The following is a 57,671-nucleotide window of genomic DNA, read 5'->3' on the forward strand; positions in this document are numbered from 1 at the left end:
GTATCGAGGAAGCAAGAACATGGCCGTGACCACAATGGCAAGTGCTGCCAGTGTTTCCCAAGCCATGACGGAGAGCCCGTCCTTGTAGGCGCTACCATTGAGTCCCACGATTTGCTCCGTGGATAGATTGGTCAAGAGCAAGGAGCCTGCTATGACCCCAGCGGTAAGGCTTCGGCCTCCCAAAAAGTAACCGTCGGATGATGTTTCATCTGTTTTTCTGACGGACCACCAGGATATGATTCCTACCAATAGGGTGAATCCCAAAAACGAAATAAGTGCCATATTGTAATATTTGATGTTTTGCCCGTGGACAAAACGATTTGTTCAGCTGGTTGTGCACGCTAATATAACCTGAATTTTCCGAAATCCGGGATGAAGCCGTAAACACAACATTTTAATTTACATAGGAGATTTTTGAAAAATTTGATGTAACTAGAACACTTGTGAAAACATAATGGATCGCTAACAATAATTTAAACTGAAAAGTGTGGTTGTTTTTCTATAAATTTGAGTAATTTGAAACATAATTTTATTATTTGTAAACTTTGATTGATAAAGGTACGGTCGCCAAGCGGCCAGGATTCTTATTTGTTCTGCATGCTTCATTGGCTGCTTTTGGCACATACTTTTGCATGTATGCCTTTAGAAAACCATTTTCAGTGGCCACTTTTGATGGGCTGGCCTTTATGGGGGTGGATTACAAGATCCTTTTGGTCATCACTCAGGTTTTGGGGTATGCACTTTCCAAATTTGTTGGGATAAAGGTCATCTCCGAACTTCAACCCAACCGAAGGTTGTTTTACCTGATCTCACTCATTGTACTGGCCGAAATTTCCCTTTTGCTCTTTGCATGGGTGCCCGCACCCTACAATATTCCCTTTATGTTCCTTAACGGGTTCCCTTTGGGAATGATCTGGGGAATCGTCTTTTCCTATATCGAGGGAAGGCGTTTTACCGACATTTTAGGGGTAGTGCTATCATCCAGTTTTATTGTATCCAGCGGGGTGGTGAAATCAGTGGGGCTCTTTGTGATGAACTCTTGGGGGGTCAGTGAATTTTGGATGCCATCGGTAACCGGAGCGCTTTTCTTTGTTCCACTTTTGATATGCTCCTATCTCTTACAGCGGGTGCCGCCACCCACCCCGGAAGATATCGCCAACAGAACAGAACGGATTCCAATGACCGCCACGGATAGAAAAAACTTGGTCAAGAAGTTTCTTTTTCCACTGCTTTTGATTGTGTTGTTCTACACATTTTTGACGGCTTTCCGGGATTTCAGGGACAATTTCGCCCGGGAACTTTGGGACAGTATAGGGTACAAAGGGGATGTTTCCGTTTTTTCCACTTCGGAAATCATAATAGCCATAGTGGTGCTGTTGATCATAGGGGCCATTTTTTATATCAAGGACAACTTCAAAGCCTTGCTTACCTATCATATATTACTGATTCTTGGGACCGTGGTTTTGGCCGTGAGCACCCTTATGTTTCAAACGAGGATGTTGGACCCCTTTGTCTGGATGGTTTGCACCGGGTTTGGGTTGTACATTTGTTATGTGCCGTTCAACTGTCTCTTTTTTGATCGTTTTATCGCAACCTTCAAGGTAAAGGGAAATTCTGGATTTCTTATCTATATAGCCGATGCCTTCGGATACGTGGGCAGTATTTTGGTATTGCTCTATAAAAACTTTGGACAGGCCAATCTGTCTTGGCTCAACTTTTTTGTTTACGGTACCTATGCTGTTGCCTTCATTGGTATTTGCAGCACAATAATTCTATTCATCCACTTTGCTTCTCGACGCAAAGCGGAACAACTCAACAACCAACTGGATTATGGGAAATAAATATGATGCCGTCATTGTAGGTGGTGGTATTTTAGGGACTTTTCATGCCTATCATGCACTGGAAATGGGCTTAAAGGTCTGTTTGGTGGAAAAAGACGCTTACCCCAAAGGAGCGACCACCCAAAATTTTGGACAAGTGGTTCCTTCGGGCATGAATACCAAATGGCAAAAATTTGGACGTGAAAGCCTTCGAATATATAAAGAGGTTCAATCCCAGTTCGATATCAGTATCCGCCAGAACGGAACGGTGTACTTGGCATCCAATGAAGAGGAGGAGCAATTGTTGGTAGAGCTCAGGGCCATAAACAGTGGCAACGATTATGCCTCCAAAATGCTGACCCAGCAAGAATGTTTGGACAAATACCCGGGACTCCGAAAGGATTATGTGGTATCCGGATTGTTTTTTCCTGAAGAGGTCACCGTAGAGCCCAGAACCATGATCCATAAGCTTCAGGAATATTTGGTGGCACAAAAAGGGCTGGACATCAAGTTTGATTTCCCTGTTGTTTCCTGTGAATCCAATGGGGACTGGGTTTCGGTCCAGAATACAAAAAGCGAAGTGGTTTATGGCAAAAAGGTGATTATATGCAACGGTGCGGACTTCAAAAACCTGTATCCAGAGACCTTTGCTGCCAGCGACCTCGAGGTTGCCAAATTACAGATGATGCAGACCAAACCTCAAGAAAACTATGAATTGAAAGGTTCGATTCTTACAGGTTGGTCCATTCGGCGTTACGAGGCATTTCACGAATGCCCTTCCTATGCGAGTATCAAGGCCAATGAGCCGAAAGAAAGCCTTCAAAAGAAATGGGGCGTACACATCCTTTTTAAACAAGCAGTAGATGGCTCAGTGATTTTGGGGGATTCCCATCAGTATGCCGATGCCCCTAAAATTGAGGATTTAGGGTATGAGCTGGATATGGATATTGACAATTTTATGATCGAGGAGGCCAAAAAAATAGTCGACCTGCCCACCTTTCAAATCCAAAAAAGATGGTACGGAATGTACTCACAATGCAAGAACAGCGATATTTTTCAAAAGACCATTGACGACAATGTTCATATTGTAACGGGAATTGGTGGCAAGGGAATGACGGGCAGTGCCGGATTCTCGAGAAAGCATATTGCTTCTATATTCAATAAGCAGAAAATCAATTTATGAAAAAAATAGAACTGGCCGTTTTTGATATGGCGGGCACCACAGTGAACGAAGACAATGTGGTGTACAAAACCGTTAGGGCCGCTTTGGCCAAATCTGGAGTAGAGGTCTCTTTGGATACCGTTCTGGAATTTGGGGCAGGTAAGGAAAAATTCAAGGCCATTGCCGATATTTTGGAAGAAACCAAAACAACCGGGGTGGACCCCAATGTGGTTTTTGAAGATTTTAAAGGCATGTTGGAAGAAGCCTATGCGAATTTGGATGTGACCACTTATGATGGTGTCGAGGAGCTCTTTACCCTGTTAAGGTCCAAGGACGTAAAGGTGGTGCTCAATACAGGTTATGACCATAAAACGGCAACATCACTTCTAAAAAAGCTGGGTTGGGTGCCGGGAGAACAGATCGATGCCTTGATCACTGCGGATGATGTGGTCAAAGGAAGGCCATCATCGGAAATGATTGACAAAGCCATGGCGATGTTTGGCATCACGGCATCCGAAAAGGTATTAAAGGCGGGTGATTCCGTGATTGATATTGAAGAAGGCAAAAATGCCAATTGTGGATTAACGGTTGGGGTGTTGACCGGAGCGCAGACCCGTGAGCAATTGGCAACCGCGGAACCCTCCATGATCTTGGATTCCTTGTCGGATTTGGCCGAGCAGTTGTTCCCTTGATCAGATAAAGAAGTACACGACCAACATTTTAGAGGGAATTTTTCCCCTATTGATTGGAACATGGGGGATTCTGCCGTCAAAAAATATGGAGTCCCCCTCTTTTAAAAGGACCTCTTGGTCCCCTATCTCGTAGTAGCACTCTCCTGTCAAAATATATTTGAACTCAAAGGCATCGGTGACCACTTTGTCCCTTTCCGAGTTGGGTTCCACTTCCAAAAGGACACTTTCAAAACCAACGGAGTTCAATTGTTTGCCAAAAATGTAATTATAGGTAAACCCAACAGCTTCATCCTCTTTTTCTATAATGGATTGCTCATCCTTGCGGGTCACTAAAAAATTGTGGCCATTGGCTTTGGGGATTCCGTCAAAAAAATCGGTCATCTCGGTTTCCAAGGCCCCTACTATTTTTAAAAACACGGGGAGTGAAGGTATGGTTCTGCCATTTTCAATACGTGAAATGAGTCCAGCGGTAACCCCGGCACTGTTGGCAACATCGTTTATGGTCTTTTTATTGTTCTTTCGTATTTGCTTGATTCTTTTACCAATGCCTATGAGGTAGTCTTCCATTTTTATACGTGCTTCTAATGTTTAGTATTTATAATATTATTTGGTCAATCAAGATTAGTGAAAAAATCGGTTAATCCACTACAACACTAGGATATATTGTAAAAACTGGTGTTCACAGCGATTTTCAAAAATTGCATATTTGTAAATAATGTTTACATAACATTGCAGTGTTTCTTTTAACCTTTCCGTATCATTTTTTTAATCTGTTTAAAGGGCTGCCTTAACTCTTGTGTTGGATATTTGTTGATAAATAATTAACCAAATTTTACAAATACTCAACAAATGAAAAAATCAATCTTAACGTTTTTACTTGCCTTTACTGTAAGTATCATTGGATATTCCCAAGTTACTTTTACAGGGCAGGTGGTTGACGAGAACAACGTGCCCTTGCCCGGGGCGTCGGTTGTTGTAAAAGGTAGTAGCGTGGGTGTTGCTACAGACTTTGATGGGAACTTTGAAATAGAGTTGCCCCAGGGAGGAGAAACCTTGGTAGTTTCTTACATAGGGTATATCCCATTGGATTTTGACACTACTGGAAAAAGTACCGCAACCATTGTGTTGCAAGAAGATTCCCAGCAGTTGGATGAGGTTGTCGTAACGGCCTTGAACATTACAAGGGATGAAGAGTCCTTGGGTTATTCCGTTCAAAAGGTTGCAGGAGAGGAAATCTCGCAATCCACCAGTACAAACACGGTAAGCACACTGTCCGGTAGAACGGCAGGTGTCCAGGTGGTTACCAACGGTACGGGACCTGGACAATCCTCATCGGTGGTCATCAGAGGGTATTCCTCCATGCAAGGTGACAACCAGCCCTTATTTATTGTGGATGGTATCCCAATCAACAATAACACGGACACCAGGACCAATACGTTGGGAGGTGCTTCCAATATGAACTTGGATTATGGTAACGGTGCGGCCGAGATCAATCCCGATGATGTAGCGTCCATATCCGTACTAAAAGGCGCGAACGCTACGGCACTTTATGGGTCCAGGGCAGCGAACGGTGCGGTAATCATTACCACTAAATCCGGTAGGGGTCGTAAAGGAGGGGTCAGCTTTAGTTCCAAGACCACTTTTGAGAGTGTATTGAAAGCTCCGGAATATCAAGGCGTATATGGTCAGGGTAAAAACTTTGACTTTCAGTTTGTAGATGGTTACGGAAGCGGTACATACGATGGTGTGGATGAATCCTGGGGCCCGCTTTTGGACGGTACCTTACGTGCGCAGCACGATTCCCCGACATCCAATGGCCTTCGTGGTGGTGATGTCCATGGCTTGGATTACGTACTTGGTTCTTCTGGGGTCGATTTGGATAGAAGAGGGACCATTACCCCAACACCTTTTGTGTATGGAGGGAATCCCGCGGAAGAATTCATGGAAACAGGTAGAACCTTGATCAATACCGTTTCGTTCTACGGATCCAATGACAACGGAAACTACCGTGTAAGCTATACCAACTTGGACAATAAGGGTATTGTTCCGAACACCGATATCAAGAGAAACACCATCTCCGCTTCAGGGGACTATCAAATTACCGATAGGTTAAAGGTGTCATCCAAGATCAATTATATCCGTTCAGATTCGGATAACCGTCACGTAAATGGATATGGTACCGAATCGGTAATGTATCTGTTCATCTGGTGGGGACAACAGGTCAATGTAAATAGTTTAAGAAACTACTGGCAAGATGGTCTGGAAGGCTTCCAACAGTACAACTACAACTATAACTATCACGATAACCCTTACTTTACCATGTACGAGAACACAAATGGTCTGGCAAAGGATAGAATCATAGGGAATCTTTCTGCTACTTATGATATCAGTGATGATTTTAAATTCATGGTAAGGGGGGGACGTGATTTCTTCTCTGAATACAGATTCATAAAAAGAGCTTACTCTACGCAGCGTTTTCCAAACGGTCAGTACAGGGAGGATAAAATCAACTTTCAAGAGACCAACTTGGATTTCTTGTTGACCTATGACAAGGATGTGACCGATAAGCTCCATGTGAATGCCAACTTTGGAGGGAACAGAATGGTGCAGAAAAACCATTTCAACTCATTGATGGCCAACAAACTTTTGATTCCCGGCATCTATTCTTTCTCCAACGTGGATGGAGCCTTGGTACAACGTACAAGCCGTCCTGAAAAACAAATCAATTCCCTGTATGCATTTGCACAATTGGGATGGGACAACAGTATTTACCTAGATCTTACAGCACGTAACGACTGGTCGTCTACCTTGCCAGAGCAGAACAACTCCTATTTCTACCCATCCGCATCTTTAAGTGTGGTACTATCGGATCTGTTCGATTTTGGAAATCAGGATGTGTTGAGCTTTGCCAAACTTAGAGGTGGTTGGGCACAGGTTGGTAGTGATACCGGTGCATATAGGCTTTCCGATTATTACGCATTGGGAACGCCGGTTGGAGATAATCCTACGGCAGGTCCTGCCAATACGCTGCCAAACTTTGATTTGAAACCAGAGATACAGACATCATACGAGTTCGGTACCGATTTAAGGTTCTTCAACAATAAACTGTCGTTGGATGCCACGTATTACAATACAGTTTCCAAGAACCAGATTTTGGACATCGATTTGCCCATTACCTCAGGTAAAACAGCAAGAACCATCAATGCCGGTAAAATACGTAACCAAGGATTGGAAATCATGTTGGGGATCAATCCAATACGCAACGAGGACTTCAACTGGAACTCTTCCTTCAACTTTGGTTTGAACCGAAACAAGGTCCTGGAGTTGGCCGATGGAGTCGAAAGGTATCAATATGGAAGCAATGGAATTTCACTTGTTGCAGAAAAAGGAGGGTCCCTTGGCGATATGTGGGGAACTGGATTGGTAAAAGTAGAGGATGAGAACAGCCCTTATTATGGAGAAGTCATCTTTAACGAAGGTTTGGTACAGCAGGACAACACCTTGAGAAAAGTTGGAAACTTTAATCCGGACTTTACCTTGGGCTGGAACAATACCATTACCTATAAAAACCTTTCACTCAATTTCTTGTTTGATTGGAGGCAAGGGGGAGAACTATTGTCCAGGACCCGTTTGATCGCTGCCACTTCCGGTAACGTAGTGGAAACCCTTTGGGGTCGTTCGCCAGAATACGGAGGGCCACATCCTGGTATTGCCGATTCAGGCCTTGACTATACTGATGATAACGGAGTTGCTTGGAACGATGGTGTGATCGGTGATGGTGTGAAATTGGAAAATGGCCAATATGTGCCCAATGACGTCATTGTGCCTGCCAATGCATACCACAACAACAGATACCGAAGGGATAATGACACCGAAGGTATATACGATGCCACTTTTGTGAAACTAAGAGAAGCCAGATTGACCTACGATTTCCCGACCAAATTGTTCAAGGGAGACGATATTAAAAAATTGAGCTTCTCAGTGATTGGGACCAACCTTTGGTTGTGGGCCAAGGATTTCAACCACGGAGACCCAGAACTATTGTCCTTCGGGGGCGGAAGCTATGTGCCAGGGGTGGAAAATGCCACCGTACCGACCACGCGTAGCTTAGGATTTGCAATCAACGTAGAATTTTAATCAGGTTAACAATAACAACATGAAAAAGATATTTTTAATAGCGACAGTACTTGCGATGACCCTGTGGTCTTGCGACAAGTTTGACGTGAGCAACGACAACCCGGATGTTGCCTTGAACATCAACCAAAACCCCGAACTTCTTTTGACCAATCTTCAAAGAAGGTCCAACAGGGAAGCAGTAAGTGGGTCGTGGAGTGAAGGTAACCTTATGGGGCAATACGGTGCCCGAATTGTATTTACCTCTTTCGATTTGTTTGATTGGGGTGATCAGAGTGGAGCATGGAACAATTATTACTATACCATTAGAGACGCCAAGGAATTGGAAAAATTGGCAGGTGAGACCGATTTGAACAGTTATGTTGCCGTTTCCAAGATCATGCAGACATGGGCTTTCAGTATCTTGACCGATATGTGGGGCGATGTGCCTTACTCCGAGGTAAATCAGGCGAGTGAGGAAAACTATACACCGATGTACGATGAACAAGAGGCCATTTACACATCAATGCTTTCCGAGCTTGCTGCTGCAAACACGCTTCTGTCAGGTTCTAATTTGACCCAAATCAAGGGAGATTTACTTTTTGACGGCGATTTGGAGATGTGGAGAAAGTTTGCCAATTCACTCAGGATGCGTTTGGCACTTCGCTTGAGTGAAGTTTCCCCTTCAGTTGCATCTAGTGTGATAAGCGAGATTTATGGAAACCCGGGCCAATTCCCGATTATGGAATCCAATGAGGATAACGCCACCCTTACATTTTTGGCGGCAAATCCAGATGCACACCCCGTGACCGAAGAGTCCGTTTATCGTGTAGGGTCTTATAACGAATACAGGATTTCCGAGCATTTCGTAACCATGTTGGAAGGCTTGGACGACCCCCGATTGGGGTTCTTTGCCGATCCAACGGCCAATTCAGTGGAAGAAGAATCCCCAGAGATTGTTGGTATGTTGAACGGAGTTGTGGACGGACCCGCATACACTTATCAAGGAGGGGATGCATTCCTTTCAAAATTCAATATCGATTATTTCTACTTTCAGCCCAACACCAACCAAGCTAGGTTGATGCTGTACTCAGAAGTTCAGTTTATCTTGGCCGAAGCGGCCCAAAGAGGTTGGATCAATGACGATGCCCAAACATTTTATGAAGAAGGGGTTACTGCCAACTTCGAATATTGGGGAGTTGAATTGCCAGCTGATTATTTGACAAGCGCAGGAGTTGCTTTTGACAATAGCTTGGAAACGATCATGACCCAGAAGTATATCAACTTGTTCTATACGGATTACCAAGGATTTATAGAATACAAAAGAACCGGCTTCCCTGCCACTATTGAACCAGGACCCGATGCTTTCTACGATGTCTACCCAAGTAGATTCGAATATCCCAGTAACGAGGAATCCTTGAACAACGCAAACTATTCGGAAGCCTCTACCAGAATTGGAGGAGACCAGATAACCACCAAGGTTTGGTGGGAAAACTAGGGTTTGCCAATGTTTAAAAGAAAACTTCATAAAGCAATGATCATGACCACGGGAATTTTGTTCCTGTGGTCTTGTTCTTCCAAAAAGGAGCAAACGCCAAAGGGAATTGATCACATCGTTGTCATAGGAATTGATGGGATGAGTCCCGACGGAATTCAAAAAGCAAATACCCCGACCTTGGATTCCATGACACAGCATGGAGCCGCTACCATGCACGCCAGGTCGGTACTTCCATCCAGTTCCAGTCCCAATTGGGCCAGTATGATCATGGGTGCCGATACCGAACAACATGGAGTGACCTCCAATGGTTGGGAAAAGTTCGATCATCAGTTGCCACCCGTTGTGGTTACCGAAAACGGTACTTTTCCAACGATATTCACTCTTTTTAAAGATCAGCAACCAGAAGCCCATGTAGGGGCCATCTACGATTGGGATGGGTTCGGACGCTTGTTCGAAAAAGCTGATGTGGATTTTGATGTCGACGGTGACCACGAGGATAAAACCACCGAAGCTGCTGTAAACTATATCAAAGAACATACGCCAGAATTCACATTTGTGCACTTGGATCATGTAGACCATGCAGGTCATGCTTTGGGACACGGAAGCCCTGCGTACTACAAATCCGTGGAAAAAGCGGATTCCTTGATTGCAGAAATCGTAAATGCCACCAAACAAGCTGGAATCTTTGAGAAAACCATGTTCATTCTTTCCGCAGATCACGGAGGATTGGGCTTTGGTCACGGAGGCGAAAGCTTGGCCGAAATGGAAATTCCGTTCATCCTATATGGAGCGGGCATCAAAAAAGGCTACAAGATTGAAGAAACCGTTTACCAATACGATAATGCGCCGACCGTTGCTTATGCCATGGGGTTACAAACACCTCAAGCTTGGATAGGCCGACCTGTAAAGGGCGCTTTTATAGGAAATGAAGCCCCAAAACTAACCTACAAGCGAAAAGAGCAAATAACCCCACCAAAAATCCTTCCGGGCGCAGGCTATTTTGAGCCGGCCGGAGGAGTTTTTAAAGCGGATTCTGTGGCTGTGGTCATGCAGAACCCGAACAATGTTGGGGAGATTCGATATACCATTGGCAATAATGTGCCCACCTTGGAAAACAGTCAAGTTTACCAAGACACCTTTTATCTAAAAGAGACAAATATCATCAAGGCAGGTGTTTTTCAGAACGACCGATTGGTAAGTACCGTTGCCGAAGGAAGCTTCAGAATTGTATCGAAGAGCAAAAAGGACCCCGTAAAATTTCAGGTGTTTGAGGTAAGTGGTGTAGAAAAGCTACCCGACTTTGCATCCTTGAACCCTACATACGACGGGTATGTTACCGAATTTTCCCATAAGCAAGCACTGACCGACGATATGCCACAAGAACAGGTGGCCGTGGTTTTCGAAAGCTATCTGGAAGTGACTGAAAGCGGCAACTATAGTTTTTTTACCAATAGTGATGATGGGAGCAAGCTATATGTGAACGGTTCTGAAATCGTGGACAACGATGGCGACCATGGCGTTATGGAACGTAGCGGTTCTTTGGAGCTATCCGAAGGAAGACACCTGGTGCGCGTTGAATTTTTCAATGGAGGGGGAGGCTATCATTTGGATGTAAAGTATTCAGGTCCCGATACCCCAAAACAGATCATTCCGGCAAACCAGTTGTATAGAGAAAAATAAACATGCACATCAACCTCAAACAGTCTTATCTACTACTCATTTTTTTAATGGTGCAGGTTTCACATGGGCAAAAACAACAATTGCCCGAGTGGCAACCTGGTTTTTTGGATATCCACCACATCAATACCGGTAGGGGCGATGCCGCTTTTATGGTCTTTCCCGATGGTACGACCTTTTTGGTGGATGCCGGGGATATGTCCGAAACACATCCAAGGACCACATCGAGCAGAAATGCAAAATTGCTTCCAAACAGGTCCAAAACGGCACCTGAATGGATTGTGGATTATATCGATCGATTCCTGCCCAAAAAGCAAGAACGAAAGTTGGATTATGCCTTGATCACCCATTACCACGATGACCACTTTGGTGAAGTCGATTCCTTGCGAAAATTAGCGCCCGGAGGGTATCAACTTACAGGAATCATGGAAGTGGGCACTTTGATCCCGATCAATACATTGATCGATCGTGGATTTGAATTTCCCGTAGATCTGAAGGATGGAAAAGTGCAATCCCAAGAGCGATTTTCCAAGGATAAATATGGAATGATTCCTACCTTGAAGGAATATTGGAAGTTCATAGCATATCAATCAGAAAAAGTAGGGTTGAAAAACGAAGCCTTGCAGGTGGGCAGCGATAATCAAATTGTATTACAACAACACCCGACGGATTATCCCAATTTTTCAGTACGGAACATTGCCTCCAATGGTACTGTTTGGACAGGTTATGATGATGCTTTTTATACCCTTTTTGAGCCAGGGGAATACCATGGGGAGAATCCTTTGAGCAATGTCATTCGAATAGATTATGGGAAGTTCAATTATTATACGGGAGGTGATATTTCGGGGATCAATGGCTTTGGGCAAACAAATTTGAATGATGTGGAATCCCATGTGGCGCCTGTTATCGGTGCTGTTGATGTGGCCACGTTGAATCATCATGGGAACCGAGATTCCCAAAACCCGTTTTATGTACGGACCATTAGGCCTCGGGTCTGGATTCAACAAAATTGGACGGCCGATCATCCAGGGGAGGAAGTCCTCCGAAGGATAACATCAAAAAAACTATACCCAGGAGACCGGGATATTTTTTCGACCATTATGCTACAAGGCACCAAAGATGTGATCGGTGGCAGGTTGGATCAATATAAAAGTCAAGAAGGACATATTGTTGTTCGGGTATACGACAACGGTGATTCTTACGATATTTACGTATTGGATGACACCACCGAAGAACGGGAAATAAAAAGTAAGCATGGACCATACAAAGCGCGATAGGCACAACACAGAATCTGTTGTGGAAGGCGACATCAACCTGACTCCTGCACGGAGCCAATGGTTGCAGAACGAGGTGAGCGAGGAAACCAAGGAACTATTGGAAAAGGATGCCAAGTATTTTATGCATCAATCCATGTCGACACCCTGTTTGGATGTGCTCCAAAATTGCGAGGGCTCGCACATGATAAGTGTGTCGGGCAAGAAATACCTCGATTTTCACGGGAACAATGTGCACCAAATCGGTTTTTCGCATCCAAAGTTGGTTGCAAGATTAACGGATCAGCTACAAAACCTGACGTTTTCCACAAGACGCTACGCAAATGAAACAGCAGTTCGATTTGCGGAAAAATTGACTTCCTATACGCCAAAAGGTCTCAATCGCATCTTGTTGACTCCAAATGGAAGTTCGGCCATAGGCATAGCCTTAAAATTGGCCAGGGCCATAACGGGGAAGCACAAGGTGGTCTCGTTTTGGGATTCGTTCCACGGAGCCTCTCTGGATGCCATCAGTGTGGGTGGCGAAGCGGTCTTTCAGGAACATATGGGGCCATTGATGCCGGGTGTGGAACGTATTCCGCCCCCAATTACCTATCGGGGCATATTCGAGGGAAACGAGGACAAGGCATTGGAGTATCTACAATATGTTTTGGAAAAAGACCATCAAATTGGAGCTTTTTTGGCAGAGACCATTCGCAACACCGATGTGCAGATTCCATCAAAAAAATTCTGGAAAGCGGCTAGGGAGCTTTGTACCAAACACGGTGTTTTGTTGATTTTGGATGAAATCCCCATCGCTTTTGGAAGAACGGGGACCATGTTCGCCTACGAGCTTTTCGATATAGAACCCGATATTCTCTGCCTAGGGAAAGGCCTTGGGGGAGGGATAATTCCCCAAGCGGCCATCGTTACCCGCGAAGAATACAACAAATTCGGACATATATCACTTGGTCATTACACCCACGAGAAGAGTCCGTTGGGGTCCATTGCGGGACTGACGCTTTTAGAGGTTTTGGAAGAAGAAAACATCCTGCAAAAGGTTAAGGAGGATGAGGAGTTCATGAAAAAGGCCCTGTACAAAATGCATCGGAAATATTCCTTGATCGGGGATGTACGTGGCGTAGGACTTCTATGGGGCATTGAACTCGTGACCGACAGAACTGCCAAGGAAAAAGCAACGGCCGAAGCCGAAGAAATTATGTACGAGTGTCTCAAACAAGGATTGAGTTTCAAAGTTTCCAAAGGAAACGTGCTCCAACTTTCCCCTCCGTTGACCATAACCAGGGAAGAACTGGAAAAAGCCTTTGAAATATTGAACTGCGCCTTTTTAAAAACCAATGCTATAGCCTAATGAAAAAAATCAACCAATTACTTATCGTTTGCTGTTTGGGTTTGATGAAACTATCAGCCCAAACCGATTCCCAAATTTTGGTGCAACCTTATCTACAGGATGCGGAACCCAATTCCATTGTGATCATGTGGGAGACCACAAGCGGGGAAGAAAGCATCGTGGAATGGGGGACCACTGAAAAACTTGGCAAGAAAACATCAGGGAAAGCCGAGGACATCAATTTTTCCGATTCAAGGGTGCATACCGTGAAATTGGAAGGCCTCGAGCGCTTTACGGAATACTATTATCGGGTAAAAACGGGAAAAGCCAAATCGGACATCCATCAATTCAAGACCCCACCATTTTCAAGTGACGAAGAGTCGTTCAACATCGTGGCCATGAGCGATATGCAATACGATAGTCAGCATCCGAACAAGTTTTCAGAAATCGTGAACCAAGGGGTTCTACAGTATTTGGAACAGGAGCATGGAGGTAAGTTGCCCGATAATCTGGCCATGGTGATGATACCCGGGGATTTGGTAGAGAGGGGCAGTGAATACCATCAATGGAAAGACCACTTCTTCGACCCCGCACAAAAACTCTTTGCTCAGGTGCCAGTTTATCCTGTTCTGGGCAACCATGAACGCAATTCCGTTTTCTACTTTAAATACTTCAGTCTTCCTGAAAATGGCACGCCGGCCTATGCCGAGCATTGGTGGTACAAGGATTATGGCAATACGAGAATCATCGGTTTGAACTCCAACGACGGTTATCGGGACCTTCGCGAGCAATATGAATGGTTGGAACAAGTGCTGTCGGATACCGAAAAGAATGATGACATTGATTTTGTGTTCGCACAACTTCATCATCCGCACAAATCGGAACTATGGATTCCGGGAGAAGAAGAATCCACAGGGAAGGTGGTAAAAATGTTGGAAGCGTTTTCGACCAGAACAGGAAAGCCCAGTATCCACTTTTTCGGGCATACCCATGGCTATTCAAGAGGGCAGTCCAGGGATCACAAGCATTTGTGGATCAATGTGGCCTCGGCAGGTGGCGCCATCGACAATTGGGGCGAGTTTGAAGGCAGGGACTATGATGAGTTTACCGTTACCCAAGATGAGTACGGTTTTGTGATGGTAGAGGTCGATGGCAACCGAAACGACCCTAAGTTTACCATCAAAAGAATCAGTCAAGGGAACAATGTAAAGGCTAGGCAGAACGAGCTTCGCGACAGTATTACCATATGGCGATTGGAGAAAAAACCCGATGCCCCAACAGTACTTTCGCCAATGAACAATGAAAGTGTGACCACCGAGTTCACTATGCTGAAAGCGGGTGGATTTTCAAGTCCGCTGAGTGGAGCATTCCATGCGGCAGCACATTGGCAGGTTTCCCAAACCCCGGATTTTGAAAAGTTGGATTTGGACAGTTGGAAACAGTTCCAAAACTGGTATTACAAGGAAAACCGTCAAAAAGAGGACGATTTGACCGATGAGAAAACCAAACGATTACAACCCAATACCACCTATTATTGGAGGGTTCGGTACCGTGACCAAAACCTGAACTGGAGTGATTGGTCCGAAACAGCAACATTTAAAACACCACAGGAAAATGAAAAATAGAATTTTGTTTTTGATGATTGCCGTAGTGGCAATGCTCAGGGCCAATGCCCAAAATAGGGATACAAAGGTAATTTTGATTACGTTGGACGGTTTCCGTTGGCAGGAACTCTTTTCGGGAGCGGATTCCCTTTTGATCGGTAACAAGGATTATGTGCATGATGAAGAAATGTTGAAGGAGGCTTTCTGGCGAGAAACAGCAGAGGAACGACGGGAAGCATTATTGCCCTTTTTCTGGAGCCAAGTGGAAGAAATGGGCCAGATTCACGGTAACCGAAATAAGGGAAGTAAAGTCGACTTGACCAATAACATGTGGTTTTCCTACCCTGGGTACAACGAAATTTTGACGGGAACTGCAGACGATAAGAACATCAGAAGCAATGATAAAGTTCCCAATCCCAACACCACCATTTTGGAACGATACAACAACATTCCCGAAGGAAAAGGTAAAGTAGCTGCCTTTGGCAGTTGGGATGTATTTCCGTTCATCGTAAACGAAGAACGGTCTGGAGTTCCTGTCAATGCCGGTTTTGAGCCAGCTACCGGAAACCTGAATGAAAGGGAAAAGTTCCTCAACCAATTGCAACAGCGGATACCAAGCCCTTGGGGCACGGTCCGTTTGGATGCATTTACCCATCATTATGCCTTGGAGCACATGAAAAAGGAGCATCCAAAACTGATTTTCATTTCTTACGGGGAAACGGATGATTTTGCACATGATGGGGATTATCAGGCCTACTTGAAATCGGCCCACAACACAGATGGATTGATCAAGGAGGTTTGGGAGTTTACCCAGCAAGATGATTTTTATAAGGGCCAAACCGTGTTTTTGATCACTACAGATCATGGACGCGGAACCGAGCCATTGGATACCTGGAGAAGCCATGGAAGCGATATTAAAGGGGCAGGCTCCGTTTGGATGGTAGCCTTCGGAAAAGGGATTGATCCTATGGGGGAGGTTAAGGACAAGGAACAACTGCATTCCAACCAGATCGCACCGACCGTTATGGAAATATTGGATATGCCCATCTCAAAAGAAATCGAGGGGAAACCCATGAAATTATAAGTTTAAGTTCGTTTGATTCAGTTTATTAGTTTGCGTTACCGCAGTAGACCCGTGCCTTAGGTGCGGGTCTTGCTTTTTGGATGCATCAAAAAGGCTGCATTTTCACTAAAATGGTTACCTTAGGGCAGCGTATTTTTACAACATGAGAGAAGAGCTTTTAGCAACATTCAACGACTATTTTGAACAACCCCTTATCGATGAAATTCTGGAAGAAGGGAAATTAATGGAAGTCCCCGCTGGTGAAACCATTATGGATATTGGACAATACATCCGAAGCATTCCTTTGTTGTTGTCCGGAGCCATAAAAGTGCTTCGGGAAGATGAGGAGGGAGACGAGTTGCTTCTGTATTATTTAGAGCAAGGGGAAACCTGTTCCGTAACGATGGCCTGCTGTATGGGCCAGACCAAAAGCGAGATAAGGGCCATTACGGAGACCGATACCAAAATCGTGATGGTTCCCGTTCAAAAAATGGAAGAGTGGATGGGCAAATACAGGGGTTGGCGCAATTATGTCTTTGAAAGCTATCAGAACCGTCTCAACGAATTGCTTCAAACGGTGGATAGCATCGCCTTTAAAAACCTGGACCAAAGGCTGGTGGATTACCTTAAAAAGAAGGTGGAGGTCACCAACGATAACCAAATAAGGAATACCCATCAAGAAATAGCATATGATCTCCATACCTCACGGGTCGTGATTTCCCGTTTGCTGAAAAAATTGGAAAAAATGAAGAAGTTGGAACTGCATAGAAACTACATTCAAATTGTAGATCTTTAAGTTTGTGCCCTTTGTTACTGTGGATTGCCATTAGGCAAGCTATTTTTGCATAAAACCAATTACATGATCAAAAGGATTTTTCCTTTCTTATCGTGGATTACCGACTATGATCGCTCAACTCTCTATGGCGATTTGGTGGCGGGTCTTACTGTGGGAATTATGCTCATTCCCCAAGGTATGGCCTATGCCTTGATTGCCGGTATGCCCCCCATTTATGGGTTGTATGCGGCCCTGGTCCCCCAATTGGTCTATGCCCTTACAGGAACTTCGAGACAATTGGCCGTAGGCCCCGTGGCCATGGACTCTTTGCTGGTTGCCGCAGGAATTGGGGCCATGCAGTTGGCCAACACCCAGGATTACATTTCAGCAGTTATATTTTTGACCCTGCTCATTGGACTGTTCCAATTGTTTTTGGGGGTTTTAAAAATGGGCTTTTTCGTCAATTTTCTCTCCAAGCCGGTCATTAGCGGATTTACTTCAGCAGCAGCTATATTAATTGGCTTGGGGCAGTTAAAGCATATTTTGGGAGTGGATTTGCAGCAATCGGGAAAGATCTACGTGCTCTTGGGAAGTATTTTTTCCAGCCTTCGCAATGCTGACCCATTGACGTTGGGAATGGGGATTCTCGTCATTTTGGTGATCATAGGGTTGAAAAAAATCAACAAAAAACTACCCACCCCTTTATTGGTGGTCGTGTTGGGTATTTTAGCCGTGGTGCTCTTAGGGTTGGAGTCAAAAGGGATAAAAATTGTTGGGGACATCCCAAGAGGATTGCCCAGTTTTGAAATACCCGGAATGCAATGGGACAAAATAGGTCAGTTTTTGCCTATTGCCATTACGGTCGCCCTGTTCGGGTTCATGGAGTCCATTTCCATTGCCAAAACGGTGGAGGAACGCCACCCAGAATACGATTTGGACCCGAATCAAGAATTGCGCGCTTTGGGGATGTCCAATATTTTGGGATCCTTTTTTCAGTCCTTTTCCGTTTCCGGAAGCTTTTCCCGAACGGCCATAAACGACCACTCAGGGGCTAGAACGGGAATGGCCTTGGTTTTTAGTGCCTTGTTGGTAGCGGGGGTCTTGTTGTTCTTGACACCACTTTTCTACAATCTACCTACGGTGGTACTGGGTGCCATTATCATTGTTTCGGTTTTTGGCCTTATTGATTTGAAGTACCCGCTGCAGCTTTGGAAGAATAGAAAAGACGAGTTTATCTTATTGAATGCGACTTTTTTAATGACCTTGTTCATCGGTTTAATCGAGGGCATCCTTCTCGGAGTACTCCTTTCGCTTTTGTTATTGGTGTACCGCATTTCCAATCCCCATATCGCGGTTTTGGGAAGAATCAAGGGCACCACGTATTTCAAGAACGTAAATCGTTTTACGGAAGATGTGGAGGTGTACGAGGATAAACTGATCATCAGGTTTGATGCACAACTCTATTTCGGCAACAAGGATTATTTTAAAAAACAGCTCTATCAACAGATTGAAAAGAAAGGCCCAAAGCTCAAGTTCATCATCCTGAACGCGGAATCCATCAATTATATAGATAGCAGTGCAGCCGTGATGTTGGAGCGTATCATTTTGGAGCAGCGGGAAAAAGGAATCCAGTTTTTGATCGCAGGGGCCATCGGTCCTACAAGGGATATTTTGTACAGTAGTGGCATCATCAATCTATTGGGCGAAGAAAACCTATTTGCACAAACTTTTGATGCCGTGGATTGCTGTAACAACCCACATGAATTGAGTACAATACAGAAAAAAGTGTCCTTGCAGTCCAAAACGAAGAGTTTGTAACTTTAGTAACTTAACTTTAAGGTACGGAATTATATATTTGGTAAAAACCACAACAGATGAAAATTGAACAGATATACACAGGTTGCCTTGCACAAGGAGCCTACTACATAGAAAGCGAAGGAGAAGCGGCAATAATAGACCCTTTGAGGGAAGTCGATTCTTATATAAGGACAGCCGAAGAGAACGGTGCCGAAATCAAATATATTTTTGAAACGCACTTTCATGCGGATTTCGTGAGCGGACACCTCACTTTATCCAAAGAAACCGGGGCGCCTATTGTGTACGGTCCAACCGCAGAACCTTCTTTTGATGCCATCATTGCAGAAGATGGCCAAGAGTTCAAGCTGGGAAATGTAACCATCATTGCGTTGCACACCCCTGGCCATACCATGGAGAGCACGACCTATTTGTTGCGCGACGAAAACGGAAAGGACCATGCAATTTTCAGTGGGGATACTTTGTTCCTAGGTGATGTGGGCCGACCGGATTTAGCGCAAAAAGCGGCCCATATGACCCAAGAGGAATTGGCGGGCACTTTATTCGATAGCCTGCGTAGCAAAATCATGCCTTTGGCCGATGATGTGATCGTATACCCAGCGCACGGAGCGGGTTCCGCTTGTGGAAAGAACATGATGAAGGAAACGGTGGATACCTTGGGCAATCAGAAAAAAATGAATTACGCCCTTCGGGCCGATATGACAAGGGATGAATTCATCGAGGAAGTAACGGAAGGTCTGTTGCCCCCGCCACAATATTTTCCCTTGAACGTTAAAATGAACAAGGAAGGCTACGAGGATATCGATAAAATATTGGAGAGAGGTACGCAAGCCCTATCCCCGGATGCCTTTGAAACCGCAGCTAACGAAACAGGTGCCATTGTGCTCGATGTTCGTCATCAGGACGATTTTGCCAAAGGCCATGTGCCACGCTCTATATTCATTGGGTTGGATGGAAGCTTTGCTCCATGGGTTGGGGCCTTGGTGGCCGATGTAAAACAACCTATTCTGCTCGTAACCCCTGAAGGAAGGGAAGAAGAGACCATTACCCGTTTGTCCAGAGTCGGTTTTGATCATACTTTGGGCTATTTGAAAGGGGGAATCGATGCCTGGAAAGCAGCAGGAAAAGAAGCTGATACTGTGGATAGCGTCAATGCTGAAGAACTCAAGGCGTTGGTGGATAAAGGAGTGCCCGTGTACGATGTGCGCAAAGAATCGGAATACAAGGCGGAGCATGTTGAAGATGCACACTTGACGCCTTTGGACTATATCAATGATCACTTATCGGAATTCCCCGAAAAAGAAACTTTTTATGTGCACTGTGCAGGAGGGTATCGCAGTATGATCGCCTCTTCCATCTTGAAGAGCAGGGGAATCCACAATTTGGTGGACGTGACCGGTGGTTTTGCCGATATTAAAAAGGCGGGAATACCCGTTACCGATTACATTTGTCCGACTACGTTGAAATAAGCCCGAAAAAAATTGGGAAAAAGATGGTTTTGTGTAACTATCGTTACTGACCGCCATGGGTTGTTTGGGGTACTTTAGTCTCTCAAAACAACGAAACTATGTCATTATTCAGTTTTTTGTTCAAGGAACAAAACCTTCCCGATGAAATCCAGATCATGGATAGGGAGGAATATAAAGATGCCATTTCCAAAGGCAAGGTCCAGTTAGTGGATGTGAGAACCAAGGGAGAGTTCATGTCCGGTCACATAAAAGGGGCCAAGAACATCGATTTTTTCCAAGGTTCCGCTTTCGAATCCGCATTTTCCAAGATGAAGAAAGATGCCCCCCTTTACATTTACTGTCAATCGGGAAACAGAAGTCAGAAGGCAGCCAGAAAGCTCATAAGCATGGGTTTTACCAAGGTCTATGATCTTAGGGGCGGGTATAGAAGCTGGTGCTATTAATCCAGATTTGGTCATTATGAAAACAACATTCCAAGTACAAAACCTAAAGTGTGGAGGATGTGCCAAGACGATATCCAACAAACTTTCAGGGATAAAAGAAATTAAAGATGTGATTGTGGAGAAGGACAGCTCATCGGTCAGCTTTGATCATCAAAGCGCCGATGATGCTTCCTTAGTTAAAGATGCCCTCAAACGCATGGGATACCCTACGATGGATGATGAAAATGGTTTTGTGGACAAGGCAAAATCGTTTGTGAGTTGTGCCAGCGGTAAAATGTCCAACTGATGAGATCTGCACTGATTTCCATGGTTGTTTTTTTACTGATGCTATCCTGCAAACAGGGACCTAAAACATCCGAAGGGGAAGTCTCTGAACCGATAGCACAAACGGCATCTAAAGTCGAGGAGGGCAAAAAATTGATGGAAAATCAATGCTATTTATGCCATAATCCATCCGCACCGGAAAACGGACAGCGCATTGGTCCGCCCATGGTGGCCGTAAAAGCCCATTACTTGGAAGACCATGCGGATAGGGAAGCTTTTGTGGACGCTATTATGGCATTCGTGAAATTACCGTCTGAGGATCATGCCCAAATGCGCGGAGCAGTCCGCAGGTTCGGATTGATGCCTGCCCAACAGTTCCCACAAGATGAGGTAAGGAAGATTGCAGAGTACATGTACGATTATCGGATAGAGGAACCGGATTGGTTTCGAGCACATTGGATGGATCGTCGAGGGGATTCGCTATACAACAGAGGCAAGACACCAATAGTATCCGAAATAGAAGTGACCCCCAAGGAACTGGGGATGCGTTATGCTTTGGGGACCAAAAAAGTACTTGGCAAAAATCTGATGGGTACCATTCAGAACGAAGGAGTGGAAGCGGCCGTAGCTTTCTGCAATGAACGGGCGTATCCATTGACAGATAGCATGTCCACGAACTTCAATGCACGAATCAAAAGGGTTTCGGATAAACCACGTAACCCTAAAAATCAAGCAAATGTGGTAGAATTGGCCCATATTGAAACTTTTAAGGGTCAGGTTGCGGGCGGTGCGTCCGTTCAACCTATTTTAAGGGAAGAGAACGGAAAAGTGTACTTCTACTATCCTATTGTAACGAACACCATGTGCTTAAACTGCCATGGAACTCCAGGACAAAACATAACCCAAAAAGTATATAAAAGCCTATCGGAACTGTATCCCCAAGATAAAGCGATAGGATACGGACCCAACGAGGTGCGAGGTATATGGAGCATTGTTTTCGACACTCCGAGGAAGACGGATTAGGTGTCTTTTTTCGGCTTTTTGAAACCATAAGTCAACTGTCCCCAAAAGCCATTGGGCAAGGTATCATCCCCTGGGAAGCCCAATTTAATTTTACCACTGCTTTCCGGAATATAGTTTGTTTTGAAAATGTAATCCCAAATGCTTAGGCTTATGCCGAAATTCACACCGTAGGATGCTTCGGGAATGGTGTAGGCATGATGGTACAAGTGCATTACGGGATTGTTCAAAACGTATTTCAGCGGACCATAGGTCAGTTTAATGTTCGAATGGTTGAAATGTCCGATGGCAATAGCGGTAAAATGGACAATATAGGCCTGTTCGGGCTCAAAACCACCTAGAACCATCACTCCCAAAGTTTTCAAAGGTTTGTATAGGATGTTCTCCATCCAGTGAAAACGCATGTGGGCAGCGAACCCCATTTCCTTTACGCTGTGGTGGACTTTATGGAATTCCCATAGCATTGGGTATCTGTGCAACAAAACGTGGGTAAACCATTGCACAAAATCGAGCACCACAAAAAAGACGAGCAATTGCACCCATTGCGGCCAATGGGCAATATCCACTAGGGCCATGGATCGTTGACCTATCCCAATATCGGCAAAAAGGATGCCCAAGCTCTTGTAGACCCCGCTGATTACAATGGCGAACACAAAAAAGTTGAAGAACATATAGAAGGCATCCAGCCAAAAGTCTTTTCTAAAAATGGACTGCTCTTTGCGCCAAGGAAACAGGATTTCCAGTCCCCAGACCAAAAGGGAGATGATTATCAATCCCCAGAAATAATTGGTGTACCAGGGAACATCAAAAATGATGGACCTCCATGTCCATCGCACGGTTCCCAAAAATCCATTGATAAAAGCATCAAAATATTCCAACATATTGGCATTATGTCGTTCAAAAAGCCGAAAACTGATTCAAAAGCAAAAATACTTTAAAAATAATGGCGTCTGTGTAACCAATGTTACTATTTGGTCGATGACGAACCGTTACTTTTGAAGTAATCCTCTGATTATCAAAAAGAGGATGGTACAAGCTGATCCAATTTTTGGTAAATTGTATAGTAGTAATCATAAACTATCAATTATGAAAAAAAACATGGGCGGTTCAGACCGTACAATTCGGATTATCCTGGCACTTGGTGTAGGGGCATTGTATTATTTTAATGTGATAACAGGAACATTGGCATATGTGCTGCTGGCTTTGGCCGCCATATTTGTCTTGACAAGTTTTGTTAGTTTTTGTCCTTTGTACACCCTTTTCGGGATTAATACATGCAAGGTCAAGAATTAGGTTTTTTGGTTGGTTGATAAGGAAAGCCGCTCTCACTAGAGCGGCTTTTTTTGTATAAAAATGATAATATTCACATAAAAAAGCCTTCAAATTATCAAGTATGTAACTTTAGTTACAATATATTATGACATTCCTCAATATTTTACCTAAATAGATTTAACTAAACAAACATGAAGTCACATTATCAAATTCTGATAATTGGGGGAGGAACGGCTGGGATTATGACCGCTGCCCAATTATTGAAGAAAAACAAAAAGCTGGACATAGCTGTTATAGAGCCCTCCGAAACACATTACTACCAGCCTGCATGGACCCTTGTAGGAGCTGGAACCTATGATTTTAAAAAGACCGCTAAACCCATGGCGGATGTTATGCCGCAAGGTGTCGATTGGATCAAGGACAAGGCCGCCGGCTTCAATCCTGACAAAAATAGCGTTTCAACCGAAAGCAGCGGGGACATTACCTACGATTATTTGGTGGTGGCCCCAGGATTGGTCATGGAACCAAGTATGATCAAGGGCCTGCCCGAAGCTTTGGAGCAAGGAGTGGCCTGTAGCAATTATATTGACCCAGAGCGTACATGGGAAACCATCAGGAACTTTAAAAAAGGAAACGCCTTGTTCACACAGCCGACCACGCCCATTAAATGTGGAGGGGCTCCCCAAAAGATTGCCTACCTGGCAGCGGACTATTTTAGGAAGCAAGGCCTGAAAAAAGACACCAACGTGATTTTTGCCACCCCGGGAACCGTTATTTTCGGGGTCAAGGAGATTCGTGAGACCCTTATGAAGGTCATTGATCGGTATGGTATTCACTTTAAGCCCTTTTACGCCCCCAAGGAAATCGATGTGGAAAACCGGATCGTTCACTTTAGCCATACGGCTCCAGAAGAAAACAGATGCATCATCAACGAGGATAACGAGCTGGGAGAAACCATGGTGGGCGATGTGGATATCAGTGTACCTTTTGATATGTTGCACTTGGCCCCACCGCAAGCGGCACCAAAGTTTATCCGTGATTCCGTATTGGCCAACGATTCTGGATGGTTGAATGTGGACCACCATTCCATGCAGCACCATTCCTACCCGAATATTTTTGGTCTGGGCGATGTTGCGTCATTGCCAACGGCCAAAACAGGGGCCGCGGTTCGTAAACAAGTTCCCGTTGTGGTGGACAACATTGTTAAATTGATGGAGCACAAATCGGCCAGCAACAAGTCTTACAATGGATATTCTTCCTGTCCGTTGGTCACTGGTTATGGAAAAATGACCTTGGCCGAGTTTGATTACAACAATAATTTCATACCGGATCCCAAGTTAAAACGTATGCTCGTCTTTAATAGTGACAAGGAACATTGGAGACTTTGGATGCTGAAGAAGTACGGGCTGCCCAATTTGTACTGGAACAAGATGCTCAAGGGAAAAAATGTTTAAGGGTCAATTCATTAGGTTTTAATTTTCATGAGAATTATCATATTTTCAATCGGGTTAAGCCTGTAAATTTGACTCAAACTTAAAACCAATACATCGTGAAATCACTAATAAACATTCCATTGGTATCATGGGAAAACGGCATCTGGATGATAGGTGTGTTTGCGCTGGTGGTCATAGTTCTTGTGATCGCAGTCTTCGCCTTGATGAACAGTGGTAAAGAATAAACACTAACCAGACATAGGAGAAATGGATTTAGCATAGGATAGTTTGTTTTTATGTTAAATCCATTTCATTTGTAACATGGGTAACTTATAGCAAGTGTTCCCCTTCTTACTTTTGAAGGACAAAACATTATCCATGGAAACCGAAATTCTCGCCCGGATTCAATTTGCCTTCACAGTAGCCTTTCATTACATCTACCCGCCTTTAAGCATAGGCATTGGTCTACTACTGGTCATTTTTGAAAGCATTTATATCAGAACCAAAAACGAAACCTACCACAAACTAGCTCGTTTTTGGACCAAAATATTTGCCCTGACCTTCGGTATCGGGGTCGTAACGGGCATTGTCATGGAGTTTGAGTTCGGCACCAACTGGGCCGTATACTCCCGTTATGTCGGAGATGTCTTCGGAAGTGCATTGGCGGCAGAGGGCATTTTTGCCTTTGCGCTGGAAAGTGGGTTTTTGGGAATATTGTTGTTTGGTTGGAACAGGGTAAAGCCGTGGGTACATTTGGTGTCCACCATCGGGGTTTTTCTGGGTTCCATGTTCTCCGCCATTTGGATTGTTGTGGCCAATAGTTGGCAGCAGACCCCCGCAGGATTTCATATCGTGGGCGAAGGGATGGACGCGCGGGCCGAGATCACCGACTTTTGGGCGATGGTCTTCAATCCCTCCAGTGTGGACAGGTTGACCCATGTCTGGCTCGGGGCATTTTTGGCGGGAGCCTTTCTGGTATTGAGTGTCCACGCCTATTATTTGATCAAAGGAAAGTATGTGGAGGTTTCCAAGAAAGCTTTTAAAATAGCCTTGGTGGTGGCCACCGTGTTCTCCCTTGGACAATTGTTCACAGGTCATCAATCAGCTGATGGGGTTGCGGAGAACCAACCTGCAAAGCTGGCTGCGCTCGAAGGCCATTTTGAAGCATCGGCTCCCGCCGACATGTACATTTTGGGCTGGGTGGACAAAGAAAATCAAGAGGTATCGGGAATCAAGGTGCCTGGGGGATTATCCTTTTTACTGGATTATGATTTTGATGCCCCGGTAACAGGGCTCAATGCCTTTCCTGAAGATGAACGTCCTTCACAAATAAACGCCGTGTTCCAGTTTTATCATATTATGGTGGCCATTGGAATGGCCTTGATATTTTTGACTCTTTTCGCATCATTTTTATGGTGGCGGGGCAAACTCTTCGATAAAAAATGGCTGCTCTGGATTTTCGTGTTCGCCGTATTTCTTCCGCAGATTGCGAATCAAGTAGGTTGGTTTGCGGCCGAAATGGGCAGACAGCCATGGGTGGTCTATGGACTTTTACGGACCAATGAGGCATTTTCGCAGGCCGTTTCGGATAACCAGATCATGTTCTCCCTTATTTTGTTCTTTTTGGTATATGCCTTGTTGTTTGCACTGTTCATTTATCTCCTGCACAAGAAAATCAAACACGGGCCCTATGAAGAATCGGAATCTGACGATACACCTTTTGGCGGAACACTAACTCATATGATCAACTAAGCTTATGGAAACTTTTTTAGGATTGGATTATCCCACATGGTGGTTTTTGGTAGTAGGAGGACTTTTCTCAGGGTATGCCATATTGGATGGTTTTGATTTTGGGGCGGGAGCCTGGCATCTCTTTCTAAAGAAAGAGAACAGTCGTAGAATCGCATTGAATGCCGTTGGTCCCGTTTGGGATGGGAACGAGGTGTGGTTGGTCATTGGTGGTGGCGCTCTTTTTGCTGGGTTCCCTGTAATGTACGCCACAATGTTCTCATCATTATATGTTCCCTTTATGTTGTTTTTGCTGTTCATCATTTTCAGGGCCATTTCCATTGAGTTCAGGGGGAAGGAACCCATGTTGTGGTGGAGAAAGCTTTGGGATGTTTGTTATAGCATTTCAAGTATAATGCTGGCCTTTTTGTTGGGTGTAGTGCTGGGGAATGTACTGCAAGGGATAGCCATTGGCGAAAACTATCAATATCAAGGGGGAGTACTTTTCGAGTTTTTGAACCCCTATGCCTTGATGACGGGCTTTACCACCCTGTCCCTTTTTATGGCACATGGCGCTATTTTTCTGTTGCTGAAAACAGAAGGGAGGCTGTTCGCAAAATTAACGCGCCTTCTAAAAAGAGGGATGATATTTTTTATGGTCAGCTTCGCAGTGACCACCCTCTATACGTTGATATATATTCCCCATTTGTCGGATGATTTCAAAAACAACCCCTCACTTTTTATAATTCCATTGCTCACTTTCCTGAGCATTGCCAATGTGCCCAGATTGGCCGAAAAAAGAAAATACAAGTGGGCCTTTCTGTTCTCCTCGTTGACCATAGCATTTTTATTGGTCTTGGTAGCGGTTGAACTGTATCCGGTATTGTTGCGTTCCACGATAGACCCTATGTACAATATAGATATCTATAATGCCGCGTCTTCCACCAAATCCCTGCAGATCATGATGGTCATCGTGGCTATAGGTACACCTTTGGTGCTTTTCTATACCATCTTCGTGTACAAGACATTTTGGGGAAAGGTTAAATTGGACGAGACCAGTTATTGATTGTGGATTTTTTGTTCCAATTGAAGGGAAGAGCACCATATTTGGAGCTCTTTTTTGTATGTGACCTAAGTCACTTTATATCTGGTTGGCTACAAGTAAATTTGGGTAAATAATTCAAAATGTCCAAAATAGTCGTGTTGGGAGCTGGTATTGCAGGTCATGTCGCAGCCTCCCATTTAAGAAGAAAGCTCTCTAAAGAGCATGAGGTTGTGGTGGTATCCCCTAATGGGAACTACCAATGGATACCGTCCAATATCTGGGTTGGGATCGGTAGAATGAAACCAAAGGATATCCTATTCCCATTGGCACCCCTATATGCCAAAAAACATATTGATTATAAACAGGCCAAAGCCGTTAGTTTTCATCCCGAAGGTGATTCGGAAGAAAACAAGCCCTATATCCTTGCGGAATATGTCACGGGCGATCAAAAAGGAACACAAGAGAGGGTAACCTACGATTATCTGATCAATGCCACAGGGCCCAAACTCAATTTTGAAGCTACGGAAGGACTGTCTCCCGGTAAAAACAAAGCGCACTCGGTCTGCACCTATACCCACGCCCAAGAGGCGTGGATTGCATTGGAAGGACTCATCAAGCAAATGAAGGAAGGCAAGAAGGTCAGGATATTGATCGGTACGGGCCATGCCAAATCAACTTGCCAAGGAGCGGCCTTTGAGTACATTTTGAATGTTGAGCAAGAACTGCGAAGGCACAAAGTGAGGGATATGGCCGAAATCACGTGGATCTCCAATGAATACAACCTCGGCGATTTTGGTATGGACGGAATGTTGATGAGCTATGGAAGCAATATCATGAAGTCCAGCGAAATGGTGGAGATGATATTTGAGGATAGAGGGATTAAATGGATTTTAGGTGCTGGTGTCAGCAAAGTTGAGGATGGAGTGGCCCATTACGAGACCTTGGATGGATCGTATAAAAAGGAAAGCTATGATTTTGCCATGTTGATACCTTCCTTCTCGGGACATGGTTTCAAGGCATATGATAGGTCAGGGGACGATATTACCGATAAACTTTTTAGGGGTTTCATGATCGTGGATGCCGATTATACCCCCAAACCTTATGAGGAATGGAGTGTCCAGGATTGGCCGGAAACCTATCAAAACCCATCATATTCCAACATTTTTGCACCTGGTATTGCCTTCGCACCACCGCATAGCATATCCAAACCCAGAAAAAGCAAGAATGGTACCGATATCACACCTGCACCGCCCAGAACGGGAATGCCGTCTGGAATCACCGCAAAATTAGTAGCGGATAACATCATAGAGATGATCAAGCATTCCAATGATGAACTCCATCATAAAGGGTCTATGGGCAATATGGGTGCGGCATGTATTGCATCCGCAGGGTTTGGTATGACCACGGGAAGCGGTGTGAGCATTACCACCTATCCCATTGTGCCCGATTACAATAAATATCCCGACACCCATGGTAGAAAATTGGGCAAAACCTTTGGAACCATAGGTCTTGCAGGTCACTGGTTGAAGTTGGCATTGCACTATGCCTTTATTTACAAAGCAAAAATGAAACCCTTTTGGTGGTTAATCCCAGAATAGAAAGTTATGACACGAAGAATCTCAAAATACAAACGATTTATGATGATGAATCCCATTATCCAGTTCTTTAAGTTCATTTATTTGAGCATTAAGGTATTGATTGTGGTGGCAGGCGGGCACGGGGGGACCCGAAATGCTTAGTCGCTGACTTTCATCATTGTAGAACACCTCAATACGGACTTACTTTGTTAGGATATCTTCGTATTGAGGTGTTTTTTTTGAAATCTTCTCAGTAACCAAGGTTACTGTGCAGGTGTACGACCAAATCTATTTTTGCTTCAAATTGAATAAGTAGATGAAACGGATTTTAATTATCACAATTCTAATATGGACCCAGGGGCAATTGTTTGCCCAAGACCATGTCAAGATTTCCTTAGCGGATGTCCTGGCCAAGGTGCAGGAGTCCAACGCCAGTATAAAGGTTTCCGAGCAGGAAGCCAAGATGGCGAAATATGACTATAGGTTCTCCAATTCCATTTTTTTGCCACAGATCGCTGTGTCGCATACAGGAATGGCGACCACAAACCCATTGATGGCTTTCGGTTCCAAACTGAACCAGGAGATCTTGACCCAAGCGGATTTTAACCCTGCCCTGTTGAACGATCCCGATCAGATCGAGAACTATGCAACCAAAGTCTCGGTGGAACAGCCCTTGATCAATTTGGATGGGCTCTATCAGCGCAAAGCGGCCAGGACCACTATGGAGGCCAAGGAACTCCAAGCGATGCGAACCAGGGATTATCTGGATTTTGAAGCCCAAAAGGCATACGGCCAATTGCAATTGGCCCACAGGGCTGTAGCTGTGTTGCAAAAAGCCCAAGAAGCGGCCAACTCCAATTTGAACATGGCACAGAACAGTTATGACCAAGGGCTGCTTCAAAAAGCGGATCTACTGGAAGTGAAGGTTCGGGTCACAGAGGTTTCCGACCAATTGAAAACGGCCAAGAGCAACGTTCAAAACGCATCGGACTATTTGGCTTTTTTAATGAATGAGCAAGGTAATGTGGTCTACGAACCATCAGAAGAACTGGTTCCGGACAATCTTGGCCAAACAACAGAAGGTGCTTTGGAAAACAGGGCGGATGTGAAGGCCATGGATTTGGTGTCCGAAGCTTACAAGGCCAATATGAAGGCGGATAACATGACCTTTTTGCCTAGGTTGAATGCCTTTGCCAGCTACGAAATGTACGATGACCAAATTTTTAGGGCTGATGCCAAAGGATACATTATCGGGGCAAGTTTGAGCTGGGATGTTTTTAAAGGATCCCAACGCTTTGCCAAAGCGGGAAAGAGCAAAACAAGTTATGAAAAAGCGAAACAGGAATATGAACAGTACGTCGCCAAAAGTACTATGGAGCTTCAACGCACCAAGCGGATGGTCGAAGATGCCGAAGGCAGGATCCAGACCTCAAAATTGGCTATGGAGCAATCCGAAGAGTCATTAAGGATACGCACCAACAGATTCAAAGAGGGTTTGGAAAAAACAACCGATTTATTAATGGCCGAAGCCACTTATGCCGAAAAGCAATTGGCGTACTATCAGACCATTTTTGAATACAATCAGGCACAATCCTTATTAACATTTTTAACCAAAGAATAATTGCAAGATGAAAAACACTACGATATATAAGAGTTTCATACTAACAGCATCCTTGGGATTCTTCCTGATGGCCTGTGGAAGTGACGAAAAACAAACTGTGGATAGCACAGAAGCGGTTCCGGTAACCGTTGCTGATGTGGATACCGGCGATAGCTCGACCATTTTGGCAGGAAGTGGTCAGATTAGAGCCGTGAACAGCGCTACTCTAAGCACTAGAATGATGGGCCATGTGGAATCACTTCCCGTTAAAATAGGTCAGAATGTGAGAAAGGGAGACCTTCTTATTTCCATCAACAATGTGGACCTACGCGCCAAAAAAGCACAAGTGGAAGCCTCCATTACCGAAGCACAGGTGGCGTTTAACAATGCCAAGAAAGATTATGAACGGTTCCAAAACCTTTTTAACGAAAACAGTGCTTCACAAAAGGAGTTGGATGACATGACTGCACGCTACGAAATGGCAAAAGCAAGGTTGGAAGCAGCGAACCAGATGAAGAACGAAGTGAACTCCCAATTTGCCTATGCGAACATTAGGGCGCCTTTTAGTGGAGTGGTAACCAATACATATATCGATGAGGGCGATATGGCCAACCCTGGTGTTCCGTTGGTGTCAATGGAATCCCCTGGTGGATTCGAAGTGGAGGCGAAAGTTGCCGAGAACAACATTTCGGCCATCGAAGTGGGAACCAAAGCTCACATATCGGTAAAAGCATTGGATACCACGATCACAGGAAAAGTGTCCGAATTGAGCGCGTCTGCCCAAAACACGGGCGGACAATATATAATGAAGGTTTTGTTGGATAAAACAGAAGCCAAGATTTTGTCAGGTATGTATGCCACTGTTAGGCTCGAGGCGGAAAAGGAGAGCGACGGTAAAACAGTTGTTACCGTTCCGTCCGAAGCCTTGGTGCATAAGGGCCAACTAACAGGTGTTTATACCCTGGGGCAGGACAATGTGGCCTTGTTGCGCTGGTTGCGATTGGGCGAGAACTTCGGAAACGAAGTGGAAGTGTTGTCCGGTTTGTCCATAGGGGACCAGTACATCGTATCGGCCGAAGGAAAGCTGTACAATGGAGCTAAAGTAAGTATTCAATAACCCAAAAAAGCTAATGATGAAAGACGGACTTGCAGGAAAAATAGCCAAAGGGTTTATCAGCTCCAAACTAACGGTGCTCCTAATGATCGTATTCATGGTCATTGGGGTGTACAGTTCCTTCCTTATCCCAAGGGAAGAGGAACCACAGATAGATGTGCCCATGGCGGACATATTTGTGGGATATCCAGGGGCCAGCCCGACCGAGGTGGAATCCCGGATCACAAAACCACTGGAGAAAATCATATCGAACATTAAGGGCGTAGAGTATGTGTACACCACCTCTATGCAAGAACAGGGGATGGCCATTGTACAGTTCTACGTGGGAGAGGATATCGAAAGGTCCTTGGTGCGTTTGTACGACGAGATCAACAAGCATATGGACCAGATGCCAGAAGGTGTTACCATGCCATTGGTAAAAACCAGGGCCATTGATGATGTGCCCATGCTGGCGTTGACACTTTGGAGCGAGGAGTACGATGATTTCCAGTTGCGACAGATTTCGGGAGAGCTCATCAACGAGATAGAAAAGGTCAACGGGGTTTCGATTACCAAGAAGATAGGCGGGCGTAGTCCCCAACTTCGCGTGGTGGTGGACAAGGATAAGATGGCGGAATCAGGGATAGATATGTTGGCCGTGGCCCAAATGATCAAGGCCAACAACCAGCAGATGGATGCAGGTAACTTCCTGTCCAACGATACGGAGTTCCACATCAGCACTGGAAACTTTTTGAAAACACAGGAAGATCTGGAGAATCTGATCGTGGGAACCAGACAAGGTCAGCCCGTCTATTTAAAGCAAGTGGCCACTGTTCTGGATGGCCCGGAATTACCAAAAAACTATGTTTCCCTTGGATTTGGAGCGGCCAGCGAAAAAGCAACCGAATATAGATCGGAATACCCAGCGGTAACCATTTCCATTGCCAAGCGCAAAGGGGCGGATGCCATGAAAATTGCCGACGTGGTGTTGGAAAAAGTAGACCACTTAAAAACCACTTTGATTCCGGATGAAGTTAAGGTCGAAGTGACCCGGAACTATGGCGAAACCGCTTCCCAAAAAGTATCGGAGTTGTTGATGCACTTGATTGGGGCGATTATCGCAGTAACCTTTGTGGTCATGTTGGCCATGGGATGGCGAGGTGGATTGGTGGTATTCCTTTCAGTGCCCATAACCTTTGCATTGACCTTGCTCAGCTACTATATGCTGGATTACACCTTGAACCGGATTACCCTGTTTGCTTTGGTGTTTGTAACAGGTATCGTGGTGGACGACTCCATTATTATTGCGGAGAACATGCACCGCCACTTTAAAATGAAACGCTTACCGTTCAAGGATGCCGCTATTTACGCCATCAACGAGGTAGGTAACCCTACCATTTTGGCAACGTTCACGGTAATTGCATCCGTATTGCCCATGGCCTTCGTATCCGGTTTGATGGGCCCCTATATGTCACCTATGCCCATTGGAGCTTCAATCGCGATGCTGCTATCCTTGTTCGTGGCGTTGACCATAACCCCGTATTTGGGATACATCTTTTTAAGGGAGAAGGATAAAAAGAAGAAAAAGGAAAAGGAGGCTGTCGAAATCAAGGATACGTTTATTTATAAGGCTTACGAGCGATTTGAAAGGCCCTTGATCGAGAGCGGCAAAAAGAGATGGCTATTCTTGGGGATTACCTTCTTTTTGTTGATTGCCTCCGTAGCCATGTTCTTTACCAAATCGGTAGCGGTAAAAATGTTGCCTTTTGATAATAAGAACGAGTTTCAGGTGGTCATAGACCTTCCTGAAGGAACCACATTGGAAAGAACATCTGCTGTGACCAAGGAAATAGGAGCCTATCTCTCCACTCGGCCCGAAGTGGTCAATTATCAGACATATGTGGGAACCTCTGCACCGATAACCTTCAATGGTCTGGTAAGGCACTACGACCTGCGTGGTGGTAGCAATATGGCCGATATCCAGGTCAATCTGGTTGATAAGCACGACAGGAGCGAACAAAGTCATGATATTGCCAAATTGCTCAGGCCCAAGATTCAGGAATTGGGTAAAAAGTACCAAGCCAACATCAAAATTGTTGAGGTGCCACCGGGACCCCCCGTACTTTCTACCATCGTAGCTGAGGTGTATGGGCCGGATTACGACAAGCAGATTGCTTTGGCCGATAAGGTAAAGGGCATCTTGAACAATACTACCGATGTGGTGGATGTGGACTGGATGGTCGAGGATGACCAAGTGGAGTACGATTTTGTGATCGATAAGGAAAAAGCCATGCTTTACGGGGTTACCCCTCAACAAATTGTTCAGGTAATGGCCATGGCTTTCCGCGAACAGCCCGTATCACATATCTACCGGGAAGATGCTTTTGATCAGATCGGTATTGTTCTCTCCGTAAGTGATAAGGACAAATCCAGCTTGGAAGAAATCAAACAATTGAAGATAGCCACCCAACAGGGGAATATGGTCTCCGTTGGGGATTTGGTTCAGGTAAAGGAGGGCGTCAAGGCGAAGAGCATCTACAGGAAGAATCAAAAAAGAGTAGTGTACGTAATGTCCGATATGGCCGGAGAATTGGAAAGTCCCGTGTATGCCATTTTGGGTATGACGGACAAGTTGAATCAACTGGATTTGCCCAAAGGGTATTCCATTAATGAACTCTACATGGAACAGCCCCAATTTGAGGATGACTATACCGTAAAATGGGATGGGGAATGGCAGATTACCTTGGAGGTGTTCCGTGATCTGGGAATTGCCTTCATGGGCGTGATTGTAATCATCTACATGCTTATTGTAGGATGGTTCCAAAACTTTAAAGCACCCATGGTCATGATGGTGGCCATACCATTGTCCTTGATCGGGATTGTATTAGGGCATTGGTTGTTAGGGGCATTCTTTACCGCAACATCCTTTATCGGTATGATTGCGCTGGCAGGTATTATGGTGCGGAACTCGGTATTGCTGATAGACTTCGTGAACTTGAGGCTCAAGGAGGATATTCCATTGAAGCAGGCCGTGATAGAAGCGGGTGCCGTGCGTACCACGCCCATTTTATTGACCGCGGGAACCGTGGTCATTGGAGCCTTCGTGATTTTGTTCGATCCCATTTTCCAGGGATTGGCCATATCACTTATGGGAGGAACCATAGTGTCCACCGTTTTGACGCTATTGGTCGTGCCACTGGTTTATTACATGATTGAACGAAAAAACTACAAATGAAATGAAAATGATCATCGTTACCACAGTTGAAGAATATAAAAGTGAGGTTTTCAAGCTCTTTAAGAAGGCTGGCGTGGAAAGTTTTAGCGAATCCGACATTGACGGATACAAAAGTGCAGCCCCATTGATGTACACAAGCAGCTGGTTCCCTAGTGAAAAAGGTGGGGCGGCATCCAATATGTTCTTCTCATTTACGGAAGAAGAAAAAGTGACGGAATTGTTCAAACTGATAAAACAATTCAACGAAAACAGCGAGACCACCAACCCGATCAGGGCAGTTGAAATACCCATTGAAAGAACCGTTTAAAAAAAAATCAGAATGAAAAATAGAATTGTAAGAGGTGTTGCAGGAACGTTTATCCTGATCAGTTTGGCCTTGGCCATTTATGTGAACATCAACTGGTTGTGGTTTACTGCATTTGTGGGTGCCAATTTGTTGCAATCATCTTTGACCAAGTGGTGTTTGTTGGAGGACATCCTAAAGAAATTCGGGGTTCCCGATTCAGATAAGGATTGCTGCTAACACCCATTAGTTTGTTATTTAAGGCATTTTCGTGACCTTTGTCCAAAACCTCACGAAAATGCTTTATCAACCTTGGCCTTGGTATGTATCGGGCCCACTTATTGCCATTATCATGGCTTTACTCATTTTAATGGGTAAACGATTCGGAATGTCCTCCAACTTAGAGACTTTTTGCTCCATTGGTGGGGCAGGCAAGTTCACTGATTACTTCAAAGTGGATGTGAAATCCAAGCGATGGAACCTTTTGGTAGTCCTTGGTTCCATGATCGGTGGATTTCTTGGGGCGCATTGGTTATCTCCCAATCCTTCGGTGGATATCTCGGTAAAAACGGTGGCAAAGCTCCAGAACCTCGGTTTTGATAGTGCCGGAACTGCCTATTTGCCCACGGAACTTTTCAGTATGGAGTCGTTATCGGACCCTAAAGTGTGGATTATACTTCTAGTCGCCGGATTTTTGGTTGGTTTTGGAACCCGCTATGCTGGCGGATGTACTTCTGGACACGCTATTTCCGGTTTGAGCAACTTACAGCGACCCTCTTTGATTGCTGTCATCGGATTTTTTATTGGCGGCTTGATCATGGTCCACCTATTGTTTCCCTTAATTTTTACAGCATGAAAAATATAGTATACATTGTTTTGGGAACATTTTTGGGGATTGTACTTTATAAGTCCGAAGCGGCTTCGTGGTTCAGGATTTATGAAATGTTTCAGTTCGATTCATTCCACATGTACGGCATCATAGGTTCTGCTTTGGCATTGGGTATCGTGTTAGTGCTTTGTATCAAGAAATTCAAAATAAAATCCTTTTCCGGGGAAATCATCAGCATACCTGACAAGGAAAAATCGTTTGCCCGATATATTTTGGGAGGTACCTTGTTCGGATTGGGATGGGCTTTGGCCGGAGCATGCCCTGGACCGATCTATATTTTGGTGGGAGCTGGTTACTGGCCCATAGTTATTGTGCTGATTGGCGCGGTGTTAGGTGCTCTTGTGTATGGTGTTGTTAGGGGTAAATTGCCGCATTGAGGTTGACTCAACGGTATTTTGGGCCAAACAACGAAAATGAATGGTTCATTGCGGGCTAGCGTATAGCTTTGGCTGTCCCAAACTTACATAATAGTCCCTACATGAAGTTAACTACGTTTATCATAGACGATGACCTGGTGTCGCAATTTGCGACTCGGTACTGCATACAACAATCCCACGGTAATTTTGATATTGTTACCTGTTCCAGTGGTGAGGAGGGGATACAAGCTTGTTTTAGCTCCATTGAAGAACACGATAGGTTGCCGGATATCATCTTTTTGGATCTTGTCATGGATGGAATGAACGGCTGGGAATTCTTGGAAAACCTAAAGAATTTGTTCAAGGAACATGAACTTCCCAGTGTATATGTGCTTTCCGCCTTTGCCAATGCTTCAGATAGGACCATAGCCAAAAAGAACGGTATGATTTCCGGTTATGTGGATAAGCCCTTATCACGTTCATATTTGGAGAAAATCTTGAAGGAAGAGGAAGCCAGACGCGCATAGTCATGTTTATACGGCACAATAGCTTGTTGAGTTTGTAAAAAATCCATCAAAAACGTTATTTTTGCAATCCATTTTATGGAATGGCCCCGTAGTTCAATGGATAGAATAGAAGTTTCCTAAACTTTAGATGCAAGTTCGATTCTTGCCGGGGCTACTTTTCTTCAATCAAAATCAATCAACCAGGTTTTCTTTGTTGGCGAATGCTACTGATCGTCAAATATCAAAAGGCACTTCTGTACTGATTTTCATTGCCTCCTTGGAAATAGGATGTATAAATTCTATTTGCTGAGCATGCAGACAAAGACGCTCCGATGGGGTGCCATACAAATTATCTCCCACGATTGGCACATGCAATCCCAATTTATGGGCACAATGTACGCGCAGTTGATGTGAACGTCCCGTTATGGGGTTCAATTTGATCAAAGTTTGATGAGCTGTCTTTTTTACCACCTCGAATCGAGTCAAAGCTGGTTTGCCATGTTCGTAGTTTACCATTTGCATTGGCCTGTTATCAATATCCAAGATGAGGGGAAGCGATATCTCTCCAGTGGTTTCTGCAATAGGTTTTTCCAGAACTGCAAAATAGGTTTTGCAAATGGTACGCTCTAAAAATTGTTGCTGCAGTAGCTTGTTCACTTTTTTGGAGAGCGTAACAATCATTATTCCAGAAGTATCCTGATCAAGCCGATGTACAATTAAAGGGCCATTAGCTTTGGGATATTGTTCCAGAATCCGGGATTTTACAGAATCTTTAATGTACCTGCCCGGGACGGACAACATACCGGTGGGTTTATTTACGACAACCAGATGTTCGTCTTCAAACAATATTTCCAGTTTCTTGCCTGCTCCAAAATTTTCCAACAAGGGATTTGGTTTTACCTTTACTCCTTTAAGCATATGAGCCAAAATAGGTTGGCATTTACCTTTGCAGGCCGGGTAAAACTTGCCATGTTCCCGTATTTTCGAATCGGGAGAAGGTCCCCACCAAAACTCTGCTAGTGCGACAGGTTTCAGTCCTTTTTTAAAGGCGTATTGAAACAGTTTAGGAGCAGCACATTCCCCAGCACCGGCCGGTGGTACATCGACGCCGAAATCGGTAAATACGGTTTTAACTGATTTGCCTTCTCCTTCCCCGTTCAAAAAAATGAATGATTTAAAAATGGATTCCTGTAACTCGTTGGACTTGGCTTTACGCAGTGCTTTGAGCGATTCGATTCGTTTTTCAAACTCCTCATGGGCCGCTATTGCTTTTTCCAACCGCAGGTTCTCGGAACGGGTGATTCGCCTAAGGTCCATTCCTTCATTGGCACCTTGTTTTGCCAAATCCTCCAAAAGCTGCTGGCGTTCTTTTTCCGGTAGGTGAATGGACGCTTGCCTAAGTCTGTCACGTTCCGATTTTCTTCTTTTTGTCGCTTTCTTCGCAGTCAGAATATTTTCTTTGATCTCTTTGGTTATCTTTTTTAGGTGTTGCTTCGCCCAGATGAAACCTTCACTTTCTTCCAACGCTCTAACTTCTTCGTTAATGGCATTGATAGCTGCCATTTCTGGAAAATCCTCACCTTTTGGCAATTGATGAACGGGAGGTACAAAAGGTAAAATTTCAAGATGAGGTTGAAGTTCGCCCGAATAGGCACTAAGATATCCAAGATTACCGTTTTTGGTCCGAACCACGAGAACCCCTAACATGCGCCCTGTTGGTTGACTCACCAATTCCGGTGAGTTTTGTTCTAATCTATTTTGAAGGTCTTGCGCTGCCTTCTTGGCAATGGCAATTGGTGTGTAGAAATGGGGGTATTCAAATGAATCAGGTATCGCATCCTTCTCATCCGTTTTCAAATAAACTAGTTTGGATTCCTTTAAAGGTGAGCCAGTTGTCAATACCCTTTTATTTTCTAAGCTTGATCATCCCTGCAAATTTACTACTTAGAACTCTTTGTTCAACTGGCCATTGCTCCAAATTCCCTTTTGTATAATTTTGTGATTCTTGTTGTAGTTGATGGCCAAACTATGCTCGTTTTAAATAAAGAGCAGAAATTGGCTATCGTCTATGCCAACAATTCTATTCCATTCCTTCATTTTACGACAATTGCCCTATTGAAACCAAGATATTGGGAGACTAGGTTTGTTCAAAACTTTAAACCAATAGTATGAAACGTGTCAATTTATCTGTATTTCCTTTTTTATTGATTCTAATGTGTGTCTTGCCACAGGTCAATGCGCAAAATGTCAAGGATTTTAAAATCAAAATGTTGGGGCCTGCTAATTTGAATTTCAGAAAGAGTCCTAAGAGAATTGTTATTTCCGATTTTCAAGTCAATTTCCAAACAGCTCTTCAATTAGAGGACAAGAAAAAAGGTGGAAAACTTTGGAGAGGTGGAATAAAAGGCGATGCCAAGGCATCTTTGACCTTGGTATTGGATGGGCTCAATATGGACGAGCTGCAGCAACTAACCGATAAGCTCTTTGAGCAATATAAGGCAGACCTTGTTTCCAAAGGATTTGAGATAGCTCCCATTGAAGAGTTATGGAACCATAGCACCTATCAAAAAAACCGTGAAAAACGATGGGATTTAAGGTCAGGTCAAGGTGGGGAAAAAGGGGATGAGTTCGGGGCCATTGTGATGCGTCCTACCGGTCAAAAATTTATTGTGAACAAGCAATCCATGGAAAATAAGAAGACCGGTCCCTTGAAAATAGCCAATTATGAAGAGCAAGTCGAAATGAAAGTATCCAATCAAAAAACTGATTTTATATTCAATAAGGTGGTGTTAAACGTACTGGCTTTCGATAATGCATTGAGCGAAACTACACGAGCCTTGAACAGACATGCCGGATATGCACAGGTAAAGGCAGAGACCGATTTCAAGATTGATTCAAAAAGTTACAATAAGTTCAATATCGGACAAATGATCGCCAAAAGTGGCGTAGAGGTCGAAGGTGTTCTTGAAAAGCAAAAATTCGATGCTTCCCAAGGAGCAGATGTGGACAGGAGAGGAATGGATGCTGGGGTGTTCCACGTCTGGCGTGTGGAGGACAAGGAAGACATAAATGTCTCGGTCGTAAAATGTGACCCCGAAACATATAAGAAAGGAGCAGAACTGGCCATTACATCCTTTTTGGATGCCACTATCGAAAAGTTGGTGGACAAAGCGAATTAAATTTTCTGGAAAAACTTAAATTATATAATCAATTGGATTAGTTTTAAGCACCAACCATTTTTTCTCTAATGACCATTTTTCAGAAGACCCTGATCCCCATTTTTCTTTTCGGCCTAATGTCTTTACATACTGTTGAGGCGCAGGATATTCAACAAGCCATCAATGCGTTGAAAGATACCTTGGAAGTCAAGGAAGGTAAGGATAGGATTCTTGTCTTGAAAGATATCGGGATGAAGTTTCGCTCCATAGATTATGATAGTGCGTGGTACTATACCAAGTTGGCGTATTCTGAGGCGGAGAAGCTACAGAATGAATATCTTAAGGCAAGGATGAAGGTGTCTTATGGGATTTTGGCAAATGGAAAAGGTAATATGGCCCAAGCTTTAAAATATTATAACGAGGCATTGCCTGCCATACAAAGCTCCCAGGATCATTTTGCCATTGGAGCACTTTATACCAATATTTCCAATGCCTATGAGAAAACAGGGGAGGTGGATAAGTCCGTTGCCTATCAATTGGATGCATTGGAAGAGTTCGAAGCCTCAAAAGACTCCATTTGGATTGCGGGAAGCTTTAATAACCTGGGAAGTAGGTACCAAGCCATAAATGAATGGGAACTTTCCAAGGAATATTTTTATAAAGCACTGGCAATTTATGAGCGTTTGGGGCATGGTTACTATGAGGCTTTAACATACAATAACCTGGCCAGTGTTTATTTGCATTTCGAGGATTATGCGAAGGTAATTGAATATGCGGAAAAGTCATATCAGGGGTTTAATTCGCTAGGTGTTCAATTCGAATCCGCCTCACCACTATATAATTTAGGACATGGTTATAGAGGTCTAAGGGAATTTGACAAAGCGAGGGAATATTTCGAGCAAGCTTTGGAAATCCAAATGGAAAAAGGTGATTGGTATGTAATAGTTCACTTAAAAAATGATATAGCAGAAACACTAAATCAACAGGGTAGGTTTACGGATGCTGAAAGTATTGCAACTGAAGCTCTAAATGAATCATTACAACATGGACTGGCATTAGCCGAGGTAGATATTCTAAAAACACTATCCTCAATAAGTGAAAACATGGGCAACTATAAGATGGCCCACAATTACCTTGAAAAGCATGGGGTCTTGCTCGATAGTTTACAAGGTTTGGAAAGAGCCAAGGAAGTTCTCAACTTAAAGGAAAAGTACGAGTCTGAACAAAAGGAAAACGAAATCCTTCGCCAACAGAACGCACTGGTCGAAGGTGAGCTAGCCCTGAAAAATAGGAACAGTATGCTTATGGGCAGTGGGGCTCTTTTGGCCATACTGCTTATTGTCGGTTTTGTGATTTTTCGTGAGCAAAAGGTTAAGGCGAGGAACTTTGCAAGGGAAACCGCTTTGGAGAAGGCTATGGCCGAGGCCCGGGCACAAGAAAACCTAAAGGAACAACGTTTACGGATTGCCCGTGACCTGCACGATAATATAGGTTCGCAGCTCACATACCTTACCTCCATAACCGATTCCGCCAAAAGGGGCATAGATAAGGGAGAGGTGTTCTTAATGGAAAAGCTTACCCAAATGAAGCAGTTTTCACTTGTCACCATTTCCGAGCTTCGGGATACCATCTGGGCCATGAACAAGGATGAAATCAGTTTGGAAGACATCAAAGAGCGCACGCAGCAATTGGCGGCTACCATTCATGAAGCTACGGACGATGAAATGAGAGTTAAAGTCGAAGGGAATCCGACCGCTAAAGTGCTCAATGCATTTGTGGGAATGAATCTTTTCAGGATCATTCAAGAATCCATTAATAATGCCGTGAAACATTCAGGCAGCGAACTGATAGAGGTCAGGTTTGAAGCCGAAGATGCGGTGCAGATTGCAATCGAAGACTTTGGTCTGGGCTTTAATACGTCAAAGGAGTCAACAGGGAACGGACTATATATTATGAGAAACCGGGCCGAAAAAGCGGGTATCGATTTTAATCAAGAAAGTGTAATCGGTAAAGGTACAAAGGTAACATTGCGGGTAAGTGCAATAAGTCTTTAACACAAAAAAAATTAGAAGACCATGAGCAAGATCAAACTGGCCATAGTGGACGACAATACCTTCTTGGCTCGGGCCATCAAAGAGAAATTGGTCGATTTTGAGGATTTGGAAATCATGTACTTGGCCTACAATGGAAGTGAACTGCTGGCCCAGTTGGAAAAAAGGCATAACTTGGATATGGTCCTTATGGATATTGAAATGCCCGTTTTGGACGGCATCGAAACAGTTCGTATCGTAAAACAGAAATATCCCCATATTAAGGTGCTCATGCTTACTGTTTTTGATAATGATGAGAATATTTTCAATGCGATCCAGGCCGGTGCCGATGGGTATTTGCTCAAGGAAATTGAAGGACAAAAGTTGTACAATGCCATTACCGAGACCGTTGGTGGCGGTGCCGCCATGAGCCCTTCAATCGCTGTAAAGACCCTCAAATTATTACGGTACCCAGAGAAACAGGAATCACTATCCGTGCAGGAAGAGGATATTTCGCTAAGTTCCCGTGAAAAGGAGGTATTGGAACAGCTGGCGGAAGGGCTAAGCTATACCGTAATCGCCAAAAATCTCTTTCTATCACCCAGTACTGTCAGGAAGCATATCGAGAATATTTATAAGAAGCTACAGGTCCATAACAAGTTGGAGGCCGTGCAAAAAGCAAGAAGACAAAGTTTAATATAGTACTTCAAAAAGTGTAATTTATATTGCCTAAAGTATATTTGAAATGATGAAAGACAAATCAATCGCAAAAGTTCACATCCAGTCTGTTTTTGTTTCTATTCATCGTTCTACACAATCTATAGAAGAATTTCTCTCTTAAAGCAATTTTGATTGCGATTTAAACGGGTAATGGTGGAATGTTATCAGTACAAATATTGAATCAAGGAAATTCCAAAAAGAAGAGTAATCTATATTCGCACACCATTATTCTAAGGGTATTCCAATGCACATTAGGGTTTCTCCTTGGTTTACGGGCGGGGTACCGATTTTATATAAAATAGCACCTGTTTCAGGGGTTCGGATTTTTTTAAGCACTTCACCGTATTCGTTGGTTATATGCCCAATAACTTGTCCTTTGTAAACCGTATCTCCTGCTCTCAATTCACTATAAAGTATCCCGGTCACAGGGACCTTTATGTAAGCCTGATTGTTGTATTTCACTAGCTTTTTGGGTAGGTCAATTTCGCTAGGGTACATCTCCAATTGCTTAAGAACCTGATAAATGCCATTTTTGTTCAGTCTAACAGCCTCTTCTTGTACATTTCCCAATGCACCTGCTTCAAAACTAATACCAATTTTACCATCTTGCACCGCTTGTTTGAAGGCATATTTGGCTGGTTCGTTATCTTTTATGTTGTACGGATAGGAAACAATATTAGGGAACCCACTTGACTCAGATAAAAGTTTTGCATTTGCAGTAGCTTTTGATTTGGCCTCGTTATTATAATAGCAAACAAAGGGAATCAAATCCTCACTGGCATCCCCTCCATGGATGTCCAAGAAAACATCGGAAATTGGAATAATGTTCTGCGTAATGTAATGTGCAATCCGTTCGGTAACAGTGCCGTCCAATTTGCCAGGGAACGCATTATTGAGATTGACCTCATCCTGTGGGTTTTTAAAAGGAGACCTACCATAAAAAGAAGCTTTGTTGGCAATAGGGATCACAATCAAATTGCCCTTTAGTTTTTCAGGTTCTATTTCTTTGAGGAATTCCTGAACGGCTATAATGGGAGGATATTCATAACCGTGCACACCGGCCAATATGGTTAAGGTATTCCCTACTTCTTTTCCCTTTATGACGACAATGGGCAGGTTTGTGGAATTGTCTAAGCTATCTTTGAATTCAACATTGTTCTTTGAAATTGTTGCCGCTGGTAACTGTGATATTTCATAAGAAATAGTGTTCTGGGCATTCATGCTAAAGACAAGACAAAAAGTCATCCAACTGAGGTAATGGTGTAAATATTCCTTCTTTCTCATTTATTGACAATTATATTATGAAACCTTACTTATTACGGAACTTTAGGCAAATGAAAGGGTTGGTAGGCCAATGAGTTTTTCAAAAGAAAGGGAACAGAACGTATCCTGCCCCCAATCTACAATGAAACTCTGTAAATATTTTTGGGATGATTCTCAATCCCGTGAAAAAATGCTATTGTATTTTGATATCCACTGAGGTTCTGCTTTGCCATCCGGTCTCATCCGTTACCGAAAAGGAACAATGGTAGTCCCCAGGGTCAACATCATCTGGGATGTTTATCGAAAGATTGATCTCATATGTTGTGGAACCATCTGGGATGTCAAAATTTTCTATATAAATCATCGGATTTACAGCTTCCTTGGTCGCTTCCAATTCACATTCTGCACCTTGATCATCATGGGTGTGATGGTCAAAATTGTGATGAATGTTCACGCTATATGCCGCCAGCTCCAAATTATCGGTAACCTGTGCCCTAAACGTATAGCTCTCGCCTCTTTCCAAGATTTCGCAAGCCTGTGGAAAGCCACCGGAATAATTAATGTTGATCGTAGGCCGTTCTTCATCAACACTTGGGTCGTCGCTACTGGAGCAACTTGTCAATAATAGTAAGGAGAAGGCAATAAAAATATACTCAAATTTTTGTTTCATTGTGTTTTTTTTAAAACCATGGAGCCCTTACGAGCCCCACGGTAGTTAATTTTAAATTGTAGGTACGGTAACATCAATATGATCTTCGAACTCATAGATGTTTCCATCTTCATCTTCGATGGTAAAGGTAATATGGTACTCACCTGCCGGTGCTGTGGCCGGAACATCGATATGCTCGTGAAATTCTGCTTCGGTCAACTCGTGGAAATCTTCGGAAAAGTCACCTTCAAAGTCCCATTCTACTTCCCCTTCACCTATCTCAAGATCGTGAGCGTGTACATCCACTAATACTTCATGGATACTATTTACTGCTCCAATCATAAATTCAATATGGAAATCGCTTCCTCTCTCAACGGTTTCATCCATTTCAAAACCACTGACGGTAATTGGGTCAAGAATTTCTACGTGACCTTCCACTTCGGTGCTATTGCCAAGTTCGTCGGTTACCGTTAATGTTACATGATACTCCCCTGATGGAATATTGGAAGGGATATCAACGTGCTCATGGAATGTGGGATTGATCACCAAATAACTTGCATCGGAGTATGTTTGTTCAAAATCCCATTCCACTTCACCTTCTCCCACTTCAAGGTCGTGTCCATGTATGCTCAGTTCAATAGTGCTTACCGTTCCTTCGGCAGTGATTTCCGCCTCTAGATGGATATCTGAACCTTTATAAGCTACTTGTTCAGTGGAATGTGAGCTTCCTTCCCCATATTCAAAGTTTGTAATTACTGGTGCTTCTACAGCAGAACCACCATCGTCATCACTACTACATGAATGCAATACAAGTGCTCCCATGGTAATGATTGCTAAAGATTTAAACTTGGTTTTCATTTTGTTTCTGTTTTTTGTGTTAAACTTCATTTGGATTAATTAAAATGGTACGGTCATCGAAATGGATAGGTTCCTGCCAGGTTCCGGAACATCGATGAGCCTATAAAAACTGGTATGATCGTAGTATTCGGTATTGAATACGTTGTTTATTTTGATGCGTAATTGTGTTGGTTTCCCTTTGCCAAAGAGTTGAACTGTTGTATTGGCCGATAGGTTAAGTGATTGGTAACCTTCGGTTACCTCCTCGGGAGGTACAATGTCGTTTTGAGCAGCCGTAATCCTAAAATCAGCGGTTAGCTGAGGTAATTGTAAAAAGGCTATGTTCTTGAACTGATAACTTGCTGAGAGCAAACCTGAAAGAGGAGGAGAGAACGGAATGGTGAAATCTTTCTTGGGTCCGCTCGTTTGACGTGAATACACATATTCCGCAGCTGCGTCCAATCGTAGTTCTGGGGTTAGGTTTATTCCAGCACGGGCTTCTCCTCCAAAGCGGAATACCTTACTTTGGGTGTATTCATAGATTTGAAGCGTTTCGTAATAGTTGGATGTGGGATTTAAATAGATGAAGTTCTCGAAGAAGTTCACGAAAGGACTTATCCCTATATTGAATTTTGTTGTAGTATGATCGATATCTACATCCAATTGATAGGATTGTTCTGGGTTCAGGTCAATATTTCCCCTTTCATATCGGTACATGTGATAGTTCACACCATCTGAAGCCAGTTCGTTCGCAAGGGGCATTCTAAAACTTTTACCTAAATTGATTTTATAGGTTGTGTTTTGTTGGATGTAGCTTAATCCAATAGAGCCACTGAAATTGCTAAATTCCAAGCTTTCGTTTCGCGCACGTTGCAAATAAACTCGAGAAGTAGAACCGTCCGGATTGTTCACTGGGGTTTGGAACCAGTCAAAATGGGATTTGGTTTCCAAAAGTCCTACATCATAGCGTAGTCCTCCTTGTAGATGAAAATTTCCATTGATCTTATAATGGTCGTAGACAAAAATTCCGGCGGAATACCTATCATATGCAGGAATCAGAAATCCCCATCCGCCAATATTGTTATTCTGTAATTCGGTATTGATTCCAAAGACCAAATCATGTTTTTCATTTGGATTAAAACTGTCCTTTAGGTTGAGGGAATAGGTGTTTTTAGTAAAAATCCTTTCCCTACTATTTGGAGGTGTCGGCATGTATCCATGCGGAACAGGTTCGGAATTCTCATCACGCTGATTGTTTTGATAACCCAAATCCAACTCCAAAGTGTGTTGATTTAAGTAGTAGGAAGTATTATTGGTGATTTTAAAGTGGTTTACACCATGATAAGGGAGGTCCACGTCTCTACTTGAACTGTCGTAGTCAATATTCGATGAGCGAACCTCTAGTCCATGGGCGTTGGCAAAAAATCCATTTTTGGCATTTACGTTACTGAAAAAGGTTTCGGACTTAATATTATCCGATACAAAACCTAAACTGAAACTGGCATTGATTTCTTCCCCAGCCGTATTTCTAAGATTGTTCTCATGGAGCTCAAAAATGTAGTTCTCATAATTTATCCGGTCAGTTGGGACTTTATAATCGGCGTAGTCCCTATACGTTACACGACCTCTATAAAACCAATGCTGTTTTCTACCCTGTACTCCGGTTGATATTCCTATGAGGTCATTGTTGGTCTCACCAAGTAGGTTCACTTCCCCACTGAATGAATTTGGCAAAGGAATTTTTGAGGGTTGAATATCCACGACCCCGGCAATGGCATCCGATCCATAAACGAGAGAAGCAGGCCCCTTAATTATTTGGATACTTTCTATTCCATACTGATCAATTTCAAGACCGTGATCGTTGCCCCATTGCTGTGCTTCGTGCTTAATGCCATTTTGAACCACACTCACCCTATTGAATCCAAGACCGCGAATAACGGGTTTGGATTGACCCGAACCAATAGTAATGGTACTTACGCCTGGAATTTTTTTCAGGGTCTGCATTAAACTGTTTTCACGGTTCTTGTTCAGGAAATCTTCGTCCACCCCTACGGAAATGGTGGAGAGTTCTTGGGTCTTTCTTTTTTCTGTTTTTCCAAGCAACTCCACCCCGTCCAAACTGGTTATGGATTCTGTAAGTTTTATAATTAGACCTTCAATGTCACGATCAACAACCTCAATCGTGAAATGTTCATGGGCATACCCTATATGGGTTATTTCAAAACGGTATTTTCCAGCAGGAACATTTTTAATCTGGAACTCGCCATTCTCCGTAGAAATAGCATACAGATCTTTTCCAATTATGTTTACTCCAGCGACAGGTGCCGACGTATTGGCATCCACTACGAAACCTGATATAGTATGGTTTTGTTGTGCGCCTGCCGAAGCGCATAGACTGATGAACAGCCATGCGGATAGCATATATTTAATCATTTTAGGGAATACTTTGCGATTCTCAAATCACTTCCAAGGAGGAAGCTGCGAAACCGTGTCCCGTAACAATGATTTCAAAAAGTATGATTTGAACTACAATAAATTTTGAAAAGTGCTTTACGGTCCACGTAAGTACTTTGATGAATTGCAGATACAAATTGTTTTACCCCCAATATTGGAGATAAGCTACTTCTTAGAAAAAATTGAATGGGTTTTTAGATAGCGGGTGGTGGCCGCGAGAAGAGCTGGCTTGTTGCCAAGGTGCCAGAAACCTGAAAAAAGTAATCGGATTCAATTTCCTTTTGAAATGCGATTTCAATCGGCTCGGAAACAGATTCGTTGGTGTCGGATAAAATACCGGGAGCATGACTGTCAGAGGCAATATTGTGGCAAATGGCACAATGGTCTATATATCCTTCAGAATCGTCGTGATGAGAAATCACATGTAGGCCAACAAGCTTTGTTGCCAAAAATAGGGCAAGTAAAGCGTAGGTAAGGCTATTAAACAGACGACTTTGTTTCATGCTTTTACAAAGCTATTAAAAAAACAGTATTAACTGGGAACAATATTTTTAAAACTTGGAATATTACATATCCAAAAAAAATAAACCGTCGAAATTCCCAAAAGGGAATTTAAAAGGTGATTTGCTGTTAATCTAAAATCGATGGTTTTTCGACTGTTTGTTTATCTTTGAAATGACGAAAGTCAAATAATTTTTGATTCCAATTGAATTCCTTTGATTTGGGCTTTAGGAGTTCGCAATGAAAATGCTGTAAGATTTCAATTGATCATCGGTTGGGCACATAAAATTTGTGTTCAAAGGCTTTCTTTGATTTTCCGTGTTCTTCATGGGAATACCATCAAGGTCCCAAGTTTGAGATATTGATATTTGACATATGGGGTTTTATCGATGGTCCAGTTGCCATTGCCCCTAAAGAGGTTAGAGGGGAATCGGTCATCGATCGCCGAGACAGGTAACAAGATCCTCATTGAAATATGGAGCTTGGTGGCCCCAGAATATATAACTTACCCTGAGAAATTCCTTTGCGAAGGCATGGAGTTGGGGAACCAGGTTGTCCCTTCCAGGCCGTCCATGGTCCTCCTCCTCATGGTAATCCCTGTCCGCTCCCGTTTTTCCGATGTAGTTGCCATCCTGTACAGCAATGCTCAACGGGACGGTAAAATCGCCATCGTGCATAGGACCAAGGGCATGGTTCAACTGTGCCTGTCTTTCGAACATGAGATCGGGAGCTCCGAGCCCTACGCCAATTTGTTCCCCGTATCCATAAATGGACCTTAAATAATCCCTGTCCTCCCATGGTAGCCATTCCCCGGGCATAAAATTGGCGTATTGAAGGGTTGTTGATTGGGGGAATCCCATTTTGAGGGCCAACATATTTGCTTTGATACCCCTAACATACGCCTCAGGAGTAAAGGAAGGATCAATTGTTTGGTCAATGGCCAAGGCGGTTTCCTGAAGGTTTATTCCCTCCACTTTTCCGTCGAAGGCCTTCCCAAGTTCCATGATTAACAGGGCAAAGCGTTCCTGGACCTTTGGGTTCCATCGCTTGGCGGCCCAACCATCCGGTTTTCCCGAATCAGTGGTCTGTACTATCGCCCCGCCGTCATACACATCGGTTGCCAAATACTCTGGGATACCCTTGAAACCGTGGTCAAAGGTAATATCCTGTAATTGTATGAACAACATTTTCCCGTGGCTTTTGAGGTAGTTGTAATCCTCTGCAATGGCCGAGAAATCATAGGACTCCTTTTCAGGTTCCAGTATGGACCAAGGGTACATGATCTGTGCTCCACTGAACCGTTCCTGTTCTATGAAAAGGGGGTCTTTGATTCCCTCACGATCCCTGGCGAAATAGACGAAATGTTTGATGCTGTCATCCGCTACCGGACAGTCCGCATCGAGATATTCTTTGTGGACCCCGAGGTATTTGTTCGCTTTGTTGTCGACCTGGCCAGAGAGTGTGAATGACAGTGAGCAATAAAAAAACAAGGCCAGTTGGTTTTGGAATGACATGTTTCTTCTGTGCATGGGATAATTGTTTTTATAGTCGGAACCAAATCATGTTATTGGGTTCCCCTTTTGATCACCCTGTCCTTAAGGACCATTTCATGGACAAGTTTCCTATAATTTCTGCTTATGGGTATTTTCTCTCCGTTGACCAATATGAGTTCATGGTTTTCCAAGGTCTGGATCTTTGATAAGGGAACGATATAGGACTTATGGGTGCGCATGAATTCAGTGGGATCCAAGTTCTCCTCAATGGCCCTTAAGGGCATCAAGGACATGTGTTTATGGGTCGGGGTCTTGATCTGCACATAGTTTTCCATGGCCTTTACAAATAGGATATCGGAAGTGACTATCCTCTGGTATCTTCCCTCACACTTAACAAAGAAATAGGGCTCCTCCTTTGGATGGTCTGATGTGGCTACGTGACCTTTTTTCAATTTATGGTAATCGGTGGCCTTACTAATCGCTTTAAAAAATCGATTGAACGTAATGGGCTTGAGCAGGTAGTCCATTACATCAAAATTAAAGCCTTCCAGGGCGTAGTTGGGGTAGGCCGTGGTAATGATGACCATGGGAAGGTCCGACCGGAGCTTCAAGAAATCCAATCCTGTCAAAAAGGGCATTTGAATATCAAGGAAGATCAAATCCACCGAATGCTCGCTCAACCGTTGATTCAATTCCAGTGCACTTTCCGCTGTACAAAGCAACTCCAGATGGTCCAATACTTGGACGTACTCTTGCAGCACTTCCCTTGCAAGCGGCTCATCGTCAACGATTATGCATCTTATTTTTTCTACCATTCCAATTTCAATATTACGGAAAACCTATCGCTTTCATCCATGATCCGTAAGGAATGCGATCCCGGATAGAGCAAGTTGAGCCTGCGCCCGACGTTTTTTAGCCCAAGACCACTGGATTTAGGTTGCTCTTTTGAGGCTTGATCGTCCCAACTCTTACTGTTTTCAATATGCAGTTGTAGGGATCTGTTGGTCGTCTCCAAGGTCATACGGATAAAGTTGTGCCGCTCCTTTCCCTTGGAAACATGTTTGAACGCATTTTCTATAAAGGGGATAAGGATAAAAGGGGCAATGGATTGTTTGCAGGTGGTATGGTCCTGAATGTCAAACTGCATTTCGGTGTGCCCCTGATCCAAACGCAATTTTTCCAAATCGATGAAATTTTCAATGAAATCCAGCTCCTTGTCCAATGCTGTTTTCTCATCATTGCATTCGTAGATCTGATAGCGGAGCAAATCTGAAAAGTTGACCAGCGATTCCGAAGCCAGATCCGGGTTTTTATGGATCAGTGCAAAAATGGAGTTGATGGTGTTGAACAAAAAATGTGGATTGATCTGTGATTTGAGGTATTTGAGTTCGGTCTCCAGGTTTTCTTTTTCCAAACGGAGTCTTCGTTTCTCGGTCTGTAACCAGTTTTTCCCCAATTTGATGCTCATGGCCAAGGTCATACTGGCCACCGTGGAGGGAAGGGCCCAAACAAAATAGATTTGGGAGACCTGATGGGGGTATACCCCAAATAGTTCGAACAATGTCCTCCCCGAAGTCAAGGTGGCAAAGAAATAACCGCTGGTAATAAAAGCGTTGCAAATCAAAATGGTGCCAAGGACGGCCAATATATAAACGAAATAACGCCCAACATGGAGCAGCTTCGGAATAAGGTAATACAGATTGAAATAGACCGCGATAAGCTGAAAGACCACATAAAAATAGAATTTGGGAGAGGTATCGCTGAAACGCAAATAGTCATATACCTCGGAAAGACCGCCAATGTTGATGGTAAGCCAAACCAGGTGGTAGCACAACCAAAAAGGGATATGGTAGAGCTTATATTTCAGTATGAAATCCTTGAAACGGGCGTAATCCATTGAAAAATATTCAATAACAACACAAGTTATTGTTTTTATGGATTCCCCTGGATCAAATTGACGATCGGCCGTAACCAATTGATAAGGTGTGTCCTTTGCTACGGGAAAGGATTTTTTGTCCCTGGTCAATCTTTTGGGCCCCGATGTCAATATCTTTTTGATCAACTGGAAAAACAAGGTTCATTTGGTCCAAAAGAAACAATCTCCAAATGAAAAAAAACAAAATCAAGTTATGTCTGATCCTGGTTCTGGCAATGGGAACGACACCCTGTATCGGACAGATCCGGGGAAAAGTGGTGGACATTGACCAAGCACCGGTACCTTTCGCCAATGTAGTATTGTACCGATCCAAGGATACCACTTTGGTAAGGGGTACGATAACCGATGATGATGGTAATTTCGCTTTGAACCCGATGGCTGATGGTTATTTTTTGGTACGGATAAGCAATCTGGGTTATGCTGACCTATATGAGGGGCCTTTTGTGATGGATTCCCGATCTGAAACTTTTGATTTAGGACTGTTGGTTCTTGAAGAGGCCTTTAGCGAATTGGATGAGATTGTCCTGGCCGCCAAGAAAAGTATCATTCAACGGACCCCAGAAGGGCAGGTGGTCAATGTTCAGAGCAGCGTCATGACAAAAGGAAGCAATGTCCTGCAGGTTTTGGAACGGTTGCCCGGGGTTATTTTGGACCGGCGCAACAATCAATTTTCACTGAACGGACAAAGTGGTGTAACGGTCATGTTCAATGGAAGGCGCATGCCGATGTCCATGGAGGATGTCATGTCCCTTTTGCAAAGTACTTTGGCCGATAACATCGAAAAGGTGGAGTTGATTACCTCGCCCACCGCCAAATATGATGCGGACGGCGGGGCGGGCATCATCAATATTGTCTTCAAAAACACCGTGGAGACAGGCGACCAACTCAATTTCAGTGGAAGTTTAGGGTATGGCCATCGTGAAAAGGCCAGTACTTCATTGAGCTATGCACACGGAAGGGAGAACTTTCGCTTGAATCTAGGATATTCGGTGTTCCATGATCACGGTAAGAATGGGTTTGAGGGTTCCGGTTCCAGTAATATGCCCATCCTTGGAGGACCGAATCATACGGCGTTTTCCACCTATTTTGACTATAACAATACTTCCCACAACATACATTTGGGGACGGGCTTTCAATTGGGTCCCAAAATGGAGATGGGGGGAGAGCTTAGCCTCTCCTTGGCAAAAAATCAGTCCACATCCGATGTGAACAATCTCAGGACCATTGAAGGACAGGATTTTTTCAGGTCGCATTTGGTAACTGTGGGGACGACCCAAAAAAACAATCTCATCTCATCACTTTACCTGACGAGAACGTTTTCCGAAAACGCGGACATCAATTTGGATGTCGGATACCTTACCTATGGAGATGATGGCCCGGCCATTACCAGAAGCGCTTATTTTGACGCCAAAGGCGAACCCGTGAAGCCTGAAAATGGGATTTTTACCGATGGCAATCGTGGCACCAGTCAATCCACCATCAAATTGGGTGTGGCCCAAGTGGATTATGAACTAAGGGTGGAAGGGGTCCTGGATATGGAATTGGGACTGAAGGGAAGTTATTCCACCAATGTCAACGACAGTAAGATAGAGACCGCTCATGATGGTGTTTGGGAGGTGGACCCACGTTCCCAAAGTCGCATTGAAAGTGAGGAAAAATTATGGGCGGCCTATGGGCAGTTTCATCTTTCGTTGGGGGAAGGGTCCAAAATCAATGCTGGTTTACGTTATGAGGATTGGAAACGCATACTGAACACGGCCGGGGAGGACTTTGTCATACGGCAATTCTTCCCCTCATTTTCGTATCAGTATGCCCTGACCGAAAATCAAAATGTGAATGTCAACTACCATCGACGTATCAGCAGACCGGTCTACTCTGATTTGGTCACCAGTCTATACTACAACGACCCCACCGCCATTTTTACCGGAAACCCATTGTTAAAGCCCAGCATTACCCATACATTTCAATTGGAATATGTTAAGAATGGGCTCAGTTTCGGGTTGTCCTATCAAAAGGAAACGAATCCCATTATCCGGTATCAACTGACCTCGACCCCGCAAAACGATATCTTGGTGGTTTCGCCCCAAAATGCGGATTATCAAAAGGGGCTGAACCTTTTCATGAACCTTCCCGTGCAATGGGCCCCATGGGCCAAGCTCAACCTTTCCAGCACCTCGGCCCTTCGGGACTATCATATTTCGTACAATCCGGAACCAAGGGGAAAGACCTATTTCTACCAAAGTCTGAATTTTACGCAGACCTTTCGACTTCCCTGGCAAATGGACATGGAATTTTCGGGCTGGCATAACTTTGACCATTACAACGGTACCAACTTCACAAAAGGTTTTGGGATGGTCAATTTTGGCCTGTCCAAACAGTTCAAAAGGAATTGGGGCACTTTGCAATTCAGTATAACGGACCTTTTCAAGTCCTTGGATATTGATACGCACATCAGTGGGATGGCCCCAATTGTCTTTGACACTGATACGCGTTCCAGATACCGTGATGAATCGGCTTTCACACGGATTTTCAGGATTACCTATACCCGAAGTTTTGGTGGCAAGGGCAACAGGCCCTCACGAAATTTGGAAAGGGAGGAATTCCATAGGGTGGAAGGGACGGCTGCTGGGAACCGCTAAAATGTATTGTTGGATTTTATATGGAAGATCGGCAATGGGTATTCCATGATACCCTATTCTTCCTGAGGCGGAAGACATGTCCTTATATCTGGCATAAAAAGAAACCGGGCTGTCTTTGAAAACCAAAGGCCCATGTACTGGACATGGGCCTTGTCAAACCTTGAAGGTATCAAAATCGATAGGAGACCGTGAGCCTGCCATTGATTCCAGGTTCGGACTGCCAGTACAGATAAGATCCGTAATTGGCTCCGGAATATAGATATTCGTCCAAGAGGTTGTTGATGTTGAGCTGTACCCTGAAATGATCGTTTTTCCATGAAAGGGCCCCATCCATTCTAAAATAATCGGGTAGATCTGACTGATTGTCGGCGGCCCACGCCCAAGTGGATCTGTCCACTTGGTATTGGTAGCCCAAGGAAATACCAAAACCGTCCAGTGATGAAGTTTGTGGGAAGTTGTAGTTCAACCATCCATTGGTTACATGTTTGGCGTGACCGGCCACACGGGTTCCCACAAGGTCAGGATCGGGGTCTTCGGTCACTTCAACTTTAGTGTTGGCATAGTTCAGGACCACATTGAGTTCAGGGGTAATTTCCCCTTGAAGGTCAAATTCGATTCCTTTGGATCGGACTTCGCCCAGATACATGGAGAAGTTTGGGTTGGATGGATCAGTGGTCAATATATTCTCTTTTGTGATTTGGAAGACCCCCAAAGAGGTTCTCAGGCGTTCTTTGAAAAAACTCTTTTTGATACCACCTTCGATATCATTGGCATCCACAGGGTCGTTCAAAGGTTCCTGAGCAACGCTCATGCCAGCTTGTGGTAAGAAAGATTGGTCGTAGAGACCGTAAACCGTCAAGTCTGGCAAAATATCAACGCTCAGTCCGACACGGGGCGTAAATACATCATCGTTTTCCGTTTTTCCCTGAGTGTACAGATTGGTGTAGCGTCCAGCCAAGGTCAAACGAATCCTATCCCCTAAAAAACCGATTTCATCTTGAAGATAGTAACCTCTTACCGTGTTTGCACTGTATGGGGCACCACCGTTTCGGTATTGTACATTCACAGATCGGTCAAACTCGGGAAAGGCAAGGCCGTATTGCGGATCGTAGATGTTGAACGGGGCTGCCGTATCCACGGGAAGGGTGACCGAGAAATCGGCCCAATAGGACTTTTCACTAAAATCAAAACCTCCCAATATTTTATGGGATATGGATCCCGTATCAAAGGCACCATTGACATATAGCTGTGCGAATTTACCAACGGATAGTGCATCCCATTGTGAAATTGTTCGGACCACATCTCCTGTATCACCATCCAGTCCTGCTATCCAAGCTGAATTTCCGATCTGGTCATATCGCAAGTATGCCAATTGGCCTTCCACGCTCCAATTATCTGAAAATTCATGTGTGGCGTTCAAAAAGAATGTGACTTCTTGGATATCCGTTTTGGGATAATTGGTGTCGACAAAATTGAAGTCACGGGGCAAACTGCCATAGCCATCATCGACAGGGGCGAAAATATATGCCGATCCTAGGTAGGATTCGGCATCCTGCAGATTCATTTCAGCTGTTATGGATGTCCTTTCGCTGAACTTATAGGTAAGGGCAGGAGCAATACCGAACCTATCGGTCCGTTCGTTCCCCCTGTGGCTGTCCGTGGTCTGGTACATGGCGTTGAAGCGATAGAGCAACTTTCCATTTTCGGAGGCTTTGCCTCCCACATCAACGGTGCCGCGATAAAAATCAAAGCTCCCTGCGGAGAAGGATGCATTTGCAACAAACTCTTCAGTGGGTTTTTTGGTGACCACATTGTAAAAACCACCTGGCTCTCCCGCCGACATCATAAATCCGGCAGGGCCCTTTACAAACTCAATACGCTCCACCGTATTCATATCTTCGGCCAGAGGCCCCCAACTATCCTGGACGTTCACTCCGTTCCTGAAAGCGGGTAAACGGAAACCACGCATGTTGATTCGGGCAAATTGCCCCCAATGCTCAAGCATGGTAACACCACTTATGTTACGGGTAAGACCGTCCATTATGGTGGTAACTTGTTGGTCCTTGAGCAATTCATTGCCAATGACCTGTACATTCTGTGGTAGTTTGACCAATTCTGTTTTTAGCCTCAGGGATGTTGAAGGCTTCCTTTCGAGATATTTGTTGTGTTTCCCCTCGACGATCACCTCGCCCAGTTGCTCTTGCTTTGGAACAAGTAATACCGTGGGAACCGTGGAGGTCTGATTGGAACGCACAATGACGGATTCCCGGATGGTGGTGTATCCCACCATGGAGTAGGAGAGGGTATATGTACCCGGGGCAAGGTTGGAAATCCGATAGTTTCCGCCTTGATCCGTTGTCGCGCCCAAACTGGTGTTGGACAGTGCTATATTGACATCGGATAGGGGATTTTCGTTAGGGTCGGTTACCTTGCCCTTGAGGTTGCCTGTTTGTGCCTGGGCCATCAATGAAACGGTCAGGCAAAAGATAAGTAGTATGTTCTTCATTTTATTTGTATTTAGTCTAAATAAGATTTGTGTGCAAATGTAAAAGCTGCAAGGAGATGAACCAAATAAAATTTAGACCAATTAAAAATAAGATGTTTTTTAAATGGGCCCTATATCCTTTCGTGGATATGAAGTTGGAATCCTATTACTGTTTTGAACGACAGGAACGTGCCGGTATCTTGGTTCGGATCGCTCTTGGGTCTATGTGGTCGAGCCATGAGGCTACCATCCAATTTTCATGATGCTTCAGGGCTTTTTTAATTCTAGGATAGGTTCTTTTACCTATTTACATGGCAAAATGCAATATGGTGTTCTGGCCCTGAAAAATTGAGTGATGGTTTTCGATTTGTAGTTTTGTGCAATGATAAATGAAATGGACTCTGTTGCTCTGGGGTCTGGAGTTTCAAACTATGAACCTGGCAACCAATAAATTTTTCATTTGTCAAGAA

Annotated in this window: 48 protein-coding genes and 1 tRNA gene (1 of these 49 cut by a window edge); 36 read left to right on the forward strand and 13 right to left on the reverse strand. The window is 44.0% G+C overall.

Annotation, left to right across the window (positions count from 1 at the left end; all coding sequences use genetic code 11):
- Positions 1 to 282 carry the beginning of a solute:sodium symporter family transporter gene (locus tag EO132_RS01395; RefSeq protein ID WP_127136249.1) on the reverse strand. Its footprint begins 1,368 nt before the window's first position, so only the first 282 of its 1,650 coding nucleotides appear in the window; it begins with the start codon at positions 280 to 282; the stop codon falls past the left edge of the window.
- Positions 283 to 632: 350 nt separating this feature from the next.
- Between EO132_RS01395 and EO132_RS01400 the strand changes: the two genes are divergently transcribed.
- From EO132_RS01400 to EO132_RS01410, 3 genes are read left to right on the forward strand one after another with little or no spacing between them, the layout of a single operon-like run.
- On the forward strand, positions 633 to 1,841 hold the full coding sequence (locus tag EO132_RS01400; protein ID WP_235856355.1) for a DUF5690 family protein: 1,209 nt from the start codon (positions 633 to 635) through the stop codon (positions 1,839 to 1,841).
- Positions 1,831 to 3,003 (forward strand): TIGR03364 family FAD-dependent oxidoreductase, encoded by a 1,173-nt coding sequence (locus tag EO132_RS01405; protein ID WP_127136250.1) that lies wholly within the window; start codon positions 1,831 to 1,833, stop codon positions 3,001 to 3,003. The genes EO132_RS01400 and EO132_RS01405 overlap by 11 nt, the downstream gene beginning before the upstream one ends.
- Positions 3,000 to 3,674, forward strand: coding sequence for a phosphonatase-like hydrolase (locus tag EO132_RS01410; RefSeq protein WP_127136251.1), 675 nt, complete (start codon positions 3,000 to 3,002; stop codon positions 3,672 to 3,674). Before EO132_RS01405 ends, EO132_RS01410 begins: the two co-directional genes overlap by 4 nt.
- On the opposite strand, the gene EO132_RS01415 is transcribed toward EO132_RS01410, so the two are convergent.
- Positions 3,675 to 4,241: a helix-turn-helix domain-containing protein gene (locus EO132_RS01415; protein ID WP_127136252.1), complete on the reverse strand. Its 567-nt coding sequence runs from the start codon at positions 4,239 to 4,241 to the stop codon at positions 3,675 to 3,677.
- A 282-nt stretch (positions 4,242 to 4,523) separates the two neighbouring features.
- Between EO132_RS01415 and EO132_RS01420 the strand changes: the two genes are divergently transcribed.
- The 13 genes from EO132_RS01420 to EO132_RS01480 all read left to right on the forward strand — a co-directional run bounded on the left by EO132_RS01420 (position 4,524) and on the right by EO132_RS01480 (position 22,022).
- Positions 4,524 to 7,811 carry a SusC/RagA family TonB-linked outer membrane protein gene (locus tag EO132_RS01420; protein ID WP_127136253.1) on the forward strand — a complete coding sequence of 1,096 codons (3,288 nt, stop codon included), beginning with the start codon at positions 4,524 to 4,526 and terminating at the stop codon, positions 7,809 to 7,811.
- 19 nt (positions 7,812 to 7,830) lie between these two features.
- Positions 7,831 to 9,285, forward strand: a complete 1,455-nt coding sequence (locus EO132_RS01425; protein ID WP_127136254.1) for a SusD/RagB family nutrient-binding outer membrane lipoprotein — start codon at positions 7,831 to 7,833, stop codon at positions 9,283 to 9,285.
- A 9-nt stretch (positions 9,286 to 9,294) separates the two neighbouring features.
- A complete protein-coding gene (locus EO132_RS01430; protein ID WP_235856351.1) occupies positions 9,295 to 10,965 on the forward strand; it encodes an alkaline phosphatase family protein in 1,671 nt (556 codons plus the stop codon).
- 2 nt (positions 10,966 to 10,967) lie between these two features.
- On the forward strand, positions 10,968 to 12,239 hold the full coding sequence (locus EO132_RS01435; protein WP_127136255.1) for an MBL fold metallo-hydrolase: 1,272 nt from the start codon (positions 10,968 to 10,970) through the stop codon (positions 12,237 to 12,239).
- Positions 12,217 to 13,587, forward strand: a complete 1,371-nt coding sequence (gene pbfA, locus EO132_RS01440) for a (R)-1-hydroxy-2-aminoethylphosphonate ammonia-lyase (protein ID WP_127136256.1) — start codon at positions 12,217 to 12,219, stop codon at positions 13,585 to 13,587. Before EO132_RS01435 ends, pbfA begins: the two co-directional genes overlap by 23 nt.
- On the forward strand, positions 13,587 to 15,191 hold the full coding sequence (locus tag EO132_RS01445) for a fibronectin type III domain-containing protein (protein WP_127136257.1): 1,605 nt from the start codon (positions 13,587 to 13,589) through the stop codon (positions 15,189 to 15,191). The genes pbfA and EO132_RS01445 overlap by 1 nt, the downstream gene beginning before the upstream one ends.
- Positions 15,181 to 16,254: a phosphoglyceromutase gene (locus EO132_RS01450; protein WP_127136258.1), complete on the forward strand. Its 1,074-nt coding sequence runs from the start codon at positions 15,181 to 15,183 to the stop codon at positions 16,252 to 16,254. Before EO132_RS01445 ends, EO132_RS01450 begins: the two co-directional genes overlap by 11 nt.
- Positions 16,255 to 16,396: 142 nt before the next feature.
- A complete protein-coding gene (locus tag EO132_RS01455; RefSeq protein WP_127136259.1) occupies positions 16,397 to 17,029 on the forward strand; it encodes a Crp/Fnr family transcriptional regulator in 633 nt (210 codons plus the stop codon).
- Positions 17,030 to 17,092: 63 nt separating this feature from the next.
- A complete protein-coding gene (locus EO132_RS01460; RefSeq protein ID WP_127136260.1) occupies positions 17,093 to 18,826 on the forward strand; it encodes a SulP family inorganic anion transporter in 1,734 nt (577 codons plus the stop codon).
- A 56-nt stretch (positions 18,827 to 18,882) separates the two neighbouring features.
- Entirely contained in the window at positions 18,883 to 20,292 is a 1,410-nt protein-coding gene (locus tag EO132_RS01465; protein WP_127136261.1) for an MBL fold metallo-hydrolase, read from the forward strand.
- Between the two features lie 98 nt (positions 20,293 to 20,390).
- Positions 20,391 to 20,735 (forward strand): rhodanese-like domain-containing protein, encoded by a 345-nt coding sequence (locus EO132_RS01470; protein ID WP_127136262.1) that lies wholly within the window; start codon positions 20,391 to 20,393, stop codon positions 20,733 to 20,735.
- Positions 20,736 to 20,751: 16 nt separating this feature from the next.
- Complete coding sequence (locus EO132_RS01475; RefSeq protein ID WP_127136263.1) at positions 20,752 to 21,021, forward strand: heavy-metal-associated domain-containing protein; 270 nt, start codon at positions 20,752 to 20,754, stop codon at positions 21,019 to 21,021.
- Positions 21,021 to 22,022 carry a c-type heme family protein gene (locus EO132_RS01480; RefSeq protein ID WP_127136264.1) on the forward strand — a complete coding sequence of 334 codons (1,002 nt, stop codon included), beginning with the start codon at positions 21,021 to 21,023 and terminating at the stop codon, positions 22,020 to 22,022. Before EO132_RS01475 ends, EO132_RS01480 begins: the two co-directional genes overlap by 1 nt.
- On the opposite strand, the gene EO132_RS01485 is transcribed toward EO132_RS01480, so the two are convergent.
- Positions 22,019 to 22,900, reverse strand: coding sequence for a sterol desaturase family protein (locus EO132_RS01485; protein WP_127136265.1), 882 nt, complete (start codon positions 22,898 to 22,900; stop codon positions 22,019 to 22,021). The genes EO132_RS01480 and EO132_RS01485 overlap by 4 nt on opposite strands.
- 205 nt (positions 22,901 to 23,105) lie before the next feature.
- Here EO132_RS01485 and EO132_RS01490 point away from each other — a divergent pair, with 205 nt between their 5' ends.
- From EO132_RS01490 to EO132_RS01555, 16 genes are all read left to right on the forward strand, one after another.
- Entirely contained in the window at positions 23,106 to 23,312 is a 207-nt protein-coding gene (locus EO132_RS01490; RefSeq protein WP_127136266.1) for a YgaP family membrane protein, read from the forward strand.
- A 170-nt stretch (positions 23,313 to 23,482) separates the two neighbouring features.
- Positions 23,483 to 24,745, forward strand: coding sequence for an NAD(P)/FAD-dependent oxidoreductase (locus EO132_RS01495; RefSeq protein ID WP_127136267.1), 1,263 nt, complete (start codon positions 23,483 to 23,485; stop codon positions 24,743 to 24,745).
- 95 nt (positions 24,746 to 24,840) lie between these two features.
- Positions 24,841 to 24,969, forward strand: a complete 129-nt coding sequence (locus EO132_RS19650; protein WP_262707577.1) for a hypothetical protein — start codon at positions 24,841 to 24,843, stop codon at positions 24,967 to 24,969.
- Between the two features lie 133 nt (positions 24,970 to 25,102).
- Complete coding sequence (locus EO132_RS01500) at positions 25,103 to 26,476, forward strand: cytochrome ubiquinol oxidase subunit I (RefSeq protein WP_127136268.1); 1,374 nt, start codon at positions 25,103 to 25,105, stop codon at positions 26,474 to 26,476.
- A gap of 4 nt (positions 26,477 to 26,480) precedes the next feature.
- Positions 26,481 to 27,518, forward strand: a complete 1,038-nt coding sequence (cydB, locus tag EO132_RS01505; protein ID WP_127136269.1) for a cytochrome d ubiquinol oxidase subunit II — start codon at positions 26,481 to 26,483, stop codon at positions 27,516 to 27,518.
- 119 nt (positions 27,519 to 27,637) lie between these two features.
- Positions 27,638 to 29,095: an NAD(P)/FAD-dependent oxidoreductase gene (locus EO132_RS01510; RefSeq protein WP_127136270.1), complete on the forward strand. Its 1,458-nt coding sequence runs from the start codon at positions 27,638 to 27,640 to the stop codon at positions 29,093 to 29,095.
- Between the two features lie 6 nt (positions 29,096 to 29,101).
- Positions 29,102 to 29,236, forward strand: a complete 135-nt coding sequence (locus EO132_RS19655; RefSeq protein WP_255307398.1) for a hypothetical protein — start codon at positions 29,102 to 29,104, stop codon at positions 29,234 to 29,236.
- Between the two features lie 154 nt (positions 29,237 to 29,390).
- The gene (locus EO132_RS01515) at positions 29,391 to 30,695 is read left to right on the forward strand and encodes a TolC family protein (RefSeq protein ID WP_127136271.1); all 1,305 of its coding nucleotides are present in this window, start codon (positions 29,391 to 29,393) and stop codon (positions 30,693 to 30,695) included.
- Between the two features lie 7 nt (positions 30,696 to 30,702).
- A complete protein-coding gene (locus EO132_RS01520; RefSeq protein ID WP_127136272.1) occupies positions 30,703 to 31,791 on the forward strand; it encodes an efflux RND transporter periplasmic adaptor subunit in 1,089 nt (362 codons plus the stop codon).
- A 16-nt stretch (positions 31,792 to 31,807) separates the two neighbouring features.
- Positions 31,808 to 35,002 carry an efflux RND transporter permease subunit gene (locus EO132_RS01525; protein ID WP_127136307.1) on the forward strand — a complete coding sequence of 1,065 codons (3,195 nt, stop codon included), beginning with the start codon at positions 31,808 to 31,810 and terminating at the stop codon, positions 35,000 to 35,002.
- Between the two features lies 1 nt (position 35,003).
- Entirely contained in the window at positions 35,004 to 35,309 is a 306-nt protein-coding gene (locus tag EO132_RS01530) for a hypothetical protein (RefSeq protein WP_127136273.1), read from the forward strand.
- A gap of 12 nt (positions 35,310 to 35,321) precedes the next feature.
- Positions 35,322 to 35,525, forward strand: coding sequence for a YgaP family membrane protein (locus tag EO132_RS01535; protein ID WP_127136274.1), 204 nt, complete (start codon positions 35,322 to 35,324; stop codon positions 35,523 to 35,525).
- A 58-nt stretch (positions 35,526 to 35,583) separates the two neighbouring features.
- Complete coding sequence (locus tag EO132_RS01540; RefSeq protein WP_127136275.1) at positions 35,584 to 36,141, forward strand: YeeE/YedE family protein; 558 nt, start codon at positions 35,584 to 35,586, stop codon at positions 36,139 to 36,141.
- The gene (locus EO132_RS01545) at positions 36,138 to 36,551 is read left to right on the forward strand and encodes a YeeE/YedE family protein (RefSeq protein ID WP_127136276.1); all 414 of its coding nucleotides are present in this window, start codon (positions 36,138 to 36,140) and stop codon (positions 36,549 to 36,551) included. Before EO132_RS01540 ends, EO132_RS01545 begins: the two co-directional genes overlap by 4 nt.
- A 101-nt stretch (positions 36,552 to 36,652) precedes the next feature.
- Positions 36,653 to 37,057, forward strand: a complete 405-nt coding sequence (locus EO132_RS01550; protein ID WP_127136277.1) for a response regulator — start codon at positions 36,653 to 36,655, stop codon at positions 37,055 to 37,057.
- An 82-nt stretch (positions 37,058 to 37,139) separates the two neighbouring features.
- Positions 37,140 to 37,211: transfer RNA gene (locus EO132_RS01555), tRNA-Arg, on the forward strand.
- A 59-nt stretch (positions 37,212 to 37,270) separates the two neighbouring features.
- Here EO132_RS01555 and EO132_RS01560 read toward each other — a convergent pair.
- Positions 37,271 to 38,893: an RluA family pseudouridine synthase gene (locus tag EO132_RS01560; protein WP_127136278.1), complete on the reverse strand. Its 1,623-nt coding sequence runs from the start codon at positions 38,891 to 38,893 to the stop codon at positions 37,271 to 37,273.
- 311 nt (positions 38,894 to 39,204) lie between these two features.
- Here EO132_RS01560 and EO132_RS01565 point away from each other — a divergent pair, with 311 nt between their 5' ends.
- The 3 genes from EO132_RS01565 to EO132_RS01575 all read left to right on the forward strand — a co-directional run bounded on the left by EO132_RS01565 (position 39,205) and on the right by EO132_RS01575 (position 42,926).
- The gene (locus EO132_RS01565) at positions 39,205 to 40,215 is read left to right on the forward strand and encodes a hypothetical protein (protein WP_127136279.1); all 1,011 of its coding nucleotides are present in this window, start codon (positions 39,205 to 39,207) and stop codon (positions 40,213 to 40,215) included.
- Between the two features lie 68 nt (positions 40,216 to 40,283).
- On the forward strand, positions 40,284 to 42,248 hold the full coding sequence (locus EO132_RS01570) for a tetratricopeptide repeat-containing sensor histidine kinase (protein WP_127136280.1): 1,965 nt from the start codon (positions 40,284 to 40,286) through the stop codon (positions 42,246 to 42,248).
- Positions 42,249 to 42,269: 21 nt separating this feature from the next.
- The gene (locus EO132_RS01575; RefSeq protein WP_127136281.1) at positions 42,270 to 42,926 is read left to right on the forward strand and encodes a response regulator; all 657 of its coding nucleotides are present in this window, start codon (positions 42,270 to 42,272) and stop codon (positions 42,924 to 42,926) included.
- 243 nt (positions 42,927 to 43,169) lie between these two features.
- On the opposite strand, the gene EO132_RS01580 is transcribed toward EO132_RS01575, so the two are convergent.
- The 8 genes from EO132_RS01580 to EO132_RS01615 form a co-directional block, all read right to left on the reverse strand.
- A complete protein-coding gene (locus EO132_RS01580; RefSeq protein WP_127136282.1) occupies positions 43,170 to 44,228 on the reverse strand; it encodes a succinylglutamate desuccinylase/aspartoacylase family protein in 1,059 nt (352 codons plus the stop codon).
- Between the two features lie 172 nt (positions 44,229 to 44,400).
- Positions 44,401 to 44,877 carry a DUF4625 domain-containing protein gene (locus tag EO132_RS01585; RefSeq protein ID WP_127136283.1) on the reverse strand — a complete coding sequence of 159 codons (477 nt, stop codon included), beginning with the start codon at positions 44,875 to 44,877 and terminating at the stop codon, positions 44,401 to 44,403.
- A 51-nt stretch (positions 44,878 to 44,928) separates the two neighbouring features.
- Positions 44,929 to 45,714 (reverse strand): DUF4625 domain-containing protein, encoded by a 786-nt coding sequence (locus EO132_RS01590; protein WP_127136284.1) that lies wholly within the window; start codon positions 45,712 to 45,714, stop codon positions 44,929 to 44,931.
- Positions 45,715 to 45,753: 39 nt separating this feature from the next.
- Complete coding sequence (locus EO132_RS01595) at positions 45,754 to 48,126, reverse strand: TonB-dependent receptor (protein ID WP_235856352.1); 2,373 nt, start codon at positions 48,124 to 48,126, stop codon at positions 45,754 to 45,756.
- Positions 48,127 to 48,341: 215 nt separating this feature from the next.
- Complete coding sequence (locus EO132_RS01600) at positions 48,342 to 48,650, reverse strand: hypothetical protein (RefSeq protein ID WP_127136285.1); 309 nt, start codon at positions 48,648 to 48,650, stop codon at positions 48,342 to 48,344.
- A 432-nt stretch (positions 48,651 to 49,082) separates the two neighbouring features.
- Entirely contained in the window at positions 49,083 to 50,177 is a 1,095-nt protein-coding gene (locus EO132_RS01605; protein WP_235856353.1) for a hypothetical protein, read from the reverse strand.
- A 35-nt stretch (positions 50,178 to 50,212) separates the two neighbouring features.
- Positions 50,213 to 50,956, reverse strand: a complete 744-nt coding sequence (locus EO132_RS01610) for a LytR/AlgR family response regulator transcription factor (protein WP_127136286.1) — start codon at positions 50,954 to 50,956, stop codon at positions 50,213 to 50,215.
- Positions 50,950 to 52,203: a sensor histidine kinase gene (locus EO132_RS01615; protein WP_205780293.1), complete on the reverse strand. Its 1,254-nt coding sequence runs from the start codon at positions 52,201 to 52,203 to the stop codon at positions 50,950 to 50,952. The genes EO132_RS01610 and EO132_RS01615 overlap by 7 nt, the downstream gene beginning before the upstream one ends.
- Before the next feature lie 44 nt (positions 52,204 to 52,247).
- On the opposite strand from EO132_RS01615, the gene EO132_RS01620 reads away from it, so the two are divergent.
- Entirely contained in the window at positions 52,248 to 54,716 is a 2,469-nt protein-coding gene (locus EO132_RS01620) for a TonB-dependent receptor (RefSeq protein WP_127136287.1), read from the forward strand.
- A gap of 169 nt (positions 54,717 to 54,885) precedes the next feature.
- On the opposite strand, the gene EO132_RS01625 is transcribed toward EO132_RS01620, so the two are convergent.
- Positions 54,886 to 57,222 carry a TonB-dependent receptor gene (locus tag EO132_RS01625; RefSeq protein WP_127136288.1) on the reverse strand — a complete coding sequence of 779 codons (2,337 nt, stop codon included), beginning with the start codon at positions 57,220 to 57,222 and terminating at the stop codon, positions 54,886 to 54,888.
- Positions 57,223 to 57,671: the final 449 nt, after the last annotated feature.

This window comes from Flagellimonas oceanensis (assembly GCF_003992595.1).
In the GTDB taxonomy this organism is placed as follows: domain Bacteria; phylum Bacteroidota; class Bacteroidia; order Flavobacteriales; family Flavobacteriaceae; genus Flagellimonas; species Flagellimonas oceanensis.

Excerpts from the sequence above, each read along its gene's own strand:
- EO132_RS01400 (WP_235856355.1), top strand. The coding sequence starts at position 633 with ATGTATGCCTTTAGAAAACCATTTTCAGTGGCCACTTTTGATGGGCTG.
- EO132_RS01405 (WP_127136250.1), top strand. The coding sequence starts at position 1,831 with ATGGGAAATAAATATGATGCCGTCATTGTAGGTGGTGGTATTTTAGGG.
- EO132_RS01410 (WP_127136251.1), top strand. The coding sequence starts at position 3,000 with ATGAAAAAAATAGAACTGGCCGTTTTTGATATGGCGGGCACCACAGTG.
- EO132_RS01415 (WP_127136252.1), bottom strand. The coding sequence starts at position 4,241 with ATGGAAGACTACCTCATAGGCATTGGTAAAAGAATCAAGCAAATACGA.
- EO132_RS01420 (WP_127136253.1), top strand. The coding sequence starts at position 4,524 with ATGAAAAAATCAATCTTAACGTTTTTACTTGCCTTTACTGTAAGTATC.
- EO132_RS01425 (WP_127136254.1), top strand. The coding sequence starts at position 7,831 with ATGAAAAAGATATTTTTAATAGCGACAGTACTTGCGATGACCCTGTGG.
- EO132_RS01430 (WP_235856351.1), top strand. The coding sequence starts at position 9,295 with ATGTTTAAAAGAAAACTTCATAAAGCAATGATCATGACCACGGGAATT.
- EO132_RS01435 (WP_127136255.1), top strand. The coding sequence starts at position 10,968 with ATGCACATCAACCTCAAACAGTCTTATCTACTACTCATTTTTTTAATG.
- pbfA (WP_127136256.1), top strand. The coding sequence starts at position 12,217 with ATGGACCATACAAAGCGCGATAGGCACAACACAGAATCTGTTGTGGAA.
- EO132_RS01445 (WP_127136257.1), top strand. The coding sequence starts at position 13,587 with ATGAAAAAAATCAACCAATTACTTATCGTTTGCTGTTTGGGTTTGATG.
- EO132_RS01450 (WP_127136258.1), top strand. The coding sequence starts at position 15,181 with ATGAAAAATAGAATTTTGTTTTTGATGATTGCCGTAGTGGCAATGCTC.
- EO132_RS01455 (WP_127136259.1), top strand. The coding sequence starts at position 16,397 with ATGAGAGAAGAGCTTTTAGCAACATTCAACGACTATTTTGAACAACCC.
- EO132_RS01460 (WP_127136260.1), top strand. The coding sequence starts at position 17,093 with ATGATCAAAAGGATTTTTCCTTTCTTATCGTGGATTACCGACTATGAT.
- EO132_RS01465 (WP_127136261.1), top strand. The coding sequence starts at position 18,883 with ATGAAAATTGAACAGATATACACAGGTTGCCTTGCACAAGGAGCCTAC.
- EO132_RS01470 (WP_127136262.1), top strand. The coding sequence starts at position 20,391 with ATGTCATTATTCAGTTTTTTGTTCAAGGAACAAAACCTTCCCGATGAA.
- EO132_RS01475 (WP_127136263.1), top strand. The coding sequence starts at position 20,752 with ATGAAAACAACATTCCAAGTACAAAACCTAAAGTGTGGAGGATGTGCC.
- EO132_RS01480 (WP_127136264.1), top strand. The coding sequence starts at position 21,021 with ATGAGATCTGCACTGATTTCCATGGTTGTTTTTTTACTGATGCTATCC.
- EO132_RS01485 (WP_127136265.1), bottom strand. The coding sequence starts at position 22,900 with ATGTTGGAATATTTTGATGCTTTTATCAATGGATTTTTGGGAACCGTG.
- EO132_RS01490 (WP_127136266.1), top strand. The coding sequence starts at position 23,106 with ATGAAAAAAAACATGGGCGGTTCAGACCGTACAATTCGGATTATCCTG.
- EO132_RS01495 (WP_127136267.1), top strand. The coding sequence starts at position 23,483 with ATGAAGTCACATTATCAAATTCTGATAATTGGGGGAGGAACGGCTGGG.
- EO132_RS01500 (WP_127136268.1), top strand. The coding sequence starts at position 25,103 with ATGGAAACCGAAATTCTCGCCCGGATTCAATTTGCCTTCACAGTAGCC.
- cydB (WP_127136269.1), top strand. The coding sequence starts at position 26,481 with ATGGAAACTTTTTTAGGATTGGATTATCCCACATGGTGGTTTTTGGTA.
- EO132_RS01510 (WP_127136270.1), top strand. The coding sequence starts at position 27,638 with ATGTCCAAAATAGTCGTGTTGGGAGCTGGTATTGCAGGTCATGTCGCA.
- EO132_RS19655 (WP_255307398.1), top strand. The coding sequence starts at position 29,102 with ATGACACGAAGAATCTCAAAATACAAACGATTTATGATGATGAATCCC.
- EO132_RS01515 (WP_127136271.1), top strand. The coding sequence starts at position 29,391 with ATGAAACGGATTTTAATTATCACAATTCTAATATGGACCCAGGGGCAA.
- EO132_RS01520 (WP_127136272.1), top strand. The coding sequence starts at position 30,703 with ATGAAAAACACTACGATATATAAGAGTTTCATACTAACAGCATCCTTG.
- EO132_RS01525 (WP_127136307.1), top strand. The coding sequence starts at position 31,808 with ATGAAAGACGGACTTGCAGGAAAAATAGCCAAAGGGTTTATCAGCTCC.
- EO132_RS01530 (WP_127136273.1), top strand. The coding sequence starts at position 35,004 with ATGAAAATGATCATCGTTACCACAGTTGAAGAATATAAAAGTGAGGTT.
- EO132_RS01535 (WP_127136274.1), top strand. The coding sequence starts at position 35,322 with ATGAAAAATAGAATTGTAAGAGGTGTTGCAGGAACGTTTATCCTGATC.
- EO132_RS01540 (WP_127136275.1), top strand. The coding sequence starts at position 35,584 with ATGCTTTATCAACCTTGGCCTTGGTATGTATCGGGCCCACTTATTGCC.
- EO132_RS01545 (WP_127136276.1), top strand. The coding sequence starts at position 36,138 with ATGAAAAATATAGTATACATTGTTTTGGGAACATTTTTGGGGATTGTA.
- EO132_RS01550 (WP_127136277.1), top strand. The coding sequence starts at position 36,653 with ATGAAGTTAACTACGTTTATCATAGACGATGACCTGGTGTCGCAATTT.
- EO132_RS01565 (WP_127136279.1), top strand. The coding sequence starts at position 39,205 with ATGAAACGTGTCAATTTATCTGTATTTCCTTTTTTATTGATTCTAATG.
- EO132_RS01570 (WP_127136280.1), top strand. The coding sequence starts at position 40,284 with ATGACCATTTTTCAGAAGACCCTGATCCCCATTTTTCTTTTCGGCCTA.
- EO132_RS01575 (WP_127136281.1), top strand. The coding sequence starts at position 42,270 with ATGAGCAAGATCAAACTGGCCATAGTGGACGACAATACCTTCTTGGCT.
- EO132_RS01580 (WP_127136282.1), bottom strand. The coding sequence starts at position 44,228 with ATGAGAAAGAAGGAATATTTACACCATTACCTCAGTTGGATGACTTTT.
- EO132_RS01585 (WP_127136283.1), bottom strand. The coding sequence starts at position 44,877 with ATGAAACAAAAATTTGAGTATATTTTTATTGCCTTCTCCTTACTATTA.
- EO132_RS01590 (WP_127136284.1), bottom strand. The coding sequence starts at position 45,714 with ATGAAAACCAAGTTTAAATCTTTAGCAATCATTACCATGGGAGCACTT.
- EO132_RS01595 (WP_235856352.1), bottom strand. The coding sequence starts at position 48,126 with ATGATTAAATATATGCTATCCGCATGGCTGTTCATCAGTCTATGCGCT.
- EO132_RS01600 (WP_127136285.1), bottom strand. The coding sequence starts at position 48,650 with ATGAAACAAAGTCGTCTGTTTAATAGCCTTACCTACGCTTTACTTGCC.
- EO132_RS01605 (WP_235856353.1), bottom strand. The coding sequence starts at position 50,177 with ATGCACAGAAGAAACATGTCATTCCAAAACCAACTGGCCTTGTTTTTT.
- EO132_RS01610 (WP_127136286.1), bottom strand. The coding sequence starts at position 50,956 with ATGGTAGAAAAAATAAGATGCATAATCGTTGACGATGAGCCGCTTGCA.
- EO132_RS01620 (WP_127136287.1), top strand. The coding sequence starts at position 52,248 with ATGAAAAAAAACAAAATCAAGTTATGTCTGATCCTGGTTCTGGCAATG.
- EO132_RS01625 (WP_127136288.1), bottom strand. The coding sequence starts at position 57,222 with ATGAAGAACATACTACTTATCTTTTGCCTGACCGTTTCATTGATGGCC.